54 protein-coding genes, 1 other RNA gene and 1 pseudogene are annotated in these 57,396 nt (G+C 47.5%); 30 read left to right on the top strand and 26 right to left on the bottom strand.

Going from position 1 to position 57,396, the window contains the following annotated elements; all coding sequences use genetic code 11:
* Positions 1–216, top strand: a pseudogene (locus BN1044_RS05980) (RHS repeat-associated core domain-containing protein); the annotation flags it as partial.
* A 476-nt stretch (positions 217–692) separates the two neighbouring features.
* Entirely contained in the window at positions 693–1,391 is a 699-nt protein-coding gene (locus BN1044_RS05985; RefSeq protein WP_072307948.1) for a hypothetical protein, read from the top strand.
* 302 nt (positions 1,392–1,693) lie between these two features.
* On the opposite strand, the gene mazG is transcribed toward BN1044_RS05985, so the two are convergent.
* Together mazG and paaZ are read right to left on the bottom strand one after the other, a co-directional pair.
* A complete protein-coding gene (mazG, locus tag BN1044_RS05990) occupies positions 1,694–2,488 on the bottom strand; it encodes a nucleoside triphosphate pyrophosphohydrolase (protein ID WP_139130899.1) in 795 nt (264 codons plus the stop codon).
* 71 nt (positions 2,489–2,559) lie between these two features.
* Positions 2,560–4,632, bottom strand: coding sequence for a phenylacetic acid degradation bifunctional protein PaaZ (paaZ, locus tag BN1044_RS05995; RefSeq protein ID WP_072307950.1), 2,073 nt, complete (start codon positions 4,630–4,632; stop codon positions 2,560–2,562).
* Positions 4,633–4,950: 318 nt separating this feature from the next.
* Between paaZ and paaA the strand changes: the two genes are divergently transcribed.
* The 13 genes from paaA to paaY all read left to right on the top strand — a co-directional run bounded on the left by paaA (position 4,951) and on the right by paaY (position 16,443).
* The gene (paaA, locus tag BN1044_RS06000; protein WP_211095620.1) at positions 4,951–5,895 is read left to right on the top strand and encodes a 1,2-phenylacetyl-CoA epoxidase subunit PaaA; all 945 of its coding nucleotides are present in this window, start codon (positions 4,951–4,953) and stop codon (positions 5,893–5,895) included.
* Positions 5,896–5,909: 14 nt separating this feature from the next.
* Complete coding sequence (gene paaB, locus BN1044_RS06005; protein ID WP_043491508.1) at positions 5,910–6,197, top strand: 1,2-phenylacetyl-CoA epoxidase subunit PaaB; 288 nt, start codon at positions 5,910–5,912, stop codon at positions 6,195–6,197.
* Between the two features lie 8 nt (positions 6,198–6,205).
* Positions 6,206–6,979, top strand: a complete 774-nt coding sequence (gene paaC / locus BN1044_RS06010) for a 1,2-phenylacetyl-CoA epoxidase subunit PaaC (RefSeq protein ID WP_072307952.1) — start codon at positions 6,206–6,208, stop codon at positions 6,977–6,979.
* A gap of 27 nt (positions 6,980–7,006) precedes the next feature.
* Positions 7,007–7,516, top strand: a complete 510-nt coding sequence (gene paaD / locus BN1044_RS06015; RefSeq protein ID WP_072307953.1) for a 1,2-phenylacetyl-CoA epoxidase subunit PaaD — start codon at positions 7,007–7,009, stop codon at positions 7,514–7,516.
* A gap of 15 nt (positions 7,517–7,531) precedes the next feature.
* A complete protein-coding gene (paaE, locus tag BN1044_RS06020) occupies positions 7,532–8,590 on the top strand; it encodes a 1,2-phenylacetyl-CoA epoxidase subunit PaaE (RefSeq protein WP_072307954.1) in 1,059 nt (352 codons plus the stop codon).
* Between the two features lie 9 nt (positions 8,591–8,599).
* Positions 8,600–9,373, top strand: coding sequence for a 2,3-dehydroadipyl-CoA hydratase PaaF (gene paaF, locus BN1044_RS06025; RefSeq protein WP_072307955.1), 774 nt, complete (start codon positions 8,600–8,602; stop codon positions 9,371–9,373).
* 4 nt (positions 9,374–9,377) lie between these two features.
* Positions 9,378–10,178 carry a 2-(1,2-epoxy-1,2-dihydrophenyl)acetyl-CoA isomerase PaaG gene (paaG, locus tag BN1044_RS06030; RefSeq protein ID WP_072307956.1) on the top strand — a complete coding sequence of 267 codons (801 nt, stop codon included), beginning with the start codon at positions 9,378–9,380 and terminating at the stop codon, positions 10,176–10,178.
* Positions 10,179–10,180: 2 nt separating this feature from the next.
* Entirely contained in the window at positions 10,181–11,725 is a 1,545-nt protein-coding gene (locus BN1044_RS06035) for a 3-hydroxyacyl-CoA dehydrogenase (protein ID WP_072307957.1), read from the top strand.
* Entirely contained in the window at positions 11,725–12,174 is a 450-nt protein-coding gene (gene paaI / locus BN1044_RS06040) for a hydroxyphenylacetyl-CoA thioesterase PaaI (protein WP_072307958.1), read from the top strand. The genes BN1044_RS06035 and paaI overlap by 1 nt, the downstream gene beginning before the upstream one ends.
* Positions 12,171–13,376, top strand: a complete 1,206-nt coding sequence (pcaF, locus tag BN1044_RS06045; protein WP_072307959.1) for a 3-oxoadipyl-CoA thiolase — start codon at positions 12,171–12,173, stop codon at positions 13,374–13,376. Before paaI ends, pcaF begins: the two co-directional genes overlap by 4 nt.
* An 81-nt stretch (positions 13,377–13,457) precedes the next feature.
* Entirely contained in the window at positions 13,458–14,762 is a 1,305-nt protein-coding gene (paaK, locus tag BN1044_RS06050) for a phenylacetate--CoA ligase PaaK (protein WP_072307960.1), read from the top strand.
* A gap of 130 nt (positions 14,763–14,892) precedes the next feature.
* Positions 14,893–15,819 (top strand): phenylacetic acid degradation operon negative regulatory protein PaaX, encoded by a 927-nt coding sequence (paaX, locus tag BN1044_RS06055; protein ID WP_072307961.1) that lies wholly within the window; start codon positions 14,893–14,895, stop codon positions 15,817–15,819.
* A 27-nt stretch (positions 15,820–15,846) separates the two neighbouring features.
* On the top strand, positions 15,847–16,443 hold the full coding sequence (paaY, locus tag BN1044_RS06060; protein WP_025800543.1) for a phenylacetic acid degradation protein PaaY: 597 nt from the start codon (positions 15,847–15,849) through the stop codon (positions 16,441–16,443).
* 109 nt (positions 16,444–16,552) lie between these two features.
* Here paaY and BN1044_RS06065 read toward each other — a convergent pair whose 3' ends face one another.
* From BN1044_RS06065 to rlmD, 4 genes are all read right to left on the bottom strand, one after another.
* The gene (locus BN1044_RS06065; protein ID WP_072307962.1) at positions 16,553–19,135 is read right to left on the bottom strand and encodes a bifunctional diguanylate cyclase/phosphodiesterase; all 2,583 of its coding nucleotides are present in this window, start codon (positions 19,133–19,135) and stop codon (positions 16,553–16,555) included.
* A gap of 12 nt (positions 19,136–19,147) precedes the next feature.
* Entirely contained in the window at positions 19,148–20,173 is a 1,026-nt protein-coding gene (locus BN1044_RS06070) for a GGDEF domain-containing protein (RefSeq protein WP_072307963.1), read from the bottom strand.
* A 353-nt stretch (positions 20,174–20,526) separates the two neighbouring features.
* Positions 20,527–22,770: a GTP diphosphokinase gene (gene relA / locus BN1044_RS06075; protein ID WP_072307964.1), complete on the bottom strand. Its 2,244-nt coding sequence runs from the start codon at positions 22,768–22,770 to the stop codon at positions 20,527–20,529.
* 34 nt (positions 22,771–22,804) lie between these two features.
* Positions 22,805–24,121 (bottom strand): 23S rRNA (uracil(1939)-C(5))-methyltransferase RlmD, encoded by a 1,317-nt coding sequence (rlmD, locus tag BN1044_RS06080; RefSeq protein WP_072307965.1) that lies wholly within the window; start codon positions 24,119–24,121, stop codon positions 22,805–22,807.
* A 76-nt stretch (positions 24,122–24,197) separates the two neighbouring features.
* Between rlmD and barA the strand changes: the two genes are divergently transcribed.
* Positions 24,198–26,939 (top strand): two-component sensor histidine kinase BarA, encoded by a 2,742-nt coding sequence (barA, locus tag BN1044_RS06085; protein WP_072307966.1) that lies wholly within the window; start codon positions 24,198–24,200, stop codon positions 26,937–26,939.
* A gap of 96 nt (positions 26,940–27,035) precedes the next feature.
* On the opposite strand, the gene acpS is transcribed toward barA, so the two are convergent.
* From acpS to rpoE, 11 genes are all read right to left on the bottom strand, one after another.
* Positions 27,036–27,416, bottom strand: a complete 381-nt coding sequence (acpS, locus tag BN1044_RS06090; RefSeq protein WP_072307967.1) for a holo-ACP synthase — start codon at positions 27,414–27,416, stop codon at positions 27,036–27,038.
* Positions 27,416–28,147, bottom strand: coding sequence for a pyridoxine 5'-phosphate synthase (gene pdxJ / locus BN1044_RS06095; protein ID WP_025800536.1), 732 nt, complete (start codon positions 28,145–28,147; stop codon positions 27,416–27,418). The genes acpS and pdxJ overlap by 1 nt, the downstream gene beginning before the upstream one ends.
* A gap of 131 nt (positions 28,148–28,278) precedes the next feature.
* Positions 28,279–29,007: a DNA repair protein RecO gene (gene recO, locus BN1044_RS06100; RefSeq protein ID WP_025800535.1), complete on the bottom strand. Its 729-nt coding sequence runs from the start codon at positions 29,005–29,007 to the stop codon at positions 28,279–28,281.
* A 12-nt stretch (positions 29,008–29,019) separates the two neighbouring features.
* Complete coding sequence (gene era / locus BN1044_RS06105; protein ID WP_025800534.1) at positions 29,020–29,925, bottom strand: GTPase Era; 906 nt, start codon at positions 29,923–29,925, stop codon at positions 29,020–29,022.
* The gene (rnc, locus tag BN1044_RS06110; RefSeq protein ID WP_008812639.1) at positions 29,922–30,602 is read right to left on the bottom strand and encodes a ribonuclease III; all 681 of its coding nucleotides are present in this window, start codon (positions 30,600–30,602) and stop codon (positions 29,922–29,924) included. Before rnc ends, era begins: the two co-directional genes overlap by 4 nt.
* A gap of 308 nt (positions 30,603–30,910) precedes the next feature.
* Positions 30,911–31,885, bottom strand: a complete 975-nt coding sequence (gene lepB, locus BN1044_RS06115; protein WP_072307968.1) for a signal peptidase I — start codon at positions 31,883–31,885, stop codon at positions 30,911–30,913.
* Between the two features lie 115 nt (positions 31,886–32,000).
* On the bottom strand, positions 32,001–33,794 hold the full coding sequence (lepA, locus tag BN1044_RS06120) for a translation elongation factor 4 (RefSeq protein ID WP_072307969.1): 1,794 nt from the start codon (positions 33,792–33,794) through the stop codon (positions 32,001–32,003).
* Positions 33,795–33,926: 132 nt separating this feature from the next.
* Positions 33,927–34,391 carry a SoxR-reducing system protein RseC gene (gene rseC, locus BN1044_RS06125; RefSeq protein ID WP_040046817.1) on the bottom strand — a complete coding sequence of 155 codons (465 nt, stop codon included), beginning with the start codon at positions 34,389–34,391 and terminating at the stop codon, positions 33,927–33,929.
* The gene (gene rseB, locus BN1044_RS06130; protein WP_072307970.1) at positions 34,388–35,350 is read right to left on the bottom strand and encodes a sigma-E factor regulatory protein RseB; all 963 of its coding nucleotides are present in this window, start codon (positions 35,348–35,350) and stop codon (positions 34,388–34,390) included. The genes rseC and rseB overlap by 4 nt, the downstream gene beginning before the upstream one ends.
* Positions 35,350–35,994, bottom strand: coding sequence for an anti-sigma-E factor RseA (rseA, locus tag BN1044_RS06135; protein ID WP_072307971.1), 645 nt, complete (start codon positions 35,992–35,994; stop codon positions 35,350–35,352). Before rseA ends, rseB begins: the two co-directional genes overlap by 1 nt.
* Positions 35,995–36,023: 29 nt before the next feature.
* Positions 36,024–36,599 (bottom strand): RNA polymerase sigma factor RpoE, encoded by a 576-nt coding sequence (gene rpoE / locus BN1044_RS06140; protein ID WP_008812634.1) that lies wholly within the window; start codon positions 36,597–36,599, stop codon positions 36,024–36,026.
* A 214-nt stretch (positions 36,600–36,813) separates the two neighbouring features.
* Between rpoE and nadB the strand changes: the two genes are divergently transcribed.
* Positions 36,814–38,415, top strand: coding sequence for an L-aspartate oxidase (gene nadB / locus BN1044_RS06145; RefSeq protein ID WP_175421589.1), 1,602 nt, complete (start codon positions 36,814–36,816; stop codon positions 38,413–38,415).
* Positions 38,416–38,625: 210 nt separating this feature from the next.
* Here the strand turns inward: nadB and BN1044_RS06150 are convergent, their stop codons facing one another.
* On the bottom strand, positions 38,626–39,375 hold the full coding sequence (locus BN1044_RS06150) for a tRNA1(Val) (adenine(37)-N6)-methyltransferase (RefSeq protein ID WP_072307973.1): 750 nt from the start codon (positions 39,373–39,375) through the stop codon (positions 38,626–38,628).
* Positions 39,376–39,524: 149 nt separating this feature from the next.
* Between BN1044_RS06150 and srmB the strand changes: the two genes are divergently transcribed.
* Positions 39,525–40,853, top strand: coding sequence for an ATP-dependent RNA helicase SrmB (gene srmB, locus BN1044_RS06155; protein ID WP_072307974.1), 1,329 nt, complete (start codon positions 39,525–39,527; stop codon positions 40,851–40,853).
* Positions 40,854–41,158: 305 nt separating this feature from the next.
* Here the strand turns inward: srmB and grcA are convergent, their stop codons facing one another.
* Positions 41,159–41,542 (bottom strand): autonomous glycyl radical cofactor GrcA, encoded by a 384-nt coding sequence (gene grcA / locus BN1044_RS06160; RefSeq protein WP_025800524.1) that lies wholly within the window; start codon positions 41,540–41,542, stop codon positions 41,159–41,161.
* Between the two features lie 381 nt (positions 41,543–41,923).
* Between grcA and ung the strand changes: the two genes are divergently transcribed.
* Entirely contained in the window at positions 41,924–42,619 is a 696-nt protein-coding gene (gene ung, locus BN1044_RS06165; protein WP_072307975.1) for a uracil-DNA glycosylase, read from the top strand.
* A 62-nt stretch (positions 42,620–42,681) separates the two neighbouring features.
* On the opposite strand, the gene grpE is transcribed toward ung, so the two are convergent.
* Complete coding sequence (gene grpE / locus BN1044_RS06170; protein ID WP_072307976.1) at positions 42,682–43,269, bottom strand: nucleotide exchange factor GrpE; 588 nt, start codon at positions 43,267–43,269, stop codon at positions 42,682–42,684.
* A gap of 123 nt (positions 43,270–43,392) precedes the next feature.
* On the opposite strand from grpE, the gene nadK reads away from it, so the two are divergent.
* The 3 genes from nadK to bamE all read left to right on the top strand — a co-directional run bounded on the left by nadK (position 43,393) and on the right by bamE (position 46,493).
* A complete protein-coding gene (nadK, locus tag BN1044_RS06175) occupies positions 43,393–44,271 on the top strand; it encodes an NAD(+) kinase (protein ID WP_025800521.1) in 879 nt (292 codons plus the stop codon).
* Positions 44,272–44,368: 97 nt separating this feature from the next.
* Positions 44,369–46,030, top strand: a complete 1,662-nt coding sequence (gene recN, locus BN1044_RS06180; protein ID WP_072307977.1) for a DNA repair protein RecN — start codon at positions 44,369–44,371, stop codon at positions 46,028–46,030.
* A gap of 112 nt (positions 46,031–46,142) precedes the next feature.
* A complete protein-coding gene (bamE, locus tag BN1044_RS06185; protein ID WP_040046809.1) occupies positions 46,143–46,493 on the top strand; it encodes an outer membrane protein assembly factor BamE in 351 nt (116 codons plus the stop codon).
* Positions 46,494–46,551: 58 nt separating this feature from the next.
* Here the strand turns inward: bamE and BN1044_RS06190 are convergent, their stop codons facing one another.
* Positions 46,552–46,836: an RnfH family protein gene (locus tag BN1044_RS06190; protein ID WP_072307978.1), complete on the bottom strand. Its 285-nt coding sequence runs from the start codon at positions 46,834–46,836 to the stop codon at positions 46,552–46,554.
* Positions 46,829–47,263, bottom strand: coding sequence for a type II toxin-antitoxin system RatA family toxin (locus tag BN1044_RS06195; RefSeq protein ID WP_025800517.1), 435 nt, complete (start codon positions 47,261–47,263; stop codon positions 46,829–46,831). The genes BN1044_RS06190 and BN1044_RS06195 overlap by 8 nt, the downstream gene beginning before the upstream one ends.
* Positions 47,264–47,420: 157 nt before the next feature.
* Between BN1044_RS06195 and smpB the strand changes: the two genes are divergently transcribed.
* From smpB to BN1044_RS06220, 6 genes are all read left to right on the top strand, one after another.
* Entirely contained in the window at positions 47,421–47,903 is a 483-nt protein-coding gene (gene smpB / locus BN1044_RS06200; RefSeq protein WP_025800516.1) for an SsrA-binding protein SmpB, read from the top strand.
* Positions 47,904–47,952: 49 nt separating this feature from the next.
* Positions 47,953–48,316, top strand: a transfer-messenger RNA (tmRNA) gene (ssrA, locus tag BN1044_RS06205).
* A gap of 176 nt (positions 48,317–48,492) precedes the next feature.
* Positions 48,493–49,722 carry an integrase domain-containing protein gene (locus tag BN1044_RS06210; RefSeq protein WP_139130901.1) on the top strand — a complete coding sequence of 410 codons (1,230 nt, stop codon included), beginning with the start codon at positions 48,493–48,495 and terminating at the stop codon, positions 49,720–49,722.
* A gap of 168 nt (positions 49,723–49,890) precedes the next feature.
* Positions 49,891–50,178, top strand: coding sequence for an AAA family ATPase (locus BN1044_RS23845; RefSeq protein ID WP_254663916.1), 288 nt, complete (start codon positions 49,891–49,893; stop codon positions 50,176–50,178).
* A complete protein-coding gene (locus BN1044_RS06215; RefSeq protein WP_254663917.1) occupies positions 50,132–51,118 on the top strand; it encodes an AAA family ATPase in 987 nt (328 codons plus the stop codon). The genes BN1044_RS23845 and BN1044_RS06215 overlap by 47 nt, the downstream gene beginning before the upstream one ends.
* A 9-nt stretch (positions 51,119–51,127) precedes the next feature.
* Positions 51,128–51,781, top strand: a complete 654-nt coding sequence (locus BN1044_RS06220) for an HNH endonuclease family protein (protein ID WP_072307980.1) — start codon at positions 51,128–51,130, stop codon at positions 51,779–51,781.
* A gap of 226 nt (positions 51,782–52,007) precedes the next feature.
* Here the strand turns inward: BN1044_RS06220 and BN1044_RS06225 are convergent, their stop codons facing one another.
* Positions 52,008–52,292, bottom strand: coding sequence for a conjugal transfer protein TraD (locus BN1044_RS06225; RefSeq protein ID WP_072307981.1), 285 nt, complete (start codon positions 52,290–52,292; stop codon positions 52,008–52,010).
* Between the two features lie 11 nt (positions 52,293–52,303).
* Positions 52,304–52,486, bottom strand: coding sequence for a hypothetical protein (locus tag BN1044_RS23850; protein ID WP_254663918.1), 183 nt, complete (start codon positions 52,484–52,486; stop codon positions 52,304–52,306).
* A gap of 651 nt (positions 52,487–53,137) precedes the next feature.
* Between BN1044_RS23850 and mobQ the strand changes: the two genes are divergently transcribed.
* Both mobQ and BN1044_RS06240 read left to right on the top strand, forming a co-directional pair.
* Positions 53,138–54,544 (top strand): MobQ family relaxase, encoded by a 1,407-nt coding sequence (mobQ, locus tag BN1044_RS06235; RefSeq protein WP_072307982.1) that lies wholly within the window; start codon positions 53,138–53,140, stop codon positions 54,542–54,544.
* A 65-nt stretch (positions 54,545–54,609) separates the two neighbouring features.
* Entirely contained in the window at positions 54,610–55,296 is a 687-nt protein-coding gene (locus BN1044_RS06240; RefSeq protein WP_072307983.1) for a class I SAM-dependent methyltransferase, read from the top strand.
* A gap of 98 nt (positions 55,297–55,394) precedes the next feature.
* Here the strand turns inward: BN1044_RS06240 and BN1044_RS06245 are convergent, their stop codons facing one another.
* The gene (locus tag BN1044_RS06245; protein ID WP_072307984.1) at positions 55,395–55,670 is read right to left on the bottom strand and encodes a hypothetical protein; all 276 of its coding nucleotides are present in this window, start codon (positions 55,668–55,670) and stop codon (positions 55,395–55,397) included.
* Between the two features lie 14 nt (positions 55,671–55,684).
* The gene (locus tag BN1044_RS06250; protein WP_072307985.1) at positions 55,685–56,266 is read right to left on the bottom strand and encodes a hypothetical protein; all 582 of its coding nucleotides are present in this window, start codon (positions 56,264–56,266) and stop codon (positions 55,685–55,687) included.
* Positions 56,267–57,396 lie beyond the last annotated feature (1,130 nt).

The raw sequence follows: 57,396 nt of genomic DNA on the forward strand, positions 1-57,396 counted from the left end.
ACGCTCAGCGAAGAAAATCCGCATCAGCTGCACCAGCCAATCAGAATGCAAGGGCAACAATACGATGAAGAATCCGGCCTGCACTACAACCGCCATCGCTATTACGATCCGACGATAGGCCGGTATATTACTCAGGATCCGATTGGGTTGGATGGGGGATGGAATTTTTATGGTTATCCAACTAATCCTTTATCTGGAGTGGATCCGCTAGGATTGAGTAACCAAATTAATCTCGGCTCTGGTTTTGAAAGCTACGGTAAAAGTATTGATAGTCTGGATGTGTTAATGACAAAAAATAACTCATCGCCAAATGAGATATCGCAGGCAAATCACAATATGTGTATTGCTACTAATGGCTGGAATCCAGGAAATCAATATACCAAAGGTATCGTATTCGGCTCATCAGCTATTGGCTTAGGGGCGTTGGGGGTCGGTGCTGCCTTAGAGCAAGGTGTTGCTGTAGGAATTGCTAAAATGTCTCTAAGCTGTGCTAAAAATGCAGGGAAATCAGCTATTGATAAAAAACTACAAAACAAAAAACCAGTCCCGCAGAACTTTTTACTGAATGTATAAAGGGTGCCGTTGACTCGGGTCTAAATGAGATTGGCAGCTATGCCTTTGACACTTCTATCGATAATTTACCAAACTAAAATAGATGTCCATTAAACTAAATATTATTCAAAGGAGACATCATGAACCTCGCTATTAAAAAAAAGTTAAAAATTTTCATATTTGCACTCACTTTCAGTAATGTTTCTGCAACTGCTAACAACATAAAACCATCCTTAGATATTGCAGAAGCCGATGCCAAAGTTAAGCAGTTATTTACACTCTATAATGATCATAAAGAACATTCCATTTATCAACAATTCACCGATACATTAGGTGCCAAAGTTGATGAGAATGAATTTCTTACTGACTTAAAAAACAAACATAACACATTAGGAAACTTGATAAAAACAAAACTTATCTTTAGCCACTCAGCCTACCCTAGCTTAATATATCTTTTTTATCAATCCACCTATGAGCGCACTACTTTAACAGAGTATTTTGTTTTATCCCGCCATCACCCAATGAAGGAATTACAATTTAACACTGATTATATCGATACACATGGGATACTAAAAAATGACGAGATATTAGATGGTAAAACTAAGAAAGCCATCATGTACATTCAAACACTTAGGGTTTTATATAACAATTCAAATTATTACATATATTATAAAAACATGGATCCAGAGACAACCGAAGGGATATTATCAAAGGATGATTTTATATCAAAAATGGCAATTCAAAAAAATAAACTCGGGAAATACATTAGTTCAAAAGTTTTATTTACAAAAAAAAATAAAATCAGACATAATTATTATAACGTACCTAACACAATATGAAAAATACTCAACCATAGAGTTTTTTGGGGTAGGTAAAGATCATAAAAGCGAAAAGTTTAAAATAATCATCTATAGCCTTAATTTAAAACTCACAAATTAATAAACATTTAATACTACAGCAAACAACCAGACTTGCACTATAAGTATCATCAATATCATGATTCTAAAATAGTTAGGTATATTAATCAGAATCTAGTTTACACAAAATCGCCATGGTTTCTAAAAATCAATTTATCAATTATGAGTGATAAAAAGGAAAGGAACACTCAGCATTCCCCCTCCTCTGCACTTCACTGGCGGTATTATTTAGCTTCAGCCTTTTTCACCTGCTGCCAATGCGCTTCCATTTCGTCAAGCGTGGCTTCTTCCATAGTTTTGCCGGAGGCACGCACCGCATCTTCTACCGCGCGGAAGCGGCGCTCAAATTTGCGGTTAGCCGCTTGTAGGGCGTTTTCAGCTTTATGGCCTAGATGGCGCGATAAATTCACCGTTGCAAACAGCAGATCGCCAATTTCTTCGCCTAGCTTCTCCTCATCCACCACCGCCTGCTGCGCCTCATCCATCACTTCGTCGATCTCTTCATACACCTTGCCTAACACCGGGCCAAGCGTGTCCCAATCGAACCCCACCGCCGCACAGCGTTTCTGGATTTTATAGGCCTTCATCAGCGCAGGCAGCGCATTCGGAATATCGTCCATCGATGAACTGAGATCCTTTTCAGCGCGCTCCTGCACCTTACGTTGCTCCCAGCGCGCTAGCGATGCTTCGGCGCTTTCCGAGTGTTCGGCGGCAAAAACATGCGGATGACGGCGTTCTAACTTATCGCTGATGGCGTTACACACGTCATCAAAGTTAAACAGCCCTTGCTCCTGCCCCATCTGCGCATAGAACACCACTTGAAACAGCAGGTCGCCCAACTCTTCACGTAAATCACTGAAATCTTCACGCTGAATCGCGTCAAGCACCTCATAAGTTTCTTCCAGCGTATAGGGCGCAATCGTGGCGAAAGTCTGCTTCTGATCCCACGGACAGCCGCGTTCTGGGTCGCGCAGGGTTTGCATGATGGTCAGCAGGCGGTGCATTGGGGAGGAAGTCATAGTGCAGCTCTCAGGTATAAAAAATAACCGCCGCAGAATGCGGCGGTTTCTGTGCTGACTATCTTACGGATTTAAGCGGCAGGGATAAAGTTACCGTTTTGACGCGCTACCAGCGTCAGAATGCTGTACAGCGCCACCGGCTGCTGATGCTGGTTTAGCACCTGCACATCCCACACCACCACGCCATGCGGTTTATCTTCAGCGGTTTTCTGGGCCTTTTTAATTTTTTTCTTGCAGGTTAAGCGAACCTGAATGGTATCGCCGATTTTCACCGGTTCGATAAAACGCAGGTTTTCCATACCGTAGTTAGCAATCACCGGCCCTACGCCCGGATCGACAAACAAGCCTGCCGCCGCTGACACCACAAAATATCCATGCGCCACGCGCTCACCAAACAGGGACTCCGCCGCACCAATTTTATCCATGTGGGCATAGAAATGGTCGCCGCTCAGGCAGCCAAAATTCACAATATCTGCTTCGGTGATCGTGCGGCGCGCGGTCAACAGGCTTTCACCAATCGCCAACTGTTCAAAATATTTCCGGAATGGATGAACCGGCTCTTCCACCACGTTTGCGCCACGCACCCATTCACGGCCAATCGCCGCCAGCATCGTTGGGCTTCCTTGAATCGCGGTGCGCTGCATATAGTGTTTTACCGCGCGTAAGCCTCCCAACTCTTCACCACCACCGGCTCGCCCTGGACCACCATGTACCAACATCGGCAACGGCGATCCATGGCCGGTGGATTCTACGGCCGCATGGCGATCCAAAATCAGCATACGCCCATGAGCACAAGCCGTTGCGCGGATAATATTCGCCGCAATCTGCTCATCCGCAGTAACCAATGAGCCAGCTAAACTCCCCTGCCCCAACAACGCTAATTCAACCGCTTGCTCTGCGTTTTGATACGGCATCAGCGTAGCAACGGGCCCGAAGGCTTCGGTGCCATGCACGGCCTGATGCGTGAAAGGGTCGGCACAGTAAAGCAGCGTCGGAGGATAAAATGCGCCGTTTTCAGCACCGTTTCCGGTTAATTGCAGCGCCGAAAGCGAGCCACCACACAAAGGTTCGCAGCCGTTACGCAGCAGATAATCAACTTTTTGCTGCACGTCATCACGCTGTTCAAGATTGACCAATGCGCCCATTCGTATATCGGGATGCGCAGGATCGCCCACCGTGATACCGCTTAAACGCCTAAGCAACGCTTGTTGAACGGCGTCCATCTGCGCTGCGGGGACAATCACGCGACGAATAGCGGTACATTTTTGCCCCGCTTTCGTGGTCATTTCTCGCACCACTTCTTTAATGAAAATCGCGAATTCAGGCATCTCAGGTGTGACATCTTCGCCTAAAATGCAGCAGTTGAGCGAGTCAGCTTCCATGGTGAAGGCGATGGATTTTTGTAATAAGCGTGGATGTGAACGCAGCTTCTGGCCGGTTTGGGCTGAACCGGTGAAAGTCACCGCATCCTGATAGTCCAAGTGCTCAAAGATATCGCCAACGCCGCCGCAGATAAGCTGCAAGGCCCCTTCTGGCACCAATCCGCTTTCAATAATCAGTTTAACCATCGCCTGAGTGAGCTGCGCCGACGCCGTTGCCGGCTTGATAATCGCAGGCATTCCCGCCAGCCACGTTGGCGCCAGTTTTTCCAGCATGCCCCAGCAAGGAAAGTTAAACGCGTTGATGTGCAGCGCAACGCCGGGACGGGACGTTATGACATGACGGGCGGCAAACTGTGATTGTTTGGAGAGAGGGATTAATTCGTCTTCGGGCCAAAGGGTATCGTCAGGAAGCTCGCGTCCAGCCAAACCGGCATAGGCAAACAACGTCGCAATGCCGCCTTCAATATCCACCCAACCATCACCGCGCGTGGCTCCGGTTTCAGCCGAAATCTGATACAGCGATTCTTTGTGAGCCAGCAGGTGCTTGGCGACCGCTTTCATCATTTGCGCTCGCTGTTGGAACGTCATCGCGGCCAACGCTTTGCCGCCGTTCTGGCGCGCATAGTCCAAGCTTTCAGCCAGCGGTAAACCATCTGAACACACCTGATACAGCGCTTCACCGCTCACGGCGTGGTGGATCGCTCGCTCTTTGCCCTGCCCATATGCCCAGACACCTGAAATATAACTGGTTAACTGCTGCATCCTACCCTCCAAGCTTCACTTTATGACTAAGTATTTACTCAAGGTGTATCACATTATTTTAGTTACCTGCCACTCATTAATTTAACAAAATAGAAACACATCGCATTTTAAAAAGCACCCATCAAGCTTGGCAAATCTTTACAACAAATCAAACTTCTGTTTTTAAACAATTAAAAATAAAACCCTGTGACCTGTACGACAAATGCGCACAATAGGTGTTTGATCTTTTTGTTACCAGAATGTAGCTTTTGAGTTATTGAAAGTGATTCACAATTTAAATTAAAACTTAAAACATTCGAATCATTAAGTGAGGAAGCAATGACCCAAAACGCTCAACATCAGGCGCTCTTCGAGGCAAAAATTGCCGCAGATACATCAATAGAAGCCAAAGACTGGATGCCTGATGCCTATCGGCAAAACCTCATCCGTCAAATTGGTCAGCATGCACATTCAGAAGTTATCGGCATGCTGCCAGAAGCCAACTGGATCACTCGTGCACCCAGCCTACGCCGCAAAGCCGTGCTGCTGGCAAAAGTGCAGGATGAAGCAGGACATGGTTTATATCTGTACAGCGCTGCGGAAACGCTGGGCTGTTCACGCCAAGACATCTACCAAAAGATGCTCGATGGCAAAATGAAATACTCCTCAATCTTCAATTACCCAACCCCGAGCTGGGCTGACGTTGGCGTCATCGGCTGGTTGGTTGACGGTGCCGCTATCGTTAACCAAGTGGCTTTGTGCCGTGCCTCCTATGGCCCCTACGCTCGCGCCATGATCAAAGTCTGTAAGGAAGAAAGCTTCCACCAGCGCCAAGGCTATGAGGCCGTTACGGTGCTGGCCAACGGCACCGCCGAGCAACGCGCCATGCTGCAAGATTCCATCAACCGTTTCTGGTGGCCGGTGCTGATGATGTTCGGCCCTAACGACAGCGACTCTCCACACAGCGCACAAAGCATGGCTTGGAAAATCAAACGCCATAGCAATGACGAGCTGCGTCAGAAATTTGTTGATAACACGGTGCCGCAGCTAGAAGCGCTAGGCATGACTGCGCCTGACAAAGATTTGCTGTGGGACGAAGCCAGCGGCCACTACCGCTTTGGCGAAATCGACTGGAGCGAGTTTTATCAAGTTCTCAAAGGGCAAGGCCTCTGCAACCACGAGCGCCTAAGCGCGAAACGCCGCGCTTGGGAAGAAGGCTGTTGGGTACGTGATGCCGCAATGGCCCACGCAGAAAAATCTGCCACCAACGCCACCGCGGCATAAACAAGGAAATCCAAATGACTCAAGCACATTGGCCACTCTACGAAGTTTTTATTCGGAGCAAACAAGGATTAGCCCATCGCCACGTTGGCAGCCTTCATGCCGCAGACGATCAAATGGCGTTGGAAAACGCGCGCGATGCTTACACTCGCCGCAACGAAGGCTGTTCAATCTGGGTGGTGAAATCGGAGCATTTAGTGGCATCGCAGCCGGAAGATCGCGCCGCATTCTTTGATCCGTCAGACGATAAGGTTTATCGCCATCCGACGTTTTACACCATCCCTGACGGCATCAAGAACATGTGAGGCAGCTGATGACAACGTTAAATCAAGACCTCATCCAATACGTACTACGTCAAGCCGATACGCCGCTCATTTTAGCTCAGCGCCTGTGTGCCTGGTGCGGCCATGCGCCTGAGCTGGAAATCGACCTCGCGCTCTCAAATATCGGGCTGGATCTGCTCGGGCAGGCACGCAATTTCTACAGCTATGCCGCCGAATTATCCGGTGAACTATCCGGTGAGAACGTCGACGAAGATAGCTTGGCATTTGGGCGCGACGATCTGGCGTTCTGTAACCTGCTTTTGGCTGAACAGCCGAACGGCGGCTTCAACGACACCTTGGTGCGCCAGTTTTTCCTCGATACCTACCATTTTTTGCTGCATCAAGGCTTAAGCCAAAGCAGCGATCCTCAGCTTGCCGCTATCGGTGCCAAATCACTGAAAGAGGCTGAATACCACCTACGTTTCAGTCGTGGCTGGATGATCCGCCTTGGTGACGGCACCGAACTGAGCCAGAAAAAAATGCAGCAGGCGATTAACGATCTGTGGCGTTTCACCGGCGAACTGTTCCACAGCGATGACGTTGAACGTCGTCTCGCTGAGCAAGGCATCGCCGTCAATCCTGAAAGCCTTCAGGCACCGTGGCTGCAAATCGTACAGCAAGTTCTGCAGGAAGCCACGTTACAGCTTCCAGAAGAAGAGGCCTACCGCCACGGCGGAAAACAGGGCAAACACACGGAACATCTTGGATTCATGCTGGCCGAAATGCAGTTTCTACAGCGCGCTTATCCGGGCTGTCGCTGGTAACGCGGCAACGGGGAACAGGAGAAGATCATGGAACAACGTCAACCACTCAATAGCCTGTTAACGCCAGAGATCCATCAGATCTGGCAATGCCTGCATGAGATTAGCGATCCTGAATTACCGGTGCTTTCAATCACCGATCTTGGCATGGTGCGCGGCGTTGCCCCTCTGAAAAACGGCTGGCTGGTCACGTTTACGCCCACCTACTCCGGCTGCCCTGCAACGGAGTTTCTCATCAACGCGATTCAAACCACGCTAACCACCGCTGGATTTTCCCCGATCAAAGTTGAAATCCGGCTCAGTCCGGCATGGACAACCGACTGGATGAATGCCGAAGCCAAAAAGCGCCTGCGTGAATATGGCGTTGCGCCTCCGCAAGGGCTGGCCTGTGAAAAGCCGCTTTCCTCCGGCGCGGTGCAGTGCCCGCAATGCGGCAGCCATGAAACTCAGAAGATCAGCGAATTTGGCTCCACCGCCTGTAAAGCGTTGTACCGCTGCAAGCAGTGTCTTGAGCCTTTCGATTACTTCAAATGCATTTAAGAGGTCGCGAGAAAAATGACCGTATTTCACCGTTTAAACATTGCCGCCATTGAGCGGGAAACCCCAGAGGCCGTGGCGATTACGCTACAAGTGCCCGACGAGTTAAAAACACATTACCGCTATAAACCGGGGCAGCATCTCACGCTTAAGGCCAACGTGAATGGTGAAGAGCTGCGCCGTTGCTACTCCATTTGCAGTTCGCCGCAGGATGGCGTGCTACAAATTGGCGTGAAAGCGATCCATCAAGGGCGCTTTTCTTCTTTCGTCAATCAGCAACTCAACGTGGGTGATGCACTTGAAGTGATGCTGCCGCAGGGGCGCTTTGGCTATCAGCCTACCGCCGAGCGCCAAGGCAACTATCTGGCTATCGCGGCAGGTTCAGGCATCACACCGATGTTGTCGATCATTAAAACCACGCTGCTGCTGGAGCCGGAAAGCGAATTCACCCTGATTTACGGCAACCGCACCAGCCGCTCCATCATGTTTAAAGAAGCGCTGTGCGATCTTAAAAACCGCTTCCCGCAGCGCTTACAAATTCTCTATCTGTTTAGCCAAGAAAGTTTGGACAGTCCGCTGCTTAATGGCCGTATCGACAGCGAACGTTTAAGCCTGATGGGCAAATCACTGCTGGATTTCACCACGTTCGATCAAGCGTTTATCTGCGGCCCTGAAAGCATGATGGACGATGCCGACACCACGCTCGAAGCCGCAGGAATGGCGGCGGAAAATATTCATAGCGAACGCTTCAACACAGCGGGTGTCAGCGTGCGTCCTGTGAATATGACCGAGCGAGAGCAAACCAAGGTGGAAATCCAGTTGGATGGCCGCCGCGTGAATATCACGATGAGCGCGCAGGATGACAGCATTCTGGACGCGGCGCTGCGCCAAGGTGCCGATTTACCCTATGCCTGCAAAGGCGGCGTATGCGCTACCTGCAAATGCAAACTCAAATCTGGCGAAGTGGAAATGGGGGTCAATTACAGCCTAGAACCCGATCAGCTCGCAGCCGGTTATATCCTCAGTTGCCAGTCGTGGCCGAAAGGCGACGGCGTAGTTCTCGACTTCGACGTCTAAGGAAACCCCATGAGCAACGACTGGATTTTATGCCACCAGCAACAGCGGGTTTTAACCCTGACGCTTAATCGCCCTGATGCACGTAACGCCCTCAGCACCGCCTGTTTGGAGCTGTTGGTCTGCCATTTAGAAAATGCCGATAGCGATGACAGCATTGGTGCCGTAGTGATCACCGGCTCCTCGCGCTGCTTTGCCGCCGGTGCCGATTTACGCGAGCTCCAGCAACAAAAGGTGGCAGACGCCATTGTCGACCGCCGCCCACAGGTATGGCAGCGCTTCAATGCCATCAGCAAACCGATTATCGCCGCCGTCAATGGCTACGCGCTTGGCGCAGGCTGTGAGCTAGCGCTGGCCTGCGACATCGTAGTGAGCGGCGAAAATGCGCGCTTCGGATTGCCTGAAATCACCCTAGGGTTGATACCCGGCGCCGGAGGCACCCAACGTTTACTGCGCAGCGTCGGTAAATCACTGGCCTCGCAGATGGTGCTGACAGGTGAGCCGATTAACGCGCAACAGGCGCGCGATGCACAGCTCATCAGTGAAATCTGCGTTACCGAACTGACGTTGGAACGCGCCCAGCAAATTGCCACGCGCATTAGTCAGCAATCACCGCTCGCGCTGCGTGCGGCGAAATCAGCGCTTAAGGCCGCGCAGGAAACCACGCTTTCACAGGGATTAAATCTGGAACGTCAGCATTTTGTCTCACTAGCAGGGACTGACGATCGCGCCGAAGGCATCGCCGCCTTTTTTGAAAAACGTTCACCTGAATTTAAAGGACGCTAATCCTATGACTTCCTCTGATGAAAACATGGTACTTACCCACATTGAGGCTGGCGTTCTGACTATCACGCTCAATCGCCCCGACCGTTTAAACAGCTTCAATGACGAAATGCACCGTCAGCTTAGCGAAGCATTAAACGTCGCCGAACGCGATGAAGCCGTACGCTGCGTTCTGTTCACCGGCGCAGGACGTGGCTTCTGCGCGGGGCAAGATCTGAACGATCGCAACGTCAGCGTTGAGCAAGCGGCTCCCGATCTGGGGCTGTCCGTTGAGCGTTTTTATAATCCGCTGATCCGCCGTATGACCGCCTTGCCGAAACCGATCGTTTGCGCCGTTAACGGCGTTGCCGCCGGTGCCGGTGCCGCGATTGCTTTAGCGTGTGACATTGTGATCGCCAGCGCTAACGCCAGCTTTATTCAATCATTTTGCCGTTTAGGTCTGGTGCCAGACTCCGGCGGCAGCTGGTTCTTACCCCGCTTAGCCGGTCATGCGCGCGCCATGGGAATGGTGTTGTTGGGCGATAAGATCAGCGCTCAGCAGGCGTTGGAATGGGGCATGATCTGGCAAGTTGTTGAACCCGAAATGCTGGCAGCACGCACACAAGAACTCGCTCAGCACCTCGCGACCCAGCCAACCTATGGTTTAGGGCTAATTAAAAAGGCAATGTACAGCGCCGCCACCAACACGCTCGATCAACAGCTGGATCTTGAACGCGATCTACAACGCCTCGGAGGCCGAAGCGAAGACTACCGCGAAGGCGTGAGCGCGTTCTTCCAAAAACGTCAGCCTGAATTTAAGGGGAAATAATCATGCCTTCTCCTTTGCTACAAGGCTCCGTTGGCGTGATTGGCGCAGGAACAATGGGCATTGGCATTGCTCAGGTTGCCGCCAGCGCAGGACATGATGTGATGCTGTTTGACGTTAACGCCGAAGCCGCATCGCGTGCGTTAAGCGCTTTACATCAACGCCTGCAACAGCGAGTTGATGCAGGTAAAACGGATGCCCATACCACGCAACAGCTTTTAGCGCGTATTCAAATTGTCACCGCGCTCACCGAGTTGGCTCCTTGCGCTTTGGTGATCGAAGCGATCGCCGAGCGTTTAGAGATCAAACAGAGCCTGTTTCGCGATCTGGAAGCGATTTGTTCATCGCAAACGTTGTTTGCCAGCAACACCTCTTCGCTATCAATTACCGCCATTGCCAGCGCCCTGAAACACCCGCAGCGTATGGCTGGGTTGCATTTTTTCAATCCCGCGCCGGTGATGAAGCTGGTCGAAATTGTACGTGGCTTGGAAACCGATGCGGACACGCTCAATGCGCTGCGAGAACTGGCCATAGCATGGAAAAAACAGCCGGTGGTTTGTCGTTCGACGCCCGGTTTTATCGTTAACCGCGTTGCGCGTCCTTTCTACGCCGAAACCCTGCGGGCGTTAGAGGAGCAGATCGCCACACCGGCCACGCTGGATGCCGTGCTGCGTGATGCCGGCGGCTTTGCGATGGGGCCGTTGCAGCTAACCGATTTAATTGGCCACGACGTGAACTATGCGGTAACGGAATCGGTATTTCATGCCTTTGGCTCTGATCCTCGCTTTCAGCCCTCGTTGGTGCAAAAAGAGCTGGTAGAGGCTGGGCATTTAGGACGTAAAAGTGGCCGTGGTTTTTATCGCTATCAGAGCGATATTCAGCCGATTCCCCCTGAGTTTGCACCGATTGAAACTGGCGCGATGCCGCAACGAATTAGCGCCCATGGGCGCTGGTCGGCGCTGCCTGAATTTGCTGCCCTGTTGCAACAAAATGGGATCGCGATTGAAGAACTCAAAGAGAGTGCCGAATCGCCTCCGTTTTTACGCCTCGATGAAGTTACATTTATGTTAACAAACGGTAAATTATCATCAAGACTCGCCGCAGAAACGAGAACGCCCGTGGTTCAGTTTGATCTTTCCGTGAATCATCAACAGGCTCCAGCCATCGCTATTAGCGCAGCCAGCTGTAATAGCGCAGCGCAAACGGCGTTAGTGATTCGCTTCCTGCAATCCTTAGGCAAAAACGTCATTGTTCTTCCTGATTATCCGGCGCTGTTAACCCTGCGCACGGTTGCCATGTTGTGCAACGAGGCGCTTGACGTGGTGAACAAAGGGATCGCCAGCAGCGAAGACACCGATTTGGCGATGCGTCTGGGGGTGAATTATCCCGCAGGCCCATTAGCCTGGGGTAACCAGCTTGGCTGGCAGCATATTCTCACCACGCTCGAAAACCTTAATCACTTCTATGCCGACACCCGCTATCGCCCAGCGCCGCTATTGCGCCAACTGGCGGCTGGCTACGTTTCGCTTGCCACTCAGGAGCTTCATTGATGAACGCCTCATCACCAACTCATTTAGCGCAACGCTGCGCCGAGCTGATGTTTGCCCAAGATACCTGCGCGCAGTCCATGGGGATGACCATCGACCGCGTCGATAGCGGTTTCGCTCAGGTCAGCATGACTATCGCCCCCAACATGCTTAACGGGCACCAAACCTGTCACGGCGGGCAACTTTTCAGCCTTGCCGATACTGCATTTGCCTATGCCTGCAACAGCCAAGGATTAGCCGCCGTGGCTTCTGGCTGTTCCATTGATTTTATCCGCCCAGGATTTAGCGGCGATCGTCTAACCGCCAGTGCCGAAGTGCGACATCAGGGCAAGAAAACGGGTCTATACGACGTTGAGATCACGAACCAAGATGGCAAAACCGTCGCGTGGTTTCGTGGCCGTGCGCATCGTCTTGGTCATTCCCTTTTAGAACAGCAAGGAGAGCAGCCATGAATCACGCTTTTATCTGCGACGGCGTTCGCACCCCGATTGGTCGCTATGCTGGTGCATTAGCCGGCCTGCGCGCCGATGATTTGGCCGCGATTCCATTGCAAGCCTTGATGGCTCGTTATCCCACGTTGGACTGGGAGCGCGTTGACGACGTGATCCTCGGCTGCGCCAATCAGGCCGGAGAAGACAACCGTAACGTAGCCCGTATGGCCGCGTTATTGGCTGGATTACCATCAACCGTTTCAGGCACCACTATCAATCGCCTGTGCGGCTCTGGTTTAGACGCGCTGGCCTTTGCTGCCCGCAGCATTAAAGCCGGTGACGCTCAGCTGATGTTGGCCGGAGGCGCGGAATCCATGACGCGTGCTCCGCTGGTGATGGGCAAAGCCGACAGCGCCTTCAGCCGTCAGGCACAAATATTCGATACCACTATCGGCTGGCGCTTTGTGAATCCGCTCATGCAGGGATCTTTTGGCACCGATTCCATGCCGGAAACCGCCGAAAACGTGGCCGCTCAGTTCAATATCAGCCGCGCCGATCAAGATGCCTTTGCGCTGCGCAGTCAACAGCGTACCGCTAAGGCGCAGGCTTCAGGCGTGTTAGGGCAAGAAATTGTTCCGGTGGTTTTGAAAGGTAAAAAGGGGGCGGAGATCCGCGTGACACAGGATGAACATCCTCGTCCAGAAACCACGCTGGAGCAATTGCAAAGCCTGAAAACGCCTTTCCGTATGCCGGGCAGCGTAACAGCCGGAAATGCCTCAGGGGTTAACGACGGTGCTGCCGCGCTGATCGTGGCATCTGAAGCGCTGGCTATCGCGCAGGGACTGACACCCAGAGCGCGCATTGTCGCCACCGCAACCTGTGGCGTTGAACCACGCATTATGGGGATCGGCCCGCTGCCAGCCACACGCAAAGTGTTGGAACTGGCCGGCTTAAGCCTGAACCAAATGGACGTCATTGAACTCAATGAAGCCTTTGCGGCGCAGTCTCTGGCCGTGATGCGTCAGCTTGGCCTTCCTGACGATGCCGAACACGTGAACCCGAACGGCGGTGCCATTGCGCTCGGTCATCCTCTTGGCATGAGCGGAGCACGTTTGGCATTGGCAGCCACTTTTGAACTGGAACGGCGCGGCGGGCGCTACGCACTTTGCACCATGTGCATCGGTGTAGGGCAAGGCATCGCCATGATTATCGAGCGTGTCTGATCCCTCCGCCTCTGTCCCTACAAACCAGAGCCTGTGAGCGCGATTCAAATACTAAGAAAAATACTATCAGGAATGGCAAACATGACTAAGACATTACCGCACATTGACCCGATTGAATTCGCCTCATGTGATGAAATTCAGGCATTGCAGCTGGAACGTATGAAATGGACGCTGCATCACGCCTATAACAACGTGCCGATGTACAAACGTAAATTTGATGCGGCTGGCGTTCATCCTGATGACTTTAAGCAACTGAGCGATATTGCGAAATTCCCCTATACCACCAAGCAAGATCTGCGTGATAACTACCCTTTCGACACCTTCGCGGTACCGATGGAGCAAGTGGTTCGCGTGCATGCGTCGTCGGGAACGACCGGTCGCCCAACGGTTGTCGGTTATACCCAACAGGATATCGATAACTGGGCGGATATTGTGGCCCGCTGTTTGCGTTCCGCGGGAGCCACAGCCAAAGACAAAATTCATGTGGCCTACGGCTATGGGCTATTCACCGGGGGATTAGGCGCGCATTACGGCGCTGAGCGACTCGGTGCAACCGTGATCCCAATGTCCGGCGGGCAAACGGAAAAACAGGCGCAGTTAATTCTCGACTTCAAACCCGATGTCATCATGGTCACGCCTTCTTATTGCCTGACGCTGATTGACGAACTCGAGCGCAAAATGGGCGGCGATGCCCGCGGGTGTTCACTGCGCTTGGGCGTATTCGGCGCAGAACCTTGGACTGATTCTCTGCGTAGCGAAATCGAAACCCGTATGGGGATCAAAGCACTAGATATTTATGGACTGTCTGAAGTGATGGGCCCAGGCGTCGCGATGGAGTGCGCAGAATATGCCGACGGTCCAACTATCTGGGAAGATCACTTCTACCCTGAGATCATTCATCCCGATAGCTGCCAAGTGCTGTCAGACGGTGAAGCCGGAGAATTGGTTTTCACCACGCTAACCAAAGAGGCGATGCCAGTGATCCGCTATCGCACCCGCGATCTTACCCGTTTGTTGCCGGGATCGGCACGCAATATGCGGCGCATGGATAAGATCACCGGTCGATCCGACGATATGCTGATTATTCGCGGCGTAAACGTGTTCCCTTCTCAGCTTGAAGAACAGATTATGAAGTTCCGCGAGCTGTCGCCGCACTACCAGTTGGAAGTCACGCGCAAAGGTAATTTAGATAACCTGTCAGTCAAAGTTGAACTGAAGGAACCTAACGTTCTCAACCACGATCAGCGCTGTGATATCTGCCATCAGCTGCGCCACCATATTAAATCGATGGTTGGCGTGAGTACCCAGGTCAGCATCGTAAACTGCGGTGATATTCCACGTTCCGAGGGTAAAGCCGTTCGCGTGGTGGATTGTCGGGGACGGTAATAACCCAGTCCCACCCTAACCCTCCCCTTATCAGGGGAGGGAACCGTTCTGCGCGGGTTGGAAGATCCCACAACTTTTCATCCGGTTATGCTACTGTGATGACACACTAAAAACTGACCGGTGAAGAATAATGGAACACAAAATTGACGACTTTATTCGTCATGCGCTGGATGCCCAGCCGATCAGCGGTACGTCACTGATTATCTCTTTGTATGGCGATGCACTCAGCCATCGCGGCGGTGAGGTTTGGTTAGGTAGCCTAAGTGCGCTGCTTGAGCCACTTGGGTTTGGCGATCGCTTTGTCCGTACCTCCATTTTTCGGCTGCAAAAAGAGGGATGGCTGGACGTCATAAAATTAGGCCGTCGCAGCTTCTATCGCGTCACCGAACGCGGCATGAATCAGTTTCGTCATGCAGAAAGCAAAATCTATCTCAGTGAACAGCCAGAATGGGATGGACAGTGGGATTTGTTGTTACTCGAAATGGCAAGTAAAGCAGAGCGAGTTCGGCTGAAAAAGGCGCTCAGCTGGCTTGGTTTTGGTCAAATGAACAGTTCGCTGATGGCGGCGCCAGCACGGGAACAGAGCGATGTTCCAGCTATGTTAAGCGAACTCAACGCCAGCGAATCAGTTATCTATTTCCGTGCTGACTATCCCTATAACCGCTCAGAACAGAGTTTAAAAGAGCTGGTTTCCGCCAGCTGGTCCCTGAATGAAGTTGCAGAGTATTATCATGAATTTATCGCATCGTTTCGCCCACTCATGACGTTGCTGCGTGATACACCAGAAGAAGAACTCACTCCCGAACGCTGCTTTCAGCTGCGTTTGCTGCTAATCCACTACTATCGCCGCGTAGTTCTGAAAGATCCGCTGTTGCCGGATGCACTCTTGCCGAATCAGTGGGAAGGACAGATCGCCCGTAATCTATGTATCAATATTTACCAACGCATCGACCATGCCGCCACGCGCTATGTGAGTGAGAAAACAGAAACCACCATCGGAGAACTCCCCCAGCCAGCGGTCGCCTACTATCGCCGCTTTGGCGGATTACCCCGATAAAGCCTTACACATTAAGGAGATTTAACGATGCCCGTGTATCAGATTGATGGTTTAACTCCGGTAGTCGACAGCAGTAGTTTCGTTCATCCTACCGCCGTATTAATTGGCGATGTGATTATCGGCAAACGCGTCTACATCGGGCCTAATGCCAGTCTGCGTGGCGACTTTGGCCGAATCGTAGTGCAAGACGGGGCGAACATTCAAGATAACTGCGTCATGCATGGGTTCCCACAGCAGGACACCGTGGTGGAAATCGATGGGCATATCGGCCACGGCGCAATTCTGCACGGCTGTCGCATTCGGCGTAATGCGCTCGTGGGCATGAATGCCGTGGTGATGGATGGCGCTGATATCGGCGAAAACACCATTATTGGGGCTGCTGCTTTTGTGAAAGCCGCCGCAAAATTTGACGCAAATAAACTGGTGGTTGGCAGCCCTGCCCGCGTGGTACGGGAGTTAAGCGAACAGGAATTGAGTTGGAAGCGTGCGGGCACCCGCGAATATCAAGAATTAGTGATCCGCTGCAAAGAAACGCTGCGTGAAGTTGAACCGCTGCGAGAAGAGGAAGCCGGTCGCAAACGACTGAGTTTCAATGAAGATATTGTACCGAAGGGGCAGATTTGAGATTGACTCGGCATCAGCATGATGACGGTGTAAGGTTTCGTTCGCCTATCTCTATTGGAGTCCTTAGCGTACGAAACCCACCACCTGAGCCAGCAAGCGTATCACCTGACTATGGCAAGACCTTTCCAATATCCGGCCACTCGCTGAGCGGCATCGGCCGAGCAAAGTAATACCCCTGTGCTTTTTGGCACCCCATTTCCTGTAGTTTGTCGGCCACTTCCGCCGTTTCAACCCCTTCGGCCACCAATGGGACATTAAATCCGTGGGATAGCCGGACCACCGCCGACACAATCGATTCGTTGCGGCTATCGGTGAGAACATCGCTAACGAAATCTTTATCGATTTTTAAGGTATCAAATTCAAGCTTATGCAGATAAGAAAGGCTTGAGAAACCTGAACCAAAATCATCAATGGCAACGGAAACGCCCCCGCGACGGATAGTGCTGATGGTTTCCATCAAAATATCGGTTTCTTTCATCATGCTCGTTTCGGTAATTTCGATCGAGATGTTGTGTGGCGCAATATTATGCCGAGCCATCGTAGCAAAAAGTGTGTGGGCAAAATCTTGCTGCATAAGCTGTACCAGCGAAATATTCACATGCAGTTTAAAGTCGCTTGGCCACTCACCGCTGGAGAGTTTTTCACTCAGCTGCATGCAGGCGTTATCTAAAACCCATGCGCCTAGAGGAACAATAAACCCCGTATCTTCCGCCAAAGGAATAAAGTGATCGGGGCCAACCATGCCAAGTTCTGCATTGCGCCAACGAATTAAACATTCAGCACCGGTAATATGACGCGTGGTCAAATTCACAATCGGCTGGAATACCAAGAAGAACTCATTCAGCGCCAGCGCACTCTTTAGATGACGCAACATATTAATATTGAGGATTTCTTCAGCACGAATATCCGAGTGGTATAACATGCTGTAGCCGTTGCCTTTGCTGCAGGCAAATTTCAGCGCAATATAAGCATCCATGATGCTGTCATTAAGCGTGCTCGGATTGATAACGTCATGCACAAAACCGGTATTTCCCGCATATACCTGCCCGTCTGCATCATGCTCTACGTCTAATCCTCTGAAGAAACGCTCAAACTTATGTTGCTCTGCTAAGCAGAAATCCTGCGTTTTTACGCCCGGATAGCAAATAATAAACCGCTCTTCGGCATCCCGTGCAAGCCATGTCCCCGCGGGTAAAATAGCCTGTAGATCTTGAATAAAGCGCGAAACAAAATCTCTACCGTAGCTGCGCCCTAAACTACTAGTGATAGCATTAAAATTACTTAAACCAACAATCGCAAGCAATCCAATCGCAAAACCGCCCTGTTCTTCATGACATTCTCGAAACTTGCCCAGCAAGCCCCTGCGCGTCAGAAGTTTAGTATCCTCATCAATATTGAGCTGGTTTTCTAGCTTAAGGAACATACCTTCCAACTCATCCGACATTTGTGCAAAGGCGGTATTCAGCACTCTAATTTCAGAAAATTGAGCCTGATGATTCAGACTGGGTTTCCATTTTCGTCGAGCAATCATCGGCGCTTGCCGCGCAATATCTAATATAGGGTTCGTTACCATCGAGAGTAATTTCACCGCGATCAATGAACCCAGTGCAAATATAATGACCGAAAGAATAATAGTAATAATACGGTTGCTCAGTAAATCACCGGTTAAATCATCTTGGGCTGAGAGCACAACGATCCGCCATCCAGGCAAATTAAGATCGTTGCCTACCGGCATCACTTTGCCAAAATACATTGAGCTACCGGACTGAATACGCTCCACTTCGCTAGGGTTATTTTGCAGGATTTTAACCGTCGATTTTATTAACGGATCGGTACTGTCCATGACCGAAACCAGCCCGCCACCGTCCTGATCGGCAATACCAAATGCGAGATCGGAAATGAGATAATCATCTTTAGAGGACGCAATAATCTGATTAGAACCATTAACAATAAAAATGACGTTGTTTTCATTTTTTGTCAGTTCCATCAGATAGCGACTAAATCGGCTTAAGCGCAGATCGCTTGAGATAACGCCAATGTAGCGATTTTTTTTGTCATATACGGGAGAGCTAAAAGAGATGCTGATGCCGCTATCCGAGTTAAAGTCTCGATAGGCTTTGGTCCACGAGGATTGTTTACTTTCATCAACATAGCGAAACCAAGGTCGTTGGCTGACGTCATAGTTTTCAATGCTTTCTCTTGGTTTTTCATCCTGAGAAAGGCCGTTGTAGTAATTCAGCCTGCCCAGAGTGACTCGCGACTTCAGGATGAGGTATTCTTTATCCGTAATATTATTCCGACCAACACCGATATAATGGCCATCCCTCGTGCCAAGCGCAACCATGCTTAAATACTTATCACCCGAAAAAATCCGTCCCATAGTTTGAAGGAGAATTTCTTTTATAAACGGCATTTGATCGCTGGTTTCACTGAAATCCATGGCTTTCAGTGACGTGGCTACGGCGGCATTCGACTGCTTAGGCACGTTGATATAGTGCTCCAGCATGCTTTTTACCGTTTCCCCTTTAGACGTGATGACCTTTTCGCTCATCCGATTCAGCGCATGGTTCTCTTGCTGAAACTGGAGATAAAGAATAAAGATGACAATAAACGTGGTAAAAAATACAAATACCGACAGGACAATCGTCTTGAGAGAGTAGCTCTCTATAAACGCCAATTTATTTTTTTTCATACGAACTAGTGCTCAGAAGGTGAACTGTTTCTTACCGCGACTCTTCGACTCGTATAAGTTAACATCTGCCAGTTTCATTGTCGTGGAAATATCGTCGTCAAACTTCGCAACACCAATTGAAACAGTCATTTTTGCCGTCACGCTCTCAGAAATATAGAGTTTCTCATCATTAATATCATGTAAAATTTGCTCAGTAACATGTTTGGCATCCTTTAGGGAGGCATTAAACAAAAAGACAACAAATTCATCGCCCCCCATTCGAACAACAATATCACTTGCTTTGATATTACCCTGCATGATCTTTGTACACTTGTACAAAGCTTCATCACCAATATCATGCCCATAGCTATCATTAATTTGTTTAAAATGATCGATATCGATGGCAAGAATATAGTCTAAGTCAGCTCGTTTTTTAATCTTAGGAATATAGCGACGATTATAGGCTTTGGTCAAAAAATCCATATAATAGTCTTTGTTCATCTTATCAAAGATATCTATATAGTAGAGCCCATGCAGCGTGCGGATCACGGCAATAAAAAAAGGGATCAAGATCAACAGTATTAGCTGCCAATGGAATGTATATTTTATTTCCTCTAACGACTCTTCGATGATGGCTCTGAAGTTTTGGGTATTTTGCGGTAATACCATGATGCCAGAATCGCCATGCCGAGCATTAATAACGCGATTAAATAATTCGTTTGATGCTGTTTCTTCTCTCTCTTTTAAGCGCCCTGGAATTGAAAAAGTGTGCAGCAAATTAATATAGTTTGAATAGCTTAACTGCAAAGCTTGTAATTGGCTGTCTTTAAGCTGCTTATTCGTTTTTTGATTATCTATATTATAAAACGTAGACGCGGAAAGAGAGAGGAAGTCGCTGCGGGCACTGGAGAGTTTCAACAAAAACTCCATCTGCTTAACTGTTGTTTCAGTTTTGTAATAAAAAAGTGTAAAACAGGCTGCGCTGATAACGAACAAGATAACCGTTATTACATCTTGACGCTGACTTAACAAACGAAAAAAAAGATTATTTGAGCTCATAAGCCGAACCAGAATTTTCTCATGAGTAGATTATTCTCTTTAAGATTATTGTCTAAAAGTCACAACTGAGATCGCATGCTCAGTGAATATATATTTGATCATAAATCAGATGTAAATAATTATCCAGAGATGCATTATGAGACTCATAAAATGAGAATTTTCATGAAACAAAAATTACGATGGATAGCTAAAATTAAAATGATAACAGACTGATAAATAAAGAATAAAACTATAATTTAAAATTCAATAATATATTATTGGTTAGAGCTGGTTTGATAGGATTTTTATTGGAAATAGAATTATCTTAATATAAATAGAGGCGACGAGTAACGACGCCTCTATTTTTTCACTGGCTATTTCTCTGTTTTTCCACCGTGTAAACGGCGCGCATCGATAACATCCGGTAACTGGTTTAATTTCGCCAGCACACGTCCAAGCACCTGCAGGTTGTAAATTTCGATATCCATATCAATCGTTGCCAGCTGTTTTTTGGTATCGCTACGGCTGGCAACACCTAGCACGTTAACCTTCTCATTAGCGAGAATAGTCGTGATATCACGTAGCAGGCCGCTACGGTCATTGGCCATCACACGTACCACCAGCGAATAGCCACTGGAGTAGCTCTCGCCCCATACGGCATCGATGATACGTTCCGGTGCATGCGAGCGTAGTTCATTAAGCTGATCGCAGTCTGAACGGTGGATTGAGATGCCGCGCCCCTGAGTGATAAAACCAATAATTTCATCACCAGGGATCGGCTGACAGCAGCGTGCTATGTGGTGCATTAAATTACCCACACCTTCCACCACAACGCGCCCACTGCTCTTATCACTACGTGACTGAGATTGGCCTTTTTGCGTAAGCTGTTTTAGCGCTTCACGGTCAGCTTCTTCCGCACTTGGCTTATTGGTTTTGCCCTGCAGGAAGTTGACCATCTGGTTAACGCGGATATCGCCGCCGCCTATCGCCGCCAAAACCTCATCCATCGAGTTGACGTTATAGCGAGGGATCAGAAGCTTTTCAGCTTCTTTCAGACTGATGTCCAAGCGCTCAAGCTCATCATCTAGAATTTGGCGGCCTGCGAGGATATTTTTGTCCCGATCTTGTTTGCGGAACCAGTTGTGGATTTTGGCGCGTCCACGGCTGGTTGTAACGTAACCAAGGTTTGGATTCAGCCAGTCACGGCTTGGGTTCGGCTGCTTCTGAGTGATAATTTCAACCTGATCGCCCATCTGCAGCTGATAGGTGAATGGCACAATGCGACCACCGATTTTAGCACCGATACAGCGATGGCCTACGTCGCTGTGAATATGGTAAGCAAAGTCGAGCGGTGTTGAGCCCGCAGGGAGATCCACAACGTCGCCTTTTGGCGTAAACACATAAACGCGATCGTCAAATACCTGGCTGCGTACCTCATCCAGCATTTCGCCAGAGTCGGCCATCTCTTCTTGCCATGCAATCAGTTTACGCAGCCACGCAATTCGACCTTCGTAGCCGGAACGACCTGCGGCCTGCGGCCCCTCTTTGTATTTCCAGTGCGCAGCAACGCCCAGCTCGGCATCTTCATGCATCTGGCGTGTCCGGATTTGAATCTCTAGCGTTTTACCGCGCGGGCCTAAAACGACGGTATGAATCGACTGATAACCATTAGGTTTCGGGTTAGCCACATAGTCGTCAAATTCATTAGGCAGATGACGATAGTGAGTGTGCACTATCCCCAATGCCGCGTAGCAATCCTGCAAGCGTTCAACCACGATGCGCACCGCTCGGACGTCAAATAGCTCATCAAACGCCAATGCCTTTTTCTGCATTTTGCGCCAGATACTGTAGATGTGTTTTGGCCGGCCATAAATCTCGGCTTTGACACCTTCTTTGGCCATTTCCTTGCGCAGCGCTTCAACAAAATCATCGATAAACTGCTCACGATCGATACGGCGTTCATGCAACAGCTTGGCAATCTTTTTATATTCATCTGGATGCAGATAACGGAAGCAGAAATCTTCTAGCTCCCACTTTAGCTGCCCAATCCCCAGACGATTTGCCAACGGTGCATAGATGTTGAAGCACTCTTTGGCCGCCAATACGCGTTCTTCTTCCGGCGCATCTTTGACTTCGCGCAGATGAGCAATACGCTCAGCGAGCTTTATCACCACGCAGCGGAAATCTTCCACCATGGCCAGTAGCATGCGGCGGATATTATCCACCTGCTCAGAGGCACCGGAGTCATTTTGAGTGGCTTTTAACGCGCGGATTGCATCCATTTCCAGCACGCCATGTACCAGATTGGTGATCTCTGTGCCAAAATCCTCCTCGACTGTTTCACGATCGATGACTTTGGCTTCCACCAGCGGAAACAGCAGCGCGGTGCGCATACTGTCGTTGTCCATACTGAGCGTGGAGAGAATTTCCACCATCTCAACGCCGCGCCACAGTAATAATGCCGCATCGGGATGATTAAGTGTTTTTTGCTGACAATAACGCCAAGTTGCAGAGAGACGCTCACACGACTGCTGGTTCGACAGATTTAGGCTCTTCACCCACTCATCAAGGGCAAATTCACCAGCCGTATTTAGATGGGCACTTCTTACCGCAACCATATCCTCTCCCTTTTACTCATCAACTTGAGCCGTACTACGACGCAACAAACAACGCCATCGACTCTAAATGCCCCGTGTGGGGAAACATATCTAGCATTCGCACGCGTTCCATTCGGTAACCCGCTGCGATTAAAATCTGACTGTCACGCGCCAGCGTGGTGGGATTACAGGAAACATAAACCACCTTCTGCGGTGCTAGTTTAACAATGTGATCCATAACGCCTGCGGCACCGGCACGCGCTGGATCCAACAACACTTTGTCAAATCCAAGTTTAGCCCATGGCTGCCGAGTCACATCATCCTCCAAGTTGTGCTGGAAGAATTCGACGTTATTCAATGCATTAATCTGGGCATTATACAGACCATTTGCTACCAGCGTAGCAACACCTTCAACGCCGACCACCTGTTTTGCGCGTTTTGCTAAGGGTAATGTGAAATTGCCCATCCCGCAGAACAGGTCTAACACGCGATCGGTCGATTCTACTGCTAACCATTCCAACGCCTGCGCAACCATTCGTTGATTCACCGCGTCGTTAACCTGAATGAAATCTCTTGGGCTAAAAAATAATCGTAGCCCGTCGACTTGATAAAACGGTGTGTCATCGCACAGCTTAATCAGATCGTCTTCATTACCTTGTAGGTAGAGCATAGCGCGATGCTGCGCACTAAAATTGTGCAAACGAGCCAAATCTTGTTCTTTCAACGGTTCAAGATGGCGCAATACCACTACGGGACCATTATCAGCCAGCACAAGTTCAGCATGGCCTAAACGGCGAACGGCCTTCATCCCGGCCAAACACTCATGCAGCGGTTGCAAAAGCGATGCCAGCGCAGGTGCTAATACAGGGCATGCTTTAACAGGCACTAAATCATTAGAACCTGACTTGCGAAACCCCATCACCAGCTGCTGTTGTTTAGGCAGGAATTGCAATCCTAAACGCGCACGCCGACGATAGCCGTATTCTGGCCCGCTAATAACGGATTCTGGTATGATATCCAAACCCGTTTCGCGGTTAATCAGGCGTTGAAGAGAAGCCGATTTACTTCGCTGTTGTAGGGCCTCGCTGGCATGCTGCTGCTGGCAGCCGCCACAGACACCAAAATGCGGGCAGCGCGGCGCTACGCGCTCTGGGCTGCGAGTGAGTAAACGCTTCACTTTGGCGCGAGCAAACTGCTTTTTTTCTTCGGTTAAAGTGACTTCGGCTTGCTCATCTGGCAATAGGCCGGAAATAAAGATAGCTTTACCATTGTGGCGTGCAACTCCTTGGCCAAAGGGATCAAGGTCGGTTGCCGTCACAGTTATGGTTTGTCGGGTCGCCACACGGCGTCCCGGAGAGTAAAATTGAGCCATGTTTTATCGATTTGTCGTTGGTTTTAGCTTTCGCTAATAATGATATCTGCCACCAATTCTCCCACATTGGACCCACATGACCAAATACAGCCTGCGTGCGCGCATGATGGTACTGATTTTAGCCCCCACTTTATTGATTGGTTTGCTGCTCAGCACCTTCTTTGTTGTTCATAGATACAATGAGTTACAAGCACAATTGGTGGATTCCGGTGCCAGTATCATTGAGCCGCTTGCCGTGGCGAGCGAATACGGTATGACCTTCCGCAGTCGTGAAGCGGTGCGACAGCTGATTGGCCTTCTGCATCGCCGTCATTCCGATATTGTGCGCTCCATCGCCGTTTTCGACGATAACAACGATCTGTTCGTTACCTCAAACTATCACCATAACTATTCGCTGCTACAGCTCCCCAAAGGGGTGCCTATGCCTAACGACCTGATGCTTTCCAAGCATGGGGATTCGTTAATCCTGCGCACACCGATCATCTCGGAAGACAGATTTATCGACTCCACCAGCGCCGAAAACCCGCACCTTGGCTATATCGCGGTTGAATTGGATCTGCGTTCAGTGCGCTTACAGCAATACAAAGAAGTATTTGTTGCTACGTTGCTGCTGATTATCTGTATGTGTATTGCCTTGCTGTTTGCCTACCGGCTGATGCGCGATGTCACAGGGCCTATCCGTAACATGGTTAACACCGTTGACCGCATTCGTCGGGGGCAGCTCGACAGTCGCGTAGAAGGCCATATGCTGGGTGAGCTGGATATGCTCAAAAACGGTATTAATTCGATGGCGATGTCTCTGACGGCCTACCACGAAGAGATGCAGCAAAATATCGATCAGGCCACCTCTGACCTGCGTGAAACGCTCGAGCAGATGGAAATTCAAAACGTAGAATTAGATTTAGCTAAAAAACGCGCTCAGGAAGCCGCGCGAATTAAATCCGAGTTTTTGGCCAATATGTCGCATGAGCTGCGTACACCGCTCAATGGGGTTATCGGCTTTACCCGACAAGTTCTGAAAACCCCGCTCAATGCGACCCAAAGTGATTACCTGCAAACCATTGAGCGTTCTGCGAATAATCTACTGACCATCATCAATGATGTGCTTGATTTCTCGAAGCTTGAAGCCGGTAAACTGGTGCTGGAACATATTCCTTTCCTGCTGCGTGAAACCATCGACGAAGTTACCGTTCTGCTTGCTCCTAGCGCACACGAAAAAGGCATTGAGCTTACCCTTAATATTCGTAACGATGTTCCCGAACATGTGATCGGCGACCCGATGCGCATACAGCAAGTCCTTACTAACCTATTAGGCAATGCGATTAAATTTACCGAGAAAGGGAATATCGATATTCGCATTGAGCTACGCAGCGCCACCCCACATCAGGTGGAGCTTGAAGTATTGGTGCACGATACCGGTATTGGTATCTCAGAACGCCAGCAATCACAGCTGTTCCAAGCATTCCGTCAGGCAGATGCCAGTATTTCTCGCCGCCATGGCGGCACCGGATTGGGCTTAGTTATCACCCAGAAACTGGTGAATGAAATGGGTGGGGATATTAGTTTCCATAGCCAGCCGAACAAAGGCTCTACATTCTGGTTCCACATTCAGTTAGAACTCAACCATAACGCGCCGGCAAGTCACTTCCCGATGCAGAGATTGGCCGGGCAAAAACTGCTTTATGTCGAGTCAAATCCGGTTGCCGCGCAATGTACCTTGGACTTACTTCAGGCGACGCCGCTGGAGGTGAGCTACAGCCCGCTTCTGGCACAGGTTATTCCTGACTCTCACTACGATATCCTACTGGTGGGGCTGCCGGTTAACTTCACCTATGATGATGAACAGGGTCGCGATAAGCTGAAAACCGCGTTGTCATTAGCCAACCGCGTGATCCTTGCGATGCCGAGCCACAAGCTGCTCTATAGTGATGAATTGAAAGAAGAAGGAGTACGCAGTTGTTTAGCGAAACCGCTAACCAGTAATCGCCTGCTGCCTATTTTGCTGGATAATAGCCTGCCGAAACGTGCGCCGGTAGTGATTGAGCAGAAGGTTGAACGTCTGCCGCTGAACGTCATGGCGGTTGATGATAACCCGGCCAACCTTAAGCTGATTGGGGCGCTGTTAGGTGAGCTGGTCGAACAAATTATTCTGTGCAATAGCGGTGAAGAAGCGATTGCTCAAGCTAAAGAGCATCGTTTAGACATCATCCTGATGGATATTCAAATGCCTGAAATGGATGGCATTCGTACCAGTGAATTAATCCGCAAAATACCGCGCTATATTGATACGCCGATTATCGCCGTAACGGCACATGCGATTAACGGTGAACGTGAGCGCCTACTCCGCGCAGGAATGGATGACTATCTGGCAAAACCCATCGATGAAAATATGCTGCGCCAGCTGCTAGCGCGTTACTATCGCGATCCTAACGGGCAAGAGCCACATACCGCCACGGTATCAGTCGAAGCCGATAGCGATGTAACGCTAGATTGGGATATGGCACTGCGACAGGCGGCGAATAAAGAAGATCTGGCACGGGATTTATTGCAGATGCTGCTGGAGTTCCTTCCACAGGTCAAAACACAGGTGGAAGCGGCGCTCGAAGGCAATCAGGATCCGGCGATAGTAGATATTATCCACAAACTGCACGGTAGCTGCAGTTACAGCGGTCTTCCACGTTTGAAACGCCTTTGCCGTTATATCGAACAACAGCTGCGTCATGATATTGCGGTGGGTGATTTAGAGCCGGAGTGGATGGAGTTACTCGACGAAATTGAAAACGTGGAGAAAGCCGCTCAGGAGAAACTGAACGGCTAGCGTTGTTGGGCGCTCAATCACTCGTAGAACGATGATTGAGCGCTAGCGACTAAATAGCTATTCCTCAGCTCTTCAGCAACAATTACCCTTCAACAATTACCCTTCAACAATCACGGTTGCGCAGGCGTAGCGGCGTTCATCAGCTAAAGAAACGTGAATAGACGTAATCCCCATTTCCTGCGCCAGTTCGGCGGCACGCCCGTGTAAACGCAGTATCGGTTTGCCCAGCGTATCGTTGTAAACCTCAAACTGAGCAAAGGCCAGCCCGTTACGAATACCGGTGCCAAATGCCTTAGCGGCAGCCTCTTTAACCGCAAAACGCTTGGCTAAATAACGAACTTTCTGCTGATGAGCGCAGTATTGCTCCCATTCAGCGGGCGCCAATACGCGTTTCGCCATTTGATCGCCACTGCGCTCGACCACAGCCTCAATGCGAGAAATTTCGACAATATCGGTGCCCAAACCTAAAACAGCCATTAGCGACGCGCTTCCAACATCAGCTGTTTCATCGCACTCACGGCCTCAGGCAAACCACTCATCACCGCTCGACCAATAATACTGTGGCCGATATTCAGCTCATGCATTTCAGGTAATGCAGCAATCGGTAGGACGTTATGATAGGTCAAACCGTGGCCCGCATTCACTTTTAAGCCTCGTTCGTTGGCAAAACGCGCGGCTTGGGCAATGCGCTCAAATTCTGCCTGACGCTTTAGTTCGCATTCTGCATCGGCATAAGCACCGGTGTGAATTTCAATATAGGGCGCGCCAACGCTCACTGCGGCTTCAATTTGGCGCTGGTCGGGATCGATAAACAGCGATACCAAAATACCCGCCTGAGTTAGACGCTCCACGGCGACGGTCATTTTATCCAACTGACCCGCAACGTCTAGCCCGCCTTCAGTCGTCACTTCTTGGCGTTTTTCAGGCACCAAGCAACAAAAATGCGGCTTCAATTCACAGGCAATATCGATCATCTCATCGGTAACCGCCATTTCCAGATTCATCCGCGTCTGAATAGTTTGGCGCAGCAAACGCACATCGCGATCGGTAATGTGACGGCGATCTTCGCGCAGATGCACGGTGATCCCATCGGCCCCTGCTTGCTCAGCAATAAAAGCCGCTTGAACAGGGTCTGGATACTGGGTGCCACGCGCATTGCGCAGGGTTGCGATATGATCGATGTTGACGCCCAACAGTAAATCAGCCATGACAAATCCTCTTAAGAAAACGTTTAAGTCAGAGATTACAGACAAAATAAGGCTTAGTTCGCATCAGTGTACACCGAACTTAGCGGGATAGGGTCAGACAGAATTATGGCGATGTAGGGGACAGTGAAATTTTAAGCTGAAGCCGGTTTAACAGGGCGTTTTCCAACAAATTGGCGAAACAGTTCACGGCTTTTTAGCGGTTTTCCGCCTAAATAGGGTTTCAGCGCCATACGCGTAAAACGTTTAGCCGCACGCAGCGTGAGTGGATCAGGGAATCTACGTTCGGCCAACGCTTTTAAATCACGGCCGGTAAAGCTGAGCTGATCGACCAGCAAGCTGGCGATAAACCCTTTCTCTTCACGGTAGCGATAGGTCATCTCATCAGAGACCGGTTCGCCGCTGCCAGCGCAGTGCAGAAAATCGATGCCATAACCAAGATTACCCAGCAAAGCGAGCTCGAATTCACGCAGCGTATGCTCAGGAGAACCAACGGTTGCCGCCAAGTTTTGTAAACAGTTTAGGTAATCGAAGAATAACGAAGAGTAGTTGGTTTCCTGCTCAAGCACGCGGGAAACCAGCTCATTGACATATAAACCGCTATAGAGCGAAATGCCCGTCAGCGGTAGCCCTAACGAAACAGGCTCAGCATTACGTAGGGTTTTGACTTCCCCTTTCCCGCCCCAACGAACCAGCAGCGGCGTAAAAGGTTGTAACGCGCCTTTGAGGCTTGAGCGTTTGCTACGTGCGCCTTTCGCCAACAGACGAACACGTCCGTGCCCTTCAGTAAATAGGTCTAACAGGAGACTGGTTTCACTGTAGGGACGCCCATGTAACACAAATGCGCGTTGCCAACCTTCCATAGGCGCGATCTCTTAGAGATCTTCACCATAACCCAAGCTACGCAGCGCACGTTCGTCGTCTGCCCAACCGGATTTAACCTTAACCCACAGCTCAAGATGGACTTTAGCTTCAAACATGGCTTCCATGTCTTGGCGAGCTTCAATGCCAATCGTCTTGATTTTTGAGCCTTTATTACCGATAACCATCTTCTTCTGGCCTTCACGCTCAACCAGAATCAGACCGTTAATGTCGTAACCACCGCGTTCGTTAGAAACGAAGCGTTCAATTTCAACGGTAACGGAATACGGCAGCTCTTCGCCCAAGAAACGCATCAGTTTTTCGCGGATGATTTCAGACGCCATAAAGCGCTGTGAGCGGTCAGTAATGTACTCTTCTGGGAAGTGGTGGATCGCTTCCGGCAGTTTTTTACGCACAATGCTGGCGATGGTATCTACGTTCGTTCCCTTCTCAGCAGAGATTGGAACCACGTCCATAAAGTTCATCTGTTCGCTGAGGAACTGGATATGAGGCAGCAAAGCCGCTTTATCCTGAACGTTATCGACTTTGTTGATCGCTAAGATAACCGGCGCTTTCAAATCACGCAGTTTATTCACGACCATTTCGTCATCGGCGGTCCAGTGCGTCCCTTCAACAACGAAAATCACCAGCTCAACGTCACCGATTGAGCTGCTGGCTGCGCGGTTCATCAAACGGTTGATGGCGCGTTTTTCTTCAATATGCAACCCGGGGGTGTCCACGTAGATGGCCTGATATGGCCCTTCCGTGTGAATACCCATGATGCGGTGGCGGGTCGTTTGTGGCTTACGCGAGGTGATCGAAATCTTCTGCCCCAGCAGTTGGTTCAGCAATGTCGATTTGCCAACGTTAGGACGTCCAACGATGGCAATAAATCCGCAATAAGTTGTTTCTTCGCTCATTCAAGCTCCAGCTGTTTCAGCGCTTGTTCAGCCGCTGCCTGCTCGGCCTTGCGACGACTTGAGCCAACACCGATAACCGGTTCGCTCAGGCCGCTGACCTGACAGTGAATAGTAAATTCTTGATCGTGTGCTTCACCGCGAACCTGCACCACCAAATAAGATGGCAGCGGCAGATGGCGTCCCTGCAAGAACTCTTGCAGACGCGTTTTCGGGTCTTTTTGCTTATCACCTGGACTAATCTCGTCCAAGCGTGAGCGGTACCAATCAAGGATCAGTCGTTCAATCGTTTGGATATCACTATCCAGGAAAATGCCGCCAATTAACGCTTCTACGGTGTCAGCTAAAATAGATTCGCGGCGGAAACCACCACTTTTTAGCTCACCCGGCCCAAGACGCAGGCACTCCCCCAAATCAAATTCTCGTGCCATTTCTGCCAGCGTATTCCCACGTACTAAAGTAGCACGCATGCGGCTCATGTCGCCCTCATCAACCCGCGGGAAGCGGTGATACAGCGCATTGGCAATAACGAAACTAAGAATTGAGTCGCCCAGAAACTCAAGACGTTCATTGTGTTTGCTGCTGGCACTGCGATGAGTCAATGCCTGCAATAACAGCTCCTGCTGTTGAAAAGTATAGCCCAGCTTCTTTTGAAGCCGGTTAGTTACGATGGGATTCATGAGATACCAAATAGATCTAGAATGCGTCAAAAACCGCAGCATACGGAACAGGCCTGCTTGCCGTTAGCCAATCCAAAGCTGTTTCGTTTGCAGTGGCTTCCAGATCGGAAGCCAACTTTTTATCGCTCGAAGGGGTATTCTACAACGACTGAAAATATAATGCTGCGGTAATATGCCTTATTCGCTGAAGTTGCCTAGCTATTAATGCAACGGAAATAAGTTTAGGCGCATATTTTAATGCTGGTTAAAACGTCACGCTGATTTCACGCTGTAGGAAGATACCCACAGCGTGAATGATAAGCAGGAAATTAGTGAATTCCACCAATACGACTCAGGCGAACACCGGTTGGCCACTGACCTTCCTGTTTTTCAAAGCTCATCCAGATTGCCGTCGCTTTACCAACGAGGTTCTGCTCAGGAACAAAGCCCCAATAACGGCTATCGGCGCTGTTATCGCGGTTGTCGCCCATCATGAAGTAATGACCTTCAGGTACTACCCAAACGCCCTGTGGCTGGCCCGGCTGACGGTAGTAACGTGACATTATGTCCTGCGCCTGAGGCACTGTCATAATACGATGAGTAACGGTACCCAGCGTTTCTTTTCGCTCGCTCATGCGGTATCCATCATCCACGTTTTGATCCAACGGGATTTGGAAGAAGCCACTGCTGGCCTCGCCATTACCCATTTGGCCAAAGGTCTGTACCCATTCGCTTGGCTCAGCCGCGCTGTAGGTAATGGGCAATAACTTGTCGCAGTTCTGCCCTGTTTGGCAGGCAGGGTAAACCGTGACTTCTTTACTGTATGGATCGTAAGTCACTTTATCGCCCGGCAAGCCGATAGCACGCTTGATATAGTCCAAACGTGGATCCAGTGGATATTTAAATACCACGATATCGCCGCGTTTAGGATGTCCGGTTGGAATAATCGTGTGCTGCGCTACAGGTTCTTTAATTCCATAGGCAAACTTTTCTACCAGAATGAAATCGCCGATCAACAGCGTCGGCATCATTGAACCTGATGGGATCTGGAAAGGCTCATATATAAATGAGCGGATAATCAGAACCAGCGCTAAAACAGGGAAAACGGAAACACAGGTTTCAATCCAACCTGACGTTTTCACAGCCTCTTTAGCGGTCTGTTTATCTAAACCGTCAACCGTTTGGGCGTTAATCGCCGCGATCTTGGCCCGACGCGCCGGAGCCAACTTGAAACGGTCGATACACCAAATCACCCCGGTAACCAACGTTGCAATCACCAGAATTAGAGCGAACATATTGGCCATGCCAATAACTCCTTAAATAACCCCGAGACTTCAAACTTAACTGCGTTGAAATCTATTTGGGCATAAGCCTCTCAATGATAACGGCACCTCAATCGGTGCCGCTCATCATAGAACTTTAGTCTTTACCTACATGCAGAATGGCCAAGAAGGCTTCCTGCGGCAGTTCGACGTTACCGACCTGCTTCATACGTTTCTTACCGTCTTTCTGCTTCTGCAGCAGCTTTTTCTTACGGCTGACGTCGCCGCCGTAACACTTAGCAAGAACGTTTTTACGCAGTTGCTTAACCGTTGCACGTGCAATGATCTGATTCCCAATAGCCGCTTGAATCGCAATATCAAACTGCTGGCGCGGGATCAGTTCTTTCATTTTTTCAACCAGTTCACGACCACGATACTGCGCGTTGTCGCGATGAGTGATCAGTGCTAACGCATCCACACGTTCGTTGTTGATTAACACATCAACACGAACCATGTCAGACGGCTGGAAACGCTTGAAGCTGTAGTCCAGCGACGCATAACCACGCGATGTAGACTTGAGGCGGTCGAAGAAATCGAGCACCACTTCTGCCATCGGTATTTCATAGGTGAGCGCAACCTGATTGCCGTGATAAACCATATTAGTCTGAACACCACGCTTCTCAATACAAAGCGTAATAACGTTACCAAGGTACTCTTGTGGTAACAGCATATGACATTCAGCGATCGGCTCACGCAGCTCTTCGATATTGTTGATTGGCGGCAGCTTAGACGGGCTATCAACGAAGATCTCTTCACCACTGGTCGTTTGGATCTGATACACAACCGTCGGTGCCGTTGTGATCAAGTCTAGATCGTATTCACGTTCCAGACGCTCCTGAATGATCTCCATGTGCAATAAGCCCAAGAAACCACAGCGGAAGCCGAAGCCCAGCGCGGTTGATGTTTCTGGCTCGTAGAACAGGGACGCATCGTTCAGGCTTAATTTGCCCAGCGCATCACGGAAAGCTTCGTAGTCATCAGAGCTTACAGGGAACAGACCTGCATAAACCTGAGGTTTTACTTTTTTGAAGCCCGGCAGAGATTTTTCAGCTGGGTTACGCGCCAGCGTCAAGGTATCGCCTACGGGTGCGCCGTGGATGTCTTTAATCGCACACACCAACCAGCCTACTTCGCCGCAGTTTAGTACGTCGCGGTCGATCTGCTTCGGCGTGAAGATGCCAAGACGGTCAGCGTTATAGGCCTGACCGGTACTCATCACCTTCACTTTCTCGCCTTTACGCAGCGAGCCGTTTTTAATACGAATCAAAGAAACCACGCCCAGATAGTTATCGAACCATGAGTCGATAATCAGCGCCTGTAATGGGCCTTCTGGGTCACCTTCCGGTGCAGGGATATCGCGAACTAGGCGTTCAAGCACTTCAGGAACACCAACGCCGGTTTTTGCTGAGCAGCGCACAGCATCCATCGCGTCGATACCTACGATATCTTCAATCTCCTGAGCAGCCCGGTCGGGATCGGCCGCTGGCAGGTCAATTTTGTTCAGTACAGGAACAACTTCCAGATCCATTTCCATGGCTGTATAGCAGTTCGCCAGTGTCTGAGCTTCAACGCCTTGGCCTGCGTCCACCACCAGCAATGCACCTTCACACGCCGCCAGAGAACGAGAAACCTCATAAGAGAAGTCAACGTGTCCTGGAGTATCGATGAAGTTCAGCTGATAAGTTTCCCCATCCAGTGCTTTATAGTCGAGCGTTACGCTCTGCGCTTTAATAGTGATGCCACGCTCACGCTCCAGATCCATAGAATCCAGAACTTGCGCTGCCATTTCACGGTCAGTCAAACCGCCACAAATCTGAATAATACGGTCAGACAGTGTCGACTTACCGTGGTCAATATGTGCGATAATGGAGAAATTTCGTATACGCTTCATTATTAAGATATTTTGCCTGATGATTTCTAGATTACTCGCCTAAGGACACACTGATGGGTTCAAAGCGATGGTTTAACGTTTGGCGGTATTTTGCCAGATTCGATGCATTCTACACATCGAACCCAGTAAAACCTAGATATTCGTGGGGGTGCGGATCATGGATGGAGGCAAACCTACCTGCAAAACGATCGGCTGATAATCTTGCCGGTCACTTAGTTTTTTCGCCTTAAATCGCGCAAACATGAAACCAGCACCAGCGCCAACCAATGCGCCTAACGCAGCCCATGCATCAGAATGCATAAATGACTGCCCCACGCCACCGCCAACGATAAGGCCGAGCAATGGCGTGAGATAGACTAACACCGCAGAACGCAGCAGATTGGCTTCAGTAATACCAATCTCAACTTTTTGTCCTGGTTCTAACGGTTGAGCAATTTCAACCTGAAGCTGATGCTGCGACTGAGGATTGATTTTATTCAACACCGCCGTACCGCAGGTGTTTTTCGCCCCGCAAGAACCGCAGCCAGAGCGCTGCTCACAGTTTAGCGTAGCGATACCCTGTTGCCAGGATGCCACCGTTGCCCATTCACGCATCATGATTTACGACCATTGAGCGTAATGCTGTTTGCAACACGTTTAGCCGTTGACGGTGGTAATTCTCCGACGACGGTAATATCAGTATTGTTGCGCGTTTCGGTGTGAATGGTACGACGCCCTTGGCGCAAGAATTGCTCACTCACCGCAGCACCAGCAGCGGCGCTGCTGATATTGACAGAGAAACTAAACAACCCATCGCTATACAAGCGTGACTCTACAGGCTCAGAGAGTGAAGGCAAAGTACGACGACTGCGTGAAACCTCTTTGAAACCCTGCGGGAGCCAAGACGTTTGCCAGTTGAAGTTAACCTTATCCGTTGCAGGTAATTTCAGCAACGGTGGTAGCGTGAGCTGAGCTAGGCTCGCCATCGCAGCGCTAACCTGATCGCCAACCGTAAAGGAGATCACACGGAATTGTTCTAACGTTTCGCCATCACGATCTAATAGATCGACTCGCAAAGGCAATTTCGAACTTTCGTCAATCCATACGATATAGCTAAAGCGCAAACCATCACGCGATACGATGCGGATCACCTCACATGGGCGATCGGCTACGCGGGTTCTACCGACGGAGATAAAGTTATAATACTGACTCAGTTGTTTAATATCGGAGAAAATTATCGATGGCAACGCATCAACAATGTGATCGCCGTTGAGCGTAAATGGCTCAAGCCCGGGCTCAAAATAACTGATTTCATTGCCACGCAGTAATACCTCACGGCGCGGGCCATCCATCTGCAAGAGCTGAGATAACAACTGATTATTAGAAATGGCATGACGATAGCGTAACGACTCAATCCCCTGCTTGGTGATATTGATATACGCTAACTCATAATTGAGTGACTGACTGGCGCCATTCATTTGTTGCAACATCGCCTCAGACGAATCTTGCGCTGAGGCGATATTAGAAACAAATAGGCTACCAGCGAATACGCTGATGGCGAACCAAAGTTGCTTCATTACTGCTGCTGAGTTCCTAATGACAGAGTTCCTGGCACCTGAACTGACGCCTGAGTATTACCATTGTCCATTTGCAACTGTTCGGTATGCAGGCGGCGTTGCAGTTCATAATCCTGCAAAATCGCATTAATGCGTTTACGCTGCTGCTGAACCTGCTGCTGTCCATTGGCGTTGCTGCTCTCATTAGGAACACCAAAACTTACTGGAGAAGCTTGGCCGCCCATAGGTAACGTGTTGAATGCAGGAGCATCCGAATCACTTACGCCACCGACTGGCTGATTATACTGCTGCACACCCACCAGCACCGCGAGAGAAACGCAGGCCGCAATACCGATTTGGGTGATTTGACTGGCCCAAGGACGAACCTTGTTCCAAAACGGCATATTTTTCCAGCTATGTGGTTGAGGCTGGGATTCGGGAATTGCATTGGGAACCAAGCGAACTGGTTCATCATCAAGCGCCGCGGCAATACGATCGGAGATATCAAAATCAATAGCGTCGCTCACGTCACCGCGCAGGGTGTCACGTATCAGGTGATAGCTCTTCCACGTTTGTTGAAGCGCATCGTCTTTACCCAGTGAACCAAGCAGTTCACTGTCCAGCACTTCACCATCCATCAGAGCCGAAAGTTGTTCTTTCTGCATGCCTAAATACCCTTCCTGTGCCCGCATAATTAACGCTGTATCAGCGGTTGAACTTTATTATCGATCGCTTCCCTCGCCCGGAAAATACGAGAACGTACCGTTCCAACCGGACAATCCATGATGGCGGCTATCTCTTCGTAGCTTAAACCATCCAATTCTCTAAGGGTGATTGCCATACGCAAATCCTCAGGAAGAGACTCTATGGTTCGGAAAACAATCTGCTTCAGTTCATCTGACAACATTAAGTTCTCAGGGTTCGAAATTTCTTTCAATGCACCCGCACTTTCGAAGTTTTCTGCCTCACTGGCATCAACATCGCTTGATGGCGGACGTCTCCCCTGAGCAACCAGGTAATTTTTTGCTGTGTTTACAGCAATACGATAAAGCCAGGTGTAAAAAGCACTCTCGCCGCGGAAAGACTCCAACGCACGATAAGCTTTGATGAACGATTCCTGCACGACATCAGGAACATCGCCTGATGGAACGTAGCGGGATACGAGACTCGCAACTTTATGCTGATAGCGAACTACCAGTAAGTTAAAAGCCTTCTTATCTCCTTTCTGGACTCGCTCGACCAGCACCTGATCCGTTAACTGCTCGCTCATCCGAGGTAATCTCTCCTCAAATCTCTCTCCACGCATGAAAAAATAGTACTGCCAGTTGTCTCAATCGATCCTGAGCAAGCACTAGCTTAGAGTTCATACGTACTAAAAAGTTCCGTACGATGCTGTTTTTATATTCGTTGTTCATTAACCGTGCATTTACACGTTGGCATAGGCTAACATGATTTTCACTTTTCAGCTGCACACACCACAACCTATGCAATCAAATTCAGAGCATTTTAACGATGTATTGATTATCGGTAGCGGAGCTGCCGGACTTTCACTCGCCTTACGTCTTGCCGATCACTGCAAAGTGACCGTTTTAAGCAAAGGTCCCTTTAATGAGGGGGCCACGTTCTATGCCCAAGGCGGTATCGCCGCAGTCTTTGATGAAACCGACAGCATCGAATCGCACGTGCAGGATACCCTGATCGCGGGTGCTGGGCTGTGTGATCCCTCAGCGGTTGAATTTATTGCTCGTAACGCAAAGGATTGCGTGCAGTGGCTCATCGACCAGGGCGTGCTGTTTGATACTGAAATGAGCCCCGCTGGCGAATCTCGTTACCATCTAACTCGCGAAGGCGGTCATAGCCATCGCCGTATCCTGCATAGCGCAGATGCAACGGGTAAAGAAGTAGAGACCACTTTAGTACAGAAAGCAAATGCGCATCCTAACATCCGCGTTTGCGAGCGATACAACGCCGTCGATCTAATTACATCAAAAAAAATCGGCTTACCGGGTACCCAACGCGTGGTAGGTGCCTATGTCTGGAACCGTGAACTCGAACGCGTTGAAACTCTGCGCGCTCGCACAGTGGTATTAGCTACCGGCGGTGCTGCAAAAGTCTATCAATACACCACCAACCCTGATATCTCTTCAGGAGACGGCATTGCTATGGCATGGCGCGCCGGTTGTCGTATTGCCAACTTAGAATTTAACCAATTCCACCCCACCTGTTTGTACCACCCGCAGGCGAGAAACTTTCTATTAACCGAGGCCTTGCGTGGCGAAGGCGCATTCCTCAAACGCCCTGACGGCTCACGGTTTATGCCAGACTTTGACGAACGCGGCGAACTTGCGCCGCGTGATATCGTTGCTCGCGCCATTGACCACGAAATGAAGCGTCTTGGCGCAGACTGCATGTATTTGGATATTAGTCATAAACCGGCAGACTTCATCACGCAGCACTTCCCTATGATCTATGAAAAACTGATGGATTTAGGTTTAGACCTCACCAAAGAGCCGATCCCGATTGTGCCTGCCGCGCACTATACCTGCGGCGGCGTAATGGTTGATCATCAAGGAAGAACTGATTTAGAAGGGTTATATGCCATTGGCGAAGTCAGCTATACCGGCCTGCACGGTGCCAACCGAATGGCGTCTAACTCACTGTTAGAATGCGTGGTATATGCTTGGTCGGCATCGCAGGATATTCTGCAACGCCTACCGCAAACCAGCCTCGCACCGCGTCTACCCGAATGGGATGATAGCCGGGTTTACAACTCAGATGAACGCGTAGTGATCCAACATAACTGGCACGAACTGCGTTTGTTTATGTGGGATTACGTAGGCATTGTGCGAACCACCAAACGCTTGGAACGCGCGCTGCGCCGCATCCAAATGCTTCAACAGGAAATCGACGAGTATTACGCCAATTTCCGCATCTCAAACAATTTGTTAGAACTGAGAAACTTAGTGCAGGTTGCTGAGCTCATTGTACGCTGCGCCATGGAACGCAAAGAAAGCCGCGGCCTGCATTACACGCTGGATTATCCAGACCTTTTAGAGAACTCTCAGCCAACGATTTTACAGCCTTAGAGAATCATCAACGTTAGCGGCAATGCCGTAGAAACTAAAAAAGCCCTATTGGGTAATGCTGGTAACTTAAGCATGATTTTAGGGAAAGTACACCGATGGGGTCGTAGCAGCTTTAGCTGCCGGAGCGCCCCGCGGTGTGCTAGCCCCGTGTATCTCGATCTCATAAACGATCTGCATTACCCCTATTGGGCCTTTTTCATGTCCTAACCCTCAGAAAAAAAGATAAAACGCTTTAGTTAATTGGCGGAAATCGTCCGAGTAAGCATTGCTCTCATCACGAATAACCAATCGGTCTGACTGCGTTGACGCTGGCTCCACGCCAAATAGCATCAGGGCACGATGTGGCGCTCTATTAGCAAACTCCGCAACTTCCATATGCTGCAATAAAAACCATCCTTCGCGTGCCGCCAGTTGAATAAAATCAACGCTGATATCGCAAGGCAAAACCACCGCCATTTTTCCCTTATCAGATGCTAACGCATGCGCATGTTTGAGCAACGTTTGATGACTAAGCTCAGAAGTATAGCGAGCTGTGCCCCGACTCTCGTTGCGACACTCGACGCCAGGCTGATAATAAGGAGGGTTGGTAACAATCAAGTCATAACGTGAGGCCGTCTGTGCAGCAAAAGACTGCAGTGCGCAGTGATGCAGTTGCATTCTGCTGGCCCATGGCGACTGCGAGAAGTTTTCCGCCGCCTGCGGAGCAGCGTTATCATCGAGCTCAACTGCATCAATTCGTACTGAATCTGTGGTACGCTGCGCCAACATTAACGCTAAAAGGCCGCTACCGCTGCCGATATCCAGTATCTTTCCGTTGATATCGCTGACATCTGTCCATGCGCCCAGCAAAATACTGTCAGTACCAACCTTCATCTCACAGCGATCGTGAGCAACAAAAAATTGCTTAAATGTGAATCCGTTACGACGTAATGGCGCTGATTCTGATGGGCATTGAACCACGGTAGCTCCTTATTTTTGGCCACATAGCATAAAATATCCGCATAAATTCGCCAAGGTTGGATCAGAGCAAACATGCTATTTCCCCCGCTTTAATGGGTGAACATCTGCTCCAACCCGTCTATAATCGGCGCCCCAAGTAGAGGTAGACCATGACAGCAAGCAATTTTTCCGAACTCGAACTCGATGAACGCCTACTCGACGCATTGCGCGATAAAGGCTATGACCGCCCGACAGCTATCCAAGCTGCCGCCATTCCTCCGGCAATGGACGGTCGCGACGTTCTGGGCTCTGCGCCTACCGGAACCGGGAAAACCGTCGCCTATTTGCTGCCAGTGTTGCAGCACCTGCTCGACTTCCCGCGCAAGAAATCCGGCCCACCGCGTATTTTGGTGTTGACCCCAACGCGTGAACTGGCAATGCAGGTTGCCGAGCAAGCCATTGAATTGGCTAAACACACAAACTTAGATATCGCAACCATCACCGGTGGCGTTGCCTATATGAACCACGCTGAAGTATTCAGCGAAAATCAGGACATTGTGGTAGCAACCACAGGCCGTCTGCTGCAATACATCAAAGAAGAAAACTTCGATTGTCGCGCGGTTGAAACCCTGATCCTTGATGAAGCAGACCGCATGCTAGACATGGGCTTTGCGCAAGATATCGAAACTATCGCGGCAGAAACTCGCTGGCGCAAACAAACCATGCTGTTCTCGGCAACGCTGGAAGGCGATGCGATTAAAGAGTTCTCTGAACGTCTGTTGCAGGAGCCGGTTGAAATTGAAGCCGACCCATCGCGCCGCGAACGTAAAAAGATCCAGCAATGGTACTATCGCGCCGATACTCTTGAGCATAAAACCAAGCTGCTATGTCATCTGCTGAAAGAGCCTGAAGTGACCAAATCCGTGATCTTCGTGCGCAAGCGTGAACGTGTTCATGAGCTGGTAAGCTGGCTGCGCGAAGCGGGCATCAACTCCTGCTACCTAGAAGGTGAAATGGTACAGGCCAAACGTAACGAAGCCATGAAGCGTATGCTCGATGGTCGCGTAAACGTTCTAGTTGCTACCGATGTCGCAGCACGTGGTTTGGATATTCCAGATATCAGCCATGTGTTCAACTTTGACATGCCGCGCACCGCAGATACCTATCTGCACCGCATTGGCCGTACTGGCCGTGCTGGTCGCAAAGGCATTGCGATTTCTCTAGTTGAAGCACACGACCATTTGCTGCTGGGCAAAATTGGCCGCTATGTTGAAGAGCAGATTAAGTCGCGCGTGGTTGACGAGCTTCGTCCGACAACCAAAATACCTAGCGAAAAGAACAAAGGTAAGCCGTCTAAAAAGACGCTGATCAAACGCCAAGAGAAAAAGGCTGAAGAGAAGAAAGATAAAAAGGTAAAAGTGCGCCATCGCGACAGCAAAAATGTCGGGAAACGCCGTAAGTCGAAAGAAGTTGAACAGTCGACCAAGACCGAAGAATAAATCAGCACCCAAACACAGAAACCGCCTTTATCGGCGGTTTTTTTTCGTTCTAAGCTTTGGGAACATCACGCTCATCTAAAAAAGAGCACCACATCATGATATTTTCATTTTGCGTTTTATCCGCTTAGCTTACTTAGCGCTATCCAACTCTAACATCATGAAATGGAATGATAATAAAACCAATTATAAGATTGCTACTCATGATGATATTTTGCACCGCTAAGCAAAGATCTCTGCGCTATCAGACGTAAAAAAGGAGCCTTTCGGCTCCTTTTTGCTATTTCTTTATGCCTTTAGCCTAAAAATTACAGGCTTTCGGTAAAGGTACGAGCAATAACATCACGCTGCTGTTCTGGAGTCAGTGAGTTGAAACGCACTGCATAGCCAGACACACGAATAGTCAGCTGTGGATATTTTTCTGGGTGCTTAACAGCATCTTCCAGAGTTTCACGGCGCAGAACGTTAACGTTCAGATGCTGACCGCCTTCCACACGTACCGTTGGTTTGATATCCAAAGGTACTTCGCGATATTCAATTTTGCCCAGTTCGCTTACTGCAACGATCTGGTCTTCTGCGTAGCCTGCTTTTGCACATACACAACGTGCTTCGTTTTTATCTGTATCGAGCAGCCAGAAAGAGTTCATCAGGTCTGCATTATCAGCTTTAGTGATCTGAATACCTTGAATCATTTGTTGCCTCCGTCAATAGAGCAAAAAAATCTTGGATTAATTTCTTAGTTTACGGCCTTAACTTCGGCCATTTGGTAAAACCAATGTTGTCTTGATGTTTTATATACCAGTATAGAGTGGGGTTTTCTTTGATTTAAATCAATTTTTTAAGGGTGTCAATTTTACCAATTGGGGCAAATTTATGTTTTACATCAAATTTAACCATCTCAAGATGCTTTTTCTATTTTTGTAAATTTTCAAAAATAATTTAATTTGCGCACAAAAAAACACCACTTTTGACTGTTTTCTAAAATGGCTAAATTTTCATCACGGTTTAAATTCATCACCTGAAACGGTAAGCTACGACAAAATAATTTCCGTATAAACAAAGAGGAAGTGCAGATGACTTCTCCACAAAACTGGCACGATGTCATCGGTGCCGAGAAAAAAAAACCCTACTTTCACGACACGCTCGCTTTTGTCGCCGCAGAGCGCCAAGCCGGTAAGACCATTTATCCACCGCAGAAAGACGTGTTTAATGCCTTCCGTTTCACGGAACTTAACGATGTTAAAGTCGTGATCTTAGGCCAAGACCCCTATCACGGCCCCAATCAGGCTCACGGTCTCTCCTTCTCGGTGCGTCCTGGCATCCCTGCGCCGCCTTCGCTAATGAATATGTATAAAGAGCTCAAAACCGATATCGAAGGTTTTGAAATTCCTCAGCACGGCTATCTAAAAAGCTGGGCTGAACAAGGGGTTTTATTGCTTAACACGGTATTAACCGTTGAACGCGGCCAAGCACATTCACACGCCAAGCTAGGCTGGGAAACCTTCACCGACAAAGTAGTCGCTGCGCTCAATGAACATCGCTCAGGCATTGTCTTCCTGCTATGGGGAGCGCACGCGCAAAAGAAAGGCAGCATTATTGATACCCAGCGCCACCGAGTTTTAAAAGCTCCGCACCCTTCACCGCTTTCAGCCCATCGCGGCTTTTTAGGCTGCCACCACTTCTCACAAACCAATCAGTTGTTGATTGAACAAGGTTTAGCTCCCATTGATTGGCAGCCACGTTTGCCGGAGAACGGCAGCGAAGAGTAAGTTTCAGGCGAAAAAAAACCAGTCAATCGACTGGTTTTTTATTTTCGGAAAAGACGTCAGGATCACGCTTTCGCTTTAGATACCGCAACCATCGCTGGACGAATCAAACGACCGTTCAAGGTATAGCCTTTCTGCATAACCATCATGACGTGGTTAGGCTCGTGTTGTTCAGACTCCATTAGCGTCATCGCCTGATGCACTTCTGGATTAAACGGAACGTTCACTTCACCCACCTGCTCTACGCCGAATTTACGCACCACATCCAGCATGGATTTCAGCGTTAATTCGATACCTTCAATCATAGAGGTCAGTTCTGGGTTAGATTTATCAGCCAGATCCAGCGCACGCTCCAGATTATCAATCACTGGCAGCAGTTCGTTAGAGAACTTTTCTAAAGCGAACTTATGCGCTTTTTCAACGTCTTGCTCAGCACGACGGCGAATATTATCCGCTTCTGCACGAGCACGCATCACAGAATCACGCTCACGCTGAGCGGCTTCCTGCAACTGAGCTTCTAATTCGGCAATACGCTCATCGCGCGTATCAACGACGTCCGCCGCATCGACCTGAGCCTGTTGGTGCTGCTCTTGTCCGTTTTCCATTTCTTGTGAGGCTTGCTCATTCGACATGTTCTGTTCTTTACTACTCATGAAATTCTCCGCGGTTTGGCATTAATCTCGCTACTTGGCTTATTATGGGGATGAAAGCTGGCGATTCAAGAGAACCGCGCATAATGAGAGCCATTAAATTGCGCTCGGTAGGAAAACCACCGTATGAATAAAAAATTTGAATGTATCGGTCTGGTCGGTCACCCGCGTCATCCTGCCGCGCTGGCCACGCACGAAATGCTATTTCACTGGCTTGTCAGCAAAGGCTATCCGGTGATCGTCGAGCATCAAATTGCGCACGATCTAAAACTGGAAAACGCCGAAACAGGCAGCTTGGCGGATATAGGCCAAAAAGCCGATCTCGCCGTCGTAGTCGGCGGCGATGGCAATATGCTTGGGGCAGCCCGCATTCTGGCACGTTACGATATCAAAGTGATTGGCGTGAACCGTGGAAATCTTGGTTTTCTTACCGACTTAGATCCCGACAATGCCAAACAACAGCTCTCAGACGTTCTCGACGGTGAATATTTTAGTGAACAACGCTTTTTGCTTGAAGTGCAAGTTTGCCGCGAGCAACAGCAAAGACGCATGAGCACCGCCATCAATGAAGTGGTTTTACATCCAGGTAAAGTCGCTCATATGATTGAATTTGAAGTTTATATCAATGAAAACTTTGCGTTCTCTCAGCGTTCCGATGGACTGATTATCTCCACACCGACGGGCTCTACCGCGTATTCATTGTCTGCTGGAGGGCCTATTCTCACGCCAACGCTGGATGCCATTGCGCTGGTTCCTATGTTCCCGCATACCCTTTCAGCTCGCCCGCTGGTTATTGATAGCAACAGCAAAATTCATCTGCGGTTTAGCCATTTCAGCAACGACTTGGAAATCAGCTGTGACAGCCAGATCGCGCTGCCGATCCAGCAAGGTGAAGAAGTCATGATTCAGCGAAGCCAATTTCACCTCAATCTTATTCATCCCAAAGATTACAACTATTTCAATACATTAAGCACGAAGTTAGGATGGTCGAAAAAACTTTTCTGAAGGGAATAATTTTTTGCGTTAGCTACTTTACTGTATAAAAAACCAGTTTATACTGTAGTTAAATACAGTTATGTGATTCCGTACAGGGGAATTTCGAATGCTGACGCAGCTGACCATTTCTAACTTTGCTATTGTTCGTGAACTTGAAATTGACTTCCAGCGTGGAATGACCGCCATCACCGGCGAAACAGGCGCAGGTAAATCAATTGCTATTGATGCGCTAGGTTTATGCCTTGGAGGGCGCTCAGAGGCCGCTATGGTGCGTTTAAATACACCTAGAGCCGATATCTGCGCACGTTTCTCTCTGGCTGACACGCCGTCAGCACGGCAGTGGCTTGAGCAAAATCAGTTAGATGACAGCAATGAGTGCCTGCTACGACGCGTTATCAGCGCCGACGGACGCTCTCGCGGATTTATCAATGGCACCGCAGTTCCTCTTTCACAGCTACGGGAACTCGGCCAACATCTGATTCAGATTCATGGCCAGCATGCGCATCAGTTACTGCTCAAGTCCGAGCACCAAAAACAGCTGTTAGATGCCTATAGCAACCAATCTGAGCTATTAGCAGAAATGCAAGCCGCCTATCGCCAATGGCATCACAGCTGCCGCCTGCTGGCTCACCATCAAAAGCAGGTTGCCGAGCGTGAATCGCGCAAACAGCTACTGCAATATCAGCTAAAAGAACTCAATGAGTTTGCTCCCCAGCCCGGAGAGTATGAGCAGATCGATGAAGAGTATAAGCGCCAAGCCAATAGCGGCCAGCTTCTAACCATCAGCCAGCGCGCATTAAACATGCTGTCTGACGCCGACGACGGCAATATTCTCAGCCTGCTGCACAGCGCAAAACAAAACGTGTCTGAGCTGATTAGCTACGACAGCCAGTTTTCACCTCTGCTAGATATGCTGGAAGAAGCTTCAATTCAAATATCAGAAGCCAGCAATGAACTACGCCATTACGGCGATACCATTGATATGGATCCTGCTCGGCTTTATGAATTAGAACAGCGGATATCTCGCCAAATTGCGCTAGCACGTAAACATCATGTTACGCCGGAAGAACTGCCTCAGTTTTATCAGCAGCTTTTGGACGAGCAGCAGTCACTCAGCCAGCAGGAGAGTGATCAAGAACAGCTGGCTGAAAACGTACACAAGCATCATGAGTACGCGCTTTCGCTCGCACAACAGTTGCATCAACAAAGAGTGAGTTTCGCTCAAGAGCTTTCTCAGCTCATTACACACAGTATGCACGAGCTATCCATGCCTCATGGTCAGTTCGCGATTGACGTTAACTTCATGCCTGAAGCACTAACAGCAGATGGGGCAGACCGCATTGAATTTAGCGTAACCACTAACCCAGGACAGCCACTCCAAGCGTTAGCTAAAGTTGCCTCTGGTGGTGAGCTCTCGCGTATTGCGCTAGCTATTCAAGTCATCACCGCCCAGAAAATGGATACCCCCGCACTTATCTTTGACGAAGTGGACGTGGGGATCAGTGGGCCGACCGCAGCTATCGTCGGAAAAATGCTACGCCAGCTTGGTGAGTCAACACAGGTCATGTGTGTCACCCATTTACCTCAGGTCGCCGGGTACGGACACCAGCATTTTTATGTCAGTAAACACACCGATGGCTCTGAAACTGAAACAACCATGCAATCACTGGACAAAAAAGCGCGTTTGCAAGAGCTGGCGCGGCTGTTAGGGGGAAGTGAAGTCACGCGCAATACGCTGGCAAATGCAAAAGAGCTGCTTGCCGCATAAAAAACATCAACTTTTTTTGATTCCTGAGGTCATATTGGAGTCTGTTGAGGTTTCCAACTGTTGCAAGGTCGATTATCATCGGCAACCTATGTCCAAAAGGAATGAGATTACTATGCGTTGTAAAATGCTGACTGCCGCTGCTGTGGTTATGGTTACGCTAACCGCAGGCTGTTCAACCTTTGAAAAAGTGGTATACCGTCCTGACATCAATCAGGGAAACTACCTGACTGCTGCTGACGTAGCCAAAATTCACAGAGGGATGACGCAGCAACAAGTCGCCTACACGCTAGGTACACCAATGCTGCAAGATCCGTTTGGAACCAGCACATGGTTCTACGTGTTCCGCCAACAGCCAGGCCATGAGGCCGTGTCTCAAGAGACACTGACCCTAACCTTTGATGGAAGTGGTCTTCTGACGGGAATTGAAAACACCAAGAAGCTTCCTGAAAGCAAAGAAGACTGATCGACGCCGTGAATACGGCCGGTGTAAAAAAACTAAAAAATAAGGCGCCTACCACGCCTTATTTTTTTGCTCGCTCAGCGCGTAAGCGACGTAGCTCTTTTGGGTCCGCAAGCAATGGGCGATAGATTTCCACCCTCTCCCCCTCATGCACTTTGTCTGATAATTTGACCGTGCGGCTGTAAATCCCAACCTTGTTTTTCGTTAGGTCAATTTCAGTACGCAATGCTAACAAGCCAGATTGTTGAATCGCCTGCTCAACATTTGCCCCTTCAGATAATTTAATGCGACGAAGATATTGGCGCTCAGGCAAGGCATACACCACCTCTACATTGATATCAGGCACTGTAGACCTCTTTTGCTCGTGAAGTAAAAGCCTGAACCATATTCCCCGCAAGTTCTTTAAATACTTTACCAAACGCCAGTTCAACCAGCTTATTAGTAAACTCAAAATCGAGATGCAGCTCAACCTTGCACGCATCATCGCTTAATGGGATAAAATGCCAGCCACCCAGTAACTTACGAAATGGTCCATCCACAAGTTGCATTTTAATACTGCTGCTATCAGCCAACGTATTATGAGTCGTAAAAGTTTTGCTTATCCCTGCTTTTGAGACATCAACAGCAGCTGTCATCGAATTTGGCCCTGATTCTAAAACTCGACTTCCCACGCAGCCGGGTAAAAACGCCGGATAGGCAGAGACATCGTTGACCAATTGGTACATTTGCTTGGCACTAAAAGGCACCAACGCAGAACGGCTAATCTGTGGCATATCAATTCCTGAGTAACATAAAACGCACAAATAATACCATTTATCTGTGGACAGAGAGAAACACGTTAAGCACACTGGGCTAATGTATTAAAAAACAACGACAGCTTAGGGTGAAAGGATGTTCATCCCATGACTGGTTCAGTATAATGGCAGCACTATGACAAAGAAAAAAGCACACAAACCCGGTTCAGCAACGATTGCTATGAACAAACGCGCTCGCCACGAATACTTCATTGAAGAAGAGATCGAGGCGGGGTTAGCGCTGCAAGGTTGGGAAGTTAAGTCGCTGCGAGCAGGTAAAGCAAATATTGCCGATAGCTACGTAACTTTCCGCGATGGCGAAGCATACCTCTTTGGCGCGACTATTCAGCCGCTTAATGTGGCGTCTACGCACGTGGTATGCGACCCAACACGTACCCGCAAACTGCTACTGAAAAAGCGTGAGCTAGAAACACTATTCGGAAAAGTTAGCCGAGATGGTTTTACCGTTGTCGCGCTGTCTCTTTACTGGAAAAATGCTTGGTCCAAAGTCAAAATTGGGCTCGCAAAAGGTAAAAAAGAGCACGACAAACGCGATGATATTAAAGATCGTGAGTGGAAATTAGACAAAGCACGTATTATGAAGAACTCAAACCGCTAAGCTACTGGCTTTACGGATATATTTTCTGATACAATGCACGATAGTACTTGGGGCTGATTCTGGATTCGACGGGATTTGCGAAGCCCAAGGAGCATGCCGAGGGGCGGTTTGCCTCGTAAAAAGCCGCAAAAAAATAGTCGCAAACGACGAAAACTACGCACTAGCAGCTTAATAACCTGCTCAGAGCCCTCTCTCCCTAGCCTCCGCTCTTAGGACGGGGATCAAGAGAGGTCAAAACCAAAAGAGATCGTGTGGATACCTTGCTTGGGGTTGAAGCATTAAATCTAATCAAGCTAGTTTATTAGTAGCGTGTCTGTCCGCAGCTGGTAGGCGAATGTAAAGACTAGACTAAGCATGTAGTGCCGACGGTGTAGTAATTTCGGACGGGGGTTCAAATCCCCCCAGCTCCACCAAAATTCTTTAGTGATGATTACCAGAGTCGTCTACTGAAGTCCTGAAAGCCCGCACAGCACAAGCTCTGCGGGCTTTTTTGTGTCTAGAATAGTCTACTGGGAATTGCTGAGAGCCACTACTTATGGCACCCTTTTTGGGACCCATTGCAAAGGGTCCAAAAACTGAGGGTCCCAAAATGGCAAAACTCGCTAAGAAACTCACTGATACTGAAATCAAAAACACAAAACCTGCAGACAAAGAAATCAATCTATTCGATGGCGATGGCCTAATGCTACGAATAGCCCCACTCTCAAAAGGGGGGAAGAAAAATTGGTATTTCAGATATGCAGTGCCAGTAACTAAAAAACGCACGAAGATGAGCCTTGGGACCTACCCGCACCTCACGTTAGCAAGAGCAAGAGCTTTACGTGATGAATATCTATCCTTGCTTGCTAATGGCACTGACCCTCAGATCCACAACACAGATAAAGCTAATGCTCTAAAAGATGCTACCGAACACACGCTCCAAGCAGTTGCTCGGAAGTGGTTGGATGAGAAGATTAAGACTTCCGGTATATCTAAAGACCACGCAGTTGACATCTGGCGTAGTCTTGAACGAAATATCTTCCCCGGTCTTGGAAATGTTCCAATAAAAGAGATCCGTCCTAAACTATTGAAGCAGCATCTTGATCCCATTGAGCAACGTGGTGTTCTCGAAACCTTACGCCGTATCATTTCCCGCCTGAACGAAATTTTCCGTTACGCTGCGACAGAAGAACTCATTGAGTTCAATCCTGCTGATAACCTTGGCCAGCGCTTCAGCAAACCCAAAAAACAAAACATGCCAGCCCTTCCCCCCAACGAGTTGCCAAGATTTATGGCTGCTCTAGCTAATGCCTCAGTCCGTCTGGAAACCCGTATGCTAATTGAGTGGCAATTGTTGACGTGGGTCCGTCCGGGGGAAGCTGTACGGACTCGGTGGGCAGATATCGATATAGAGAACAAAATCTGGAACATCCCACCTGAATTTATGAAGATGAAACGTCCGCATAAAGTGCCTCTCAGCAAAGAAGCACTCCGTATACTCGAAAATATGCAGCCTATCAGCAGTCATCGTGAATGGGTGTTCCCCAGCATAAAAACGCCACTGACCCATATGCATGAGCAAACTGCTAATACAGCACTAATCCGTATGGGGCTTGGCGGTGAACTGGTTGCCCACGGTATGCGATCTATAGCAAGGACAGCAGCTGAGGAATGCGGTAAGTTCAGAACAGACGTTCTTGAAGCTGCTCTTGCTCACTCCAAAAGGGATGAGATTGTTGCGGCATACAACCGAGCTGAGTATCTGGCGGAAAGAGCAACGCTAATGCAGTGGTGGGGAGATTATGTTCAGGCAAAAAAATTTAAAGCAATGGTGGCTTGAGAACAGCACTCCAGTTGCGTTGAAAAATGTAAATCGTTTATTCATTACATCAAGCCAAGAAGTCGGATGTAAGTTCATCAAAAGTATAAGGTTTCAATTTACCTGTACAGTGATAAAGTTATAAATAAGATACTGAGCTATTTACATTAACCTTTTAAGGGGCATTTTATGCTTTGTAGCATTTCCAAGATAAATATTCCAATTCCATATTCAAGAAAAAGAGTTGACATTAAGTTAGATGGAATGAGCCTAATTATTACGGGAGGTAATGGTTGTGGCAAAACAAGTTTTATAACAGCCATTTATAACTACCTAAAGAAAGGAATAGATGACCCAAACAACAATAACGTTCAATTTTTAACAAATCAAATTAACAGACATGAACATGAATTAAATAATATTGGTAGAGATGCCGGAAGCTATAATTATTACAGCAGTGAGTTGGAAAAAAAATAAAGCCCGACTAAAAGAAATCAATGATTTTAAAATCGATATAAATTCTATTGATAACAAAGACACTCGGTCTTTGCTTAGGTTTCATAGCGCGACAAGACAATCGGCGATCTCATCGCCAAATCAAGCACCAAAACACTCAGTGCTTGTTGAAGAAAATAGGCATTTTGCTAATGACAAAGATGGGAGCCAATTTTTTGAAAGTTACTTGCTAAGTTTGAAAAAAAATCAAAGTTATGCAATAGCCTTTGATAAAAATGAAGTCGAAGCAAATCGAATCAAAGACTGGTTCGATAAAATCCAAACAGATTTGCAATCATTATTTGAAGATTCAAATCTAATTTTGGAGTTTGATACAAAAGATGAAAAATTTTATCTACATCAAGAAGGGAAAGATAAATATACATTCCAAACACTGTCAGCAGGATACTCATCGATCTTAAGTATTTATACTGATCTGATTATGAGGGTCGAGATGTGGGGAGTTTCACCTGATAACATACAAGGAATTATATTTATTGATGAAATTGATGCTCATTTACATGTGTCTCTACAAAAACAGATATTGCGTTTTTTCATTAAATCATTTCCAAAAATTCAATTTATCGTAACAACTCATTCTCCCTTTGTAGTCACGTCCGTTACTAACTCAGTTATTTATGACCTCACAGCCAATGAACAGATAATAGACGTGTCATCTTACTCATATGGTGTAGTCATGGAAGAAATATTCGGTGTTTTACCAGATTCCCATGCGCTAACAGATAAACTTACTCGCATCGAAAATTTGGCTAAAAATATAACATCAGATAATATTGATGAACTAGAAAAAATCATATCTTCTTTATCCTCTGAAAAGGAAAATATGAGCTCAGATACTCAAGCCTTCCTTGATGCAGCACAGTTGAAATTGATTAAAACTAAAAAAAATATTAGTCAGTAGGAAATAATCATGTTCAATGTAATGAGAACAAGGCCTGCACCTAATTCATTATTGGCCCAGAAAAAATATGATGGCGATGACGTTCATTCGGCACTACAAGAATGCTTCCATGAAAAATGTTATTTATGTGAAACTAAGAAACCTTTAGATATAAATATTGAGCATTTTGATCCTCACATGGGGGATTTAAGAAAAAAATTCTCATGGGATAATTTATATTTAGTATGCTCACGCTGCAACAACATCAAACTAACAAAATATGATAATCTTCTTGATTGTTGTTCAGGAAGTGTCTGGGATAGAGTGAAATTAATACCCGGATTTTCTCCTAAAGCTAAAAACTTTATTATTACACCTCAATTCTATGATGATAAGACTATTGAAACAGCCCAATTGCTAGATGAAATTTACAATAATGATAATACAATGAATAAAAGACTTACAGCCCGATCTCTTCGAGCACAAGTTGTCCAGACAACACACAAACTTACACAGCATATGATTGCATATTATAGCGAAGACTCAACCGATGAAGAAAAAGAAAACGCGTTCAATAAAATTAAAGTTATGATAAAAAAAACCTATCCTTACTCAGCCTTTTGTCGTTGGATGATAAAAGATGATGAAGATTTAGATAAATTACTGTCCCCTCTGATGGATTGAATAGAAAACAAAAGGGCCTTACGGCCCTTTTGTTTTTAGCAAAGATATCATTTCTCATTATATGTAATAAAAAATACATGTACTAAATGATAAATGAAACCCTATAAATGGGGTTATTTATCGAGCATATTAAAATACCTATACCCTACTATTAAACTAACTCAACAGCTCACCAACCTAAAAACAAGTTTTAGGTTGATTCACCGTTTGGATGAGAAAAGGAAATTTACTGCGTTGGCTTAATTATAACATTATCGATATATACTTGCCCCTGCGCTCGGCATAATTGAATATCGCTTTCATCAAGCTTAGGTAGCTCCAGCAAAATCCCAAAGACCAGAGCCTTATCAACTGCACTAATATCACATCCTAATACTTTGGCAACCTCTGCACCGAAAATAATTTTCTGTCGAGTATTTTCTTTTTTTGTTTGATGTTTCTTTTTAGCTTCCAAGAAGTATAAACGCTCCTGATCTGAAGCAATTTGTTGTTTGATGTTTTTTATTGTCATGACTTTTCTCCCTAATATTTATTTGTTTTTGAATAAGGGATATCAGCATAGTCATAACCACGGCTCAGTTGTTTCTTGATTGACTTAATACGGAATTTAAACTGTTGCTTAATCTGGCGTTGCTTTGCTTGTTCCCTAATCTGGCTTACTATTTTTTCCGCTGCTAAATAGGCTTGTTCTGTATCAGTGTAGATCCCATCATCGAGAAGTCTTTTTACTTCTCAGTCGATAGCTTCGTCATTATTTTTATACATAACACCTCCTTTAATTATAACTTATTATTCCTTAACATACTTTTGAATAATAACAATAGGCATTCCTATTTTATTTTACAAACTACAAGCTCATCCACATTATTGCTTAAAATAGGTGTTAACTTAATGATAGCTAACCAATAGCCTCTAGTCTTCTCTGCTGCCAATCAAGAAAAATGAAATATAACAACACTATATGATTGCAACCACTAACTATTTTACCTGATACTCTCCACGTTACTTATTTTTGTATGCTTGTTATTTTAATTTCACGCGTCTACTAAAACCATCGAATAACAAAAATAGCATATATGCTATCCCGGAATACTTCGCCCCTTCATCCAGATAGCGCCGCTTAATTAGGCGTTTTGTTCTTTCATAATTTTACAGTTATTAATATATTTTGTATTAATTAAGTAAGCGGTTTTTATATTGTTAGAAAAAACAATGCCCACTTATACACTCACTTCGTGAGCGTGTGGGGTCTACCGACAGTTGCCTGCCGCAGGCTAAAAGAAAGGTCAACGTCACACAAGAGTTTTTCTCACGAAAAACTAATAGCAACATAGTTATATTTGAGGTTTGTATTTTATGGCGATATTTCATCTGGAGTTTAAAATTGTGAAACGTTCTGAGGGTATGTCTTCCTGTAGGAAAGCTGCCTATCATGCGCGTTGCAAAATAACAGATGATCGTACAGGTAATACATACGATTTTAGCCACAGAACAGATTTATGCCATCATCAGATATTAGCTCCTGCTTCTGCGCCATCTCATATTATTGAAAGCTCTACAACCTTATGGAATGAAGTAGAAAGAGTTGAGCGTCAAAAAGATGGTCAAACAGCCCGTTATTTTGATGTTGCTATTCCCTGTGAGCTTAACAATGCAGACAAGGTAAAATTGGTTGTAGAATACTGCCAGAAAAATTTCGTTGATAAGGGCATGATTGCTGATATCGCTTTCCACGACCTCGACGGTAAAAATCCACACGCTCACGTTATGTTGACTTTAAAACCAATCACGGCTACGGGCTTTACCAAAAAAGAAAGAAACTGGAACGATAAGAAAAATGTATTACTCTGGCGTGAAGCGTGGTCTGCACACACTAACAGCTACCTTGAAGCTTCAGGAGCGTCAGAACGTATTGATCACCGTTCTATCGATGCTCAACACACTGAAGCAATCGAAAGCGCTGCAACTACCGTGGATATTGAAGAAAAAGCGTTATGGCTTGCCAAGGCGACGTTAACCAGCCGTCCACCCATGCAGCGTATTCATCGTGCTAAGTGGAACAGTGAGGAGGCTCAGAAACAACGAGCTGCTGAACAGGCTGTTCGTGATGAGATAAAACAGGAAGCACTGACCACATACTATGCTTTCAAAGATTTGGATCTTCAGATCGTTGTTGACCTCAGGAACTTCACAGTATCGGAGCTTCCTGAACCTATTGAAATAATATTGCCTAATACGGATTCTCAGTCAGGTTCATCGGAATACCAAACGCCTGTTCTGGTTGTCCCTGCACCTCATACACGCACTAAATTGAAAACCCCATCCTCTGTAAAAGCCGGAGCGATTAAACGCGCTCCAGTCAAAAGTAAGAGGAAGCAAGTTAAACCCCGCCATGATGGTATCTTTAGACGTTTTACAGCATTAGTCATAGATTTTTTCAAAGAAAAATTTATCTGGGTCAAGAAGAAACCGGTTGTGGTTCGTAATGATACTGAACACGATAAACGCATTGCTGAAAACTACGTGTTTGATGAAGTGCAGAGTATCTATGTGCCACGTGCTGAGTTTGAGAGACGTGCCAGATTTAACGCTGATGACTACAAACCAACAAAAGAGGATATCACTCGTTTTCCAAGCCGTCCTAAACCGGAGCCACATGATGCTAATAAAAGTATAGTTATTGACCCATCCATATACCCAAGATATAAAAATACGAACAGGTTTCCGAAAATGAGGCCGCCAAGATTAGACGATGACGGTTGATCAATTTTGATGTGGCGAATATATGTCCATTAATAATCATGGAACTAAAACGAGGATATTCAAATATGAACAATGATGATATGTATGAAAAAAAATACCAAATATTGCGCCAGCAAAATCTTGATGCATGGACAGGTGAAGGATACGCAAGAGCGTGGGAGCAACTGAATCATATTTTTGATATGCTCAACAAAGAAAATCTTTTGCCGGCACCACCTGCAAAATTTCTTGAACTTGGTTGTGGCAATGCAGCGATGTCTTCGCAATTGATGGCGCAACAAGGCTACGATGTTTATGGCGTTGATATATCACCAACAGCAATAAAATGGGCTAATGAACGTTTTTTGTCATTAAACCTGAAAGGTCATTTTCATGTCGATAATATTTCCAACATTTCTCATTTTACCTCTGAAAGCTTCGATATTTTTTTTGACGGAAGTTGCTTGCATTGTATCAATGGCGGAGACAGATTAAATTGCTTCGCAGAAATAAAACGTCTGATTAAACCAGATGGGAGTTTAATAATATCCACTATGTGTGGTCTGCCTAAGCAGCAAGAAGATATTAACAACTATAACTATGAGAACTATCAACTGTATCAAAACAATCAGCCATGGCGTACGCTAAAGCCATTAGATTTTCTCAAAGAAGAAATAATCACCTCAGGGTTTTCAATTCTGTATACTCATGTAAATGAAAACCCTTGGTGGGATCATGCTACTATTGTTTGTGTAAAACAAATAATAGCTTAAAAATCAATAATAATTTTACTCTATGATATTTCTTAAAATATAAAATAAACCACGAGTGTAGTTTAAATACAATAACGTGGTTTATTTATTACTTATAGCTACATTCTTCGCCTAAAAACAACATTATCAGAGAAAATTGCCTTACCAGCTGCAAACCCTACAGCAGCTATTATTGGTAAACTAATAGTTGCCCCTGCCATTCCCGATCCCATACCAATCATAGCTGACAGGCCGAAGGACAGGAATATAACTATAAAAGCATACCAGCCCGGAAATGTGCCATACAGCACTGAAGCTTGGCATCCCGTGCAAACGTGAACGCCACTCTGGCTTTCCTTAAAGCAGTATGGGCATTTAATCGTATTGTTTTCCATTTCTTAATCCTTAATTAATGGCTGATGGTGCCGTCTTTGAGGACAACGAGACGAACTGGCATATCGGCATTGTTTACTGTAGTGAAACCACGAACTTCGAAATTGTTGATAGTCCCGGTAATGCTGACCTTCTGGCTTTTCTTGTAGGTAAGCACAGCATCATCAAGGCCTGAGTAATACTTGATCCACACCATACCGCCGCAGTAGCTGGTATCTGATGTTTTGAAGAGCAGGTAATAATTTGCATGAGCTGCTTTTTCCATACCTGTCATCATATCGCTGGCACTCCTGCCTTTAGTGACTTCAAGAACAGTGGCATTAGCAATTGAGATCCGTTTACCCGTCCAGCTCTTCTCTGCTGCCATTGCATTTTCTTCATAGTCTTTGCAGACAGGACCAAGACCCGCAACTGAGGATGCCGGGCCAGAGCTTTGAGTTGAACCTGAAACACCCAGTGTTTTATCGACTGCACTGTTCAATGACGACAATGAAGAGTTAATCGCACCGTTAACACTATTCACGCCATCGTTAAGCTGTTGGCATCCAGACAGAACAGCAGCAGATAAAAGCAGCGGTATCATCTTCCTTACTTTCATACCTATCCCCATAAAGTAAAAGTTGCGTCAAAGACAGCCCTACCCGCGAGTGACCTTCACAGGGCTATATAAGCTGTTTAATCAATTGATAGCATTCAATTATTTTTGCTGTTCGTCATATCGTTTGTAACGCTCAAAAACAAATCAATGATAGTTTTTACCTATCATAAGCACAAAATCGATCGATTAAATCAATTATAAAACCGATCAATAATTCATTTTCAATCGTTAAAAGCTATCAATATAAATTTATCGATCTGTTAAATCGATCAATTTAGCAGGTGAAATACAAGGGATAATGGGCATATAACGTTGAAGTAAATGGGTAGGTAGGGGCTAAACATTGTCGCTGCTATTACTAGCAAAATCAGGCATCATCGAAGGCTTTCGGAGCTGGCGTGATAAATCTTTGCGGATGCTTTTGTTTTGTCAGAGACCAATAATGGTCGTGTCGGCTTATCGGTGTAGGAAATATTTCGCTCATACAATTTAGCTCATAACATCAATGTTCTTATCGTTTCCTCATCCATTTGACTTATTTCTGTAATTAACTTTCTGTAAATATTAACTATTCGCTCTTCATCGCAAGCACTTACTGACTCAGACAAGAAATAAAAACCATAATCTTTAACCATGATATTACTGTCATTATCAAAGATGAGATTTATTCCAGTTTCATTTTCTTCTATATCTTTTATCAGGCAGGTCATAAATGAAGTTTATTCATTAGTATGAAAAAGCGTAATAACCTTAATGTTGTTCATTTTATTTTCCCTTTTTTCTCTATCTTTTTAATAAACTATTTCCACCCTGAAAATAAAATTTAACTTGTGCATAAAAAATAACACTCCTGATGTTTTTATATTATTTTGAAAGGATATTTATCCTATGAGCTAAAGCTCATTGTGCTGGCGCACGGCTCCGCCCTTTTTCTGATCATCAACTTATTTACGCAATGGAAAAGTTCACTTCTTTATCAGGATGAAGATAAATCCAACCAAAAAAACAAATAATCCTGTTTGTATGTAATATTTATGTATTAATCTTTGCATTGATAATGTGTTTACACCGGGTTAGAAAACCGAACTGCAGGCAGCACATTGTGATTGTTGGCGACAATCACTCTGCTG

The organism is Hafnia alvei (assembly GCF_900095695.1).
Taxonomy (GTDB): domain Bacteria; phylum Pseudomonadota; class Gammaproteobacteria; order Enterobacterales; family Enterobacteriaceae; genus Hafnia; species Hafnia alvei_B.

Bases quoted from the DNA above. Each gene is read 5' to 3' on its own strand.
- BN1044_RS05985 (WP_072307948.1), top strand. From the start codon at position 693: ATGAACCTCGCTATTAAAAAAAAGTTAAAAATTTTCATATTTGCACTC.
- mazG (WP_139130899.1), bottom strand. From the start codon at position 2,488: ATGACTTCCTCCCCAATGCACCGCCTGCTGACCATCATGCAAACCCTG.
- paaZ (WP_072307950.1), bottom strand. From the start codon at position 4,632: ATGCAGCAGTTAACCAGTTATATTTCAGGTGTCTGGGCATATGGGCAG.
- paaA (WP_211095620.1), top strand. From the start codon at position 4,951: ATGACCCAAAACGCTCAACATCAGGCGCTCTTCGAGGCAAAAATTGCC.
- paaB (WP_043491508.1), top strand. From the start codon at position 5,910: ATGACTCAAGCACATTGGCCACTCTACGAAGTTTTTATTCGGAGCAAA.
- paaC (WP_072307952.1), top strand. From the start codon at position 6,206: ATGACAACGTTAAATCAAGACCTCATCCAATACGTACTACGTCAAGCC.
- paaD (WP_072307953.1), top strand. From the start codon at position 7,007: ATGGAACAACGTCAACCACTCAATAGCCTGTTAACGCCAGAGATCCAT.
- paaE (WP_072307954.1), top strand. From the start codon at position 7,532: ATGACCGTATTTCACCGTTTAAACATTGCCGCCATTGAGCGGGAAACC.
- paaF (WP_072307955.1), top strand. From the start codon at position 8,600: ATGAGCAACGACTGGATTTTATGCCACCAGCAACAGCGGGTTTTAACC.
- paaG (WP_072307956.1), top strand. From the start codon at position 9,378: ATGACTTCCTCTGATGAAAACATGGTACTTACCCACATTGAGGCTGGC.
- BN1044_RS06035 (WP_072307957.1), top strand. From the start codon at position 10,181: ATGCCTTCTCCTTTGCTACAAGGCTCCGTTGGCGTGATTGGCGCAGGA.
- paaI (WP_072307958.1), top strand. From the start codon at position 11,725: ATGAACGCCTCATCACCAACTCATTTAGCGCAACGCTGCGCCGAGCTG.
- pcaF (WP_072307959.1), top strand. From the start codon at position 12,171: ATGAATCACGCTTTTATCTGCGACGGCGTTCGCACCCCGATTGGTCGC.
- paaK (WP_072307960.1), top strand. From the start codon at position 13,458: ATGACTAAGACATTACCGCACATTGACCCGATTGAATTCGCCTCATGT.
- paaX (WP_072307961.1), top strand. From the start codon at position 14,893: ATGGAACACAAAATTGACGACTTTATTCGTCATGCGCTGGATGCCCAG.
- paaY (WP_025800543.1), top strand. From the start codon at position 15,847: ATGCCCGTGTATCAGATTGATGGTTTAACTCCGGTAGTCGACAGCAGT.
- BN1044_RS06065 (WP_072307962.1), bottom strand. From the start codon at position 19,135: ATGAAAAAAAATAAATTGGCGTTTATAGAGAGCTACTCTCTCAAGACG.
- BN1044_RS06070 (WP_072307963.1), bottom strand. From the start codon at position 20,173: ATGAGCTCAAATAATCTTTTTTTTCGTTTGTTAAGTCAGCGTCAAGAT.
- relA (WP_072307964.1), bottom strand. From the start codon at position 22,770: ATGGTTGCGGTAAGAAGTGCCCATCTAAATACGGCTGGTGAATTTGCC.
- rlmD (WP_072307965.1), bottom strand. From the start codon at position 24,121: ATGGCTCAATTTTACTCTCCGGGACGCCGTGTGGCGACCCGACAAACC.
- barA (WP_072307966.1), top strand. From the start codon at position 24,198: ATGACCAAATACAGCCTGCGTGCGCGCATGATGGTACTGATTTTAGCC.
- acpS (WP_072307967.1), bottom strand. From the start codon at position 27,416: ATGGCTGTTTTAGGTTTGGGCACCGATATTGTCGAAATTTCTCGCATT.
- pdxJ (WP_025800536.1), bottom strand. From the start codon at position 28,147: ATGGCTGATTTACTGTTGGGCGTCAACATCGATCATATCGCAACCCTG.
- recO (WP_025800535.1), bottom strand. From the start codon at position 29,007: ATGGAAGGTTGGCAACGCGCATTTGTGTTACATGGGCGTCCCTACAGT.
- era (WP_025800534.1), bottom strand. From the start codon at position 29,925: ATGAGCGAAGAAACAACTTATTGCGGATTTATTGCCATCGTTGGACGT.
- rnc (WP_008812639.1), bottom strand. From the start codon at position 30,602: ATGAATCCCATCGTAACTAACCGGCTTCAAAAGAAGCTGGGCTATACT.
- lepB (WP_072307968.1), bottom strand. From the start codon at position 31,885: ATGGCCAATATGTTCGCTCTAATTCTGGTGATTGCAACGTTGGTTACC.
- lepA (WP_072307969.1), bottom strand. From the start codon at position 33,794: ATGAAGCGTATACGAAATTTCTCCATTATCGCACATATTGACCACGGT.
- rseC (WP_040046817.1), bottom strand. From the start codon at position 34,391: ATGATGCGTGAATGGGCAACGGTGGCATCCTGGCAACAGGGTATCGCT.
- rseB (WP_072307970.1), bottom strand. From the start codon at position 35,350: ATGAAGCAACTTTGGTTCGCCATCAGCGTATTCGCTGGTAGCCTATTT.
- rseA (WP_072307971.1), bottom strand. From the start codon at position 35,994: ATGCAGAAAGAACAACTTTCGGCTCTGATGGATGGTGAAGTGCTGGAC.
- rpoE (WP_008812634.1), bottom strand. From the start codon at position 36,599: ATGAGCGAGCAGTTAACGGATCAGGTGCTGGTCGAGCGAGTCCAGAAA.
- nadB (WP_175421589.1), top strand. From the start codon at position 36,814: ATGCAATCAAATTCAGAGCATTTTAACGATGTATTGATTATCGGTAGC.
- srmB (WP_072307974.1), top strand. From the start codon at position 39,525: ATGACAGCAAGCAATTTTTCCGAACTCGAACTCGATGAACGCCTACTC.
- grcA (WP_025800524.1), bottom strand. From the start codon at position 41,542: ATGATTCAAGGTATTCAGATCACTAAAGCTGATAATGCAGACCTGATG.
- ung (WP_072307975.1), top strand. From the start codon at position 41,924: ATGACTTCTCCACAAAACTGGCACGATGTCATCGGTGCCGAGAAAAAA.
- grpE (WP_072307976.1), bottom strand. From the start codon at position 43,269: ATGAGTAGTAAAGAACAGAACATGTCGAATGAGCAAGCCTCACAAGAA.
- nadK (WP_025800521.1), top strand. From the start codon at position 43,393: ATGAATAAAAAATTTGAATGTATCGGTCTGGTCGGTCACCCGCGTCAT.
- recN (WP_072307977.1), top strand. From the start codon at position 44,369: ATGCTGACGCAGCTGACCATTTCTAACTTTGCTATTGTTCGTGAACTT.
- bamE (WP_040046809.1), top strand. From the start codon at position 46,143: ATGCGTTGTAAAATGCTGACTGCCGCTGCTGTGGTTATGGTTACGCTA.
- BN1044_RS06195 (WP_025800517.1), bottom strand. From the start codon at position 47,263: ATGCCACAGATTAGCCGTTCTGCGTTGGTGCCTTTTAGTGCCAAGCAA.
- smpB (WP_025800516.1), top strand. From the start codon at position 47,421: ATGACAAAGAAAAAAGCACACAAACCCGGTTCAGCAACGATTGCTATG.
- BN1044_RS06210 (WP_139130901.1), top strand. From the start codon at position 48,493: ATGGCAAAACTCGCTAAGAAACTCACTGATACTGAAATCAAAAACACA.
- BN1044_RS23845 (WP_254663916.1), top strand. From the start codon at position 49,891: ATGCTTTGTAGCATTTCCAAGATAAATATTCCAATTCCATATTCAAGA.
- BN1044_RS06215 (WP_254663917.1), top strand. From the start codon at position 50,132: ATGCCGGAAGCTATAATTATTACAGCAGTGAGTTGGAAAAAAAATAAA.
- BN1044_RS06220 (WP_072307980.1), top strand. From the start codon at position 51,128: ATGTTCAATGTAATGAGAACAAGGCCTGCACCTAATTCATTATTGGCC.
- BN1044_RS06225 (WP_072307981.1), bottom strand. From the start codon at position 52,292: ATGACAATAAAAAACATCAAACAACAAATTGCTTCAGATCAGGAGCGT.
- mobQ (WP_072307982.1), top strand. From the start codon at position 53,138: ATGGCGATATTTCATCTGGAGTTTAAAATTGTGAAACGTTCTGAGGGT.
- BN1044_RS06240 (WP_072307983.1), top strand. From the start codon at position 54,610: ATGAACAATGATGATATGTATGAAAAAAAATACCAAATATTGCGCCAG.
- BN1044_RS06245 (WP_072307984.1), bottom strand. From the start codon at position 55,670: ATGGAAAACAATACGATTAAATGCCCATACTGCTTTAAGGAAAGCCAG.
- BN1044_RS06250 (WP_072307985.1), bottom strand. From the start codon at position 56,266: ATGAAAGTAAGGAAGATGATACCGCTGCTTTTATCTGCTGCTGTTCTG.